This is a genomic window from Methylobacterium sp. E-012, from assembly GCF_057836545.1.
This window is the reverse complement of sequence record NZ_JBYQEY010000001.1, coordinates 2,707,102-2,762,280: the sequence shown is the minus strand read 5'-3', so window position 1 is coordinate 2,762,280 and position 55,179 is coordinate 2,707,102. Positions and strand designations below refer to the sequence as shown.

The 55,179-nt window shown below is 67.4% G+C and carries 62 protein-coding genes (2 of these 62 cut by a window edge); 48 read left to right on the top strand and 14 right to left on the bottom strand.

The genetic code is table 11. From position 1 onward, the window contains the following. The 3 genes from AC3IF1_RS13220 to AC3IF1_RS13210 form a co-directional block, all read left to right on the top strand. On the top strand, window positions 1-218 hold the end of the coding sequence (locus AC3IF1_RS13220) for a DUF2231 domain-containing protein (protein WP_489217905.1). It extends 244 nt beyond the left edge of the window; 218 of the gene's 462 nt are visible here — the last part of the coding sequence; the start codon falls outside the window, past its left edge; the stop codon is at window positions 216-218. Then, a complete protein-coding gene (locus AC3IF1_RS13215; protein WP_489217904.1) occupies window positions 215-1,567 on the top strand; it encodes a PQQ-dependent sugar dehydrogenase in 1,353 nt (450 codons plus the stop codon). Before AC3IF1_RS13220 ends, AC3IF1_RS13215 begins: the two co-directional genes overlap by 4 nt. Before the next feature lie 288 nt (window positions 1,568-1,855). Next, window positions 1,856-2,110, top strand: a complete 255-nt coding sequence (locus tag AC3IF1_RS13210; protein ID WP_243967617.1) for a hypothetical protein — start codon at window positions 1,856-1,858, stop codon at window positions 2,108-2,110. Window positions 2,111-2,424: 314 nt separating this feature from the next. On the opposite strand, the gene AC3IF1_RS13205 is transcribed toward AC3IF1_RS13210, so the two are convergent. Both AC3IF1_RS13205 and AC3IF1_RS13200 read right to left on the bottom strand, forming a co-directional pair. Beyond that, window positions 2,425-2,619 carry a hypothetical protein gene (locus AC3IF1_RS13205; RefSeq protein ID WP_489217903.1) on the bottom strand — a complete coding sequence of 65 codons (195 nt, stop codon included), beginning with the start codon at window positions 2,617-2,619 and terminating at the stop codon, window positions 2,425-2,427. A 382-nt stretch (window positions 2,620-3,001) separates the two neighbouring features. Then, a complete protein-coding gene (locus tag AC3IF1_RS13200; RefSeq protein WP_243967619.1) occupies window positions 3,002-3,346 on the bottom strand; it encodes a hypothetical protein in 345 nt (114 codons plus the stop codon). Window positions 3,347-3,806: 460 nt separating this feature from the next. Between AC3IF1_RS13200 and AC3IF1_RS13195 the strand changes: the two genes are divergently transcribed. After that, entirely contained in the window at window positions 3,807-5,009 is a 1,203-nt protein-coding gene (locus AC3IF1_RS13195) for a tyrosine-type recombinase/integrase (RefSeq protein WP_489217902.1), read from the top strand. Here the strand turns inward: AC3IF1_RS13195 and AC3IF1_RS13190 are convergent. The 10 genes from AC3IF1_RS13190 to AC3IF1_RS13145 form a co-directional block, all read right to left on the bottom strand. Continuing rightward, window positions 4,926-5,126 carry a helix-turn-helix transcriptional regulator gene (locus tag AC3IF1_RS13190; protein WP_489217901.1) on the bottom strand — a complete coding sequence of 67 codons (201 nt, stop codon included), beginning with the start codon at window positions 5,124-5,126 and terminating at the stop codon, window positions 4,926-4,928. The two genes, AC3IF1_RS13195 and AC3IF1_RS13190, sit on opposite strands and share 84 nt — an antisense overlap. After that, window positions 5,126-5,680 (bottom strand): hypothetical protein, encoded by a 555-nt coding sequence (locus AC3IF1_RS13185; protein ID WP_489217900.1) that lies wholly within the window; start codon window positions 5,678-5,680, stop codon window positions 5,126-5,128. The genes AC3IF1_RS13190 and AC3IF1_RS13185 overlap by 1 nt, the downstream gene beginning before the upstream one ends. Next, window positions 5,677-6,663, bottom strand: a complete 987-nt coding sequence (locus AC3IF1_RS13180) for a hypothetical protein (protein ID WP_489217899.1) — start codon at window positions 6,661-6,663, stop codon at window positions 5,677-5,679. Before AC3IF1_RS13180 ends, AC3IF1_RS13185 begins: the two co-directional genes overlap by 4 nt. Further along, on the bottom strand, window positions 6,660-7,709 hold the full coding sequence (locus AC3IF1_RS13175) for a hypothetical protein (protein ID WP_489217898.1): 1,050 nt from the start codon (window positions 7,707-7,709) through the stop codon (window positions 6,660-6,662). Before AC3IF1_RS13175 ends, AC3IF1_RS13180 begins: the two co-directional genes overlap by 4 nt. Beyond that, window positions 7,706-7,915, bottom strand: coding sequence for a hypothetical protein (locus AC3IF1_RS13170; protein ID WP_489217897.1), 210 nt, complete (start codon window positions 7,913-7,915; stop codon window positions 7,706-7,708). The genes AC3IF1_RS13175 and AC3IF1_RS13170 overlap by 4 nt, the downstream gene beginning before the upstream one ends. Continuing rightward, window positions 7,912-8,232, bottom strand: a complete 321-nt coding sequence (locus AC3IF1_RS13165) for a hypothetical protein (RefSeq protein ID WP_489217896.1) — start codon at window positions 8,230-8,232, stop codon at window positions 7,912-7,914. Before AC3IF1_RS13165 ends, AC3IF1_RS13170 begins: the two co-directional genes overlap by 4 nt. After that, window positions 8,229-8,660 carry a hypothetical protein gene (locus AC3IF1_RS13160; RefSeq protein WP_489217895.1) on the bottom strand — a complete coding sequence of 144 codons (432 nt, stop codon included), beginning with the start codon at window positions 8,658-8,660 and terminating at the stop codon, window positions 8,229-8,231. Before AC3IF1_RS13160 ends, AC3IF1_RS13165 begins: the two co-directional genes overlap by 4 nt. A 3-nt stretch (window positions 8,661-8,663) precedes the next feature. Further along, the gene (locus AC3IF1_RS13155; RefSeq protein WP_489217894.1) at window positions 8,664-10,526 is read right to left on the bottom strand and encodes a hypothetical protein; all 1,863 of its coding nucleotides are present in this window, start codon (window positions 10,524-10,526) and stop codon (window positions 8,664-8,666) included. 276 nt (window positions 10,527-10,802) lie between these two features. After that, window positions 10,803-11,534 (bottom strand): helix-turn-helix transcriptional regulator, encoded by a 732-nt coding sequence (locus AC3IF1_RS13150; protein WP_489217893.1) that lies wholly within the window; start codon window positions 11,532-11,534, stop codon window positions 10,803-10,805. Window positions 11,535-11,857: 323 nt separating this feature from the next. Then, complete coding sequence (locus AC3IF1_RS13145; protein WP_489217892.1) at window positions 11,858-12,412, bottom strand: hypothetical protein; 555 nt, start codon at window positions 12,410-12,412, stop codon at window positions 11,858-11,860. 113 nt (window positions 12,413-12,525) lie between these two features. Between AC3IF1_RS13145 and AC3IF1_RS13140 the strand changes: the two genes are divergently transcribed. From AC3IF1_RS13140 to nusG, 6 genes are all read left to right on the top strand, one after another. Continuing rightward, window positions 12,526-12,900 (top strand): hypothetical protein, encoded by a 375-nt coding sequence (locus AC3IF1_RS13140; RefSeq protein ID WP_489217891.1) that lies wholly within the window; start codon window positions 12,526-12,528, stop codon window positions 12,898-12,900. A 76-nt stretch (window positions 12,901-12,976) separates the two neighbouring features. Beyond that, a complete protein-coding gene (locus AC3IF1_RS13135) occupies window positions 12,977-14,098 on the top strand; it encodes an ATP-dependent DNA helicase (RefSeq protein WP_489217890.1) in 1,122 nt (373 codons plus the stop codon). Beyond that, window positions 13,984-16,761, top strand: a complete 2,778-nt coding sequence (locus AC3IF1_RS13130; RefSeq protein WP_489217889.1) for a PriCT-2 domain-containing protein — start codon at window positions 13,984-13,986, stop codon at window positions 16,759-16,761. The genes AC3IF1_RS13135 and AC3IF1_RS13130 overlap by 115 nt, the downstream gene beginning before the upstream one ends. Before the next feature lie 190 nt (window positions 16,762-16,951). After that, window positions 16,952-17,212, top strand: coding sequence for a hypothetical protein (locus tag AC3IF1_RS13125; protein WP_489217888.1), 261 nt, complete (start codon window positions 16,952-16,954; stop codon window positions 17,210-17,212). An 8-nt stretch (window positions 17,213-17,220) separates the two neighbouring features. Beyond that, window positions 17,221-17,589 (top strand): hypothetical protein, encoded by a 369-nt coding sequence (locus tag AC3IF1_RS13120; protein WP_489217887.1) that lies wholly within the window; start codon window positions 17,221-17,223, stop codon window positions 17,587-17,589. Next, window positions 17,589-18,290: a transcription termination/antitermination protein NusG gene (gene nusG, locus AC3IF1_RS13115; RefSeq protein WP_489217886.1), complete on the top strand. Its 702-nt coding sequence runs from the start codon at window positions 17,589-17,591 to the stop codon at window positions 18,288-18,290. Before AC3IF1_RS13120 ends, nusG begins: the two co-directional genes overlap by 1 nt. Window positions 18,291-18,532: 242 nt before the next feature. Here nusG and AC3IF1_RS13110 read toward each other — a convergent pair whose 3' ends face one another. Further along, on the bottom strand, window positions 18,533-19,414 hold the full coding sequence (locus tag AC3IF1_RS13110; protein ID WP_489217885.1) for a toll/interleukin-1 receptor domain-containing protein: 882 nt from the start codon (window positions 19,412-19,414) through the stop codon (window positions 18,533-18,535). A 653-nt stretch (window positions 19,415-20,067) separates the two neighbouring features. Between AC3IF1_RS13110 and AC3IF1_RS13105 the strand changes: the two genes are divergently transcribed. From AC3IF1_RS13105 to AC3IF1_RS13045, 13 genes are all read left to right on the top strand, one after another. After that, window positions 20,068-20,607 (top strand): hypothetical protein, encoded by a 540-nt coding sequence (locus AC3IF1_RS13105; RefSeq protein WP_489220388.1) that lies wholly within the window; start codon window positions 20,068-20,070, stop codon window positions 20,605-20,607. A gap of 34 nt (window positions 20,608-20,641) precedes the next feature. Then, window positions 20,642-22,630 (top strand): phage terminase large subunit family protein, encoded by a 1,989-nt coding sequence (locus tag AC3IF1_RS13100; protein ID WP_489217884.1) that lies wholly within the window; start codon window positions 20,642-20,644, stop codon window positions 22,628-22,630. A gap of 7 nt (window positions 22,631-22,637) precedes the next feature. Then, window positions 22,638-22,889, top strand: coding sequence for a phage head-tail joining protein (locus AC3IF1_RS13095; RefSeq protein WP_489217883.1), 252 nt, complete (start codon window positions 22,638-22,640; stop codon window positions 22,887-22,889). Window positions 22,890-22,921: 32 nt separating this feature from the next. Beyond that, complete coding sequence (locus AC3IF1_RS13090; RefSeq protein ID WP_489217882.1) at window positions 22,922-24,484, top strand: phage portal protein; 1,563 nt, start codon at window positions 22,922-22,924, stop codon at window positions 24,482-24,484. A 23-nt stretch (window positions 24,485-24,507) separates the two neighbouring features. After that, entirely contained in the window at window positions 24,508-25,680 is a 1,173-nt protein-coding gene (locus tag AC3IF1_RS13085; RefSeq protein WP_489217881.1) for a head maturation protease, ClpP-related, read from the top strand. Window positions 25,681-25,682: 2 nt separating this feature from the next. Beyond that, a complete protein-coding gene (locus AC3IF1_RS13080; RefSeq protein WP_489217880.1) occupies window positions 25,683-26,063 on the top strand; it encodes a head decoration protein in 381 nt (126 codons plus the stop codon). Between the two features lie 4 nt (window positions 26,064-26,067). Next, window positions 26,068-27,150, top strand: a complete 1,083-nt coding sequence (locus AC3IF1_RS13075; RefSeq protein ID WP_489217879.1) for a major capsid protein — start codon at window positions 26,068-26,070, stop codon at window positions 27,148-27,150. A gap of 11 nt (window positions 27,151-27,161) precedes the next feature. Beyond that, entirely contained in the window at window positions 27,162-27,428 is a 267-nt protein-coding gene (locus tag AC3IF1_RS13070; RefSeq protein ID WP_489217877.1) for a hypothetical protein, read from the top strand. Window positions 27,429-27,433: 5 nt separating this feature from the next. Then, complete coding sequence (locus AC3IF1_RS13065; RefSeq protein WP_489217876.1) at window positions 27,434-27,847, top strand: hypothetical protein; 414 nt, start codon at window positions 27,434-27,436, stop codon at window positions 27,845-27,847. Next, a complete protein-coding gene (locus AC3IF1_RS13060; RefSeq protein WP_489217875.1) occupies window positions 27,844-28,608 on the top strand; it encodes a hypothetical protein in 765 nt (254 codons plus the stop codon). The genes AC3IF1_RS13065 and AC3IF1_RS13060 overlap by 4 nt, the downstream gene beginning before the upstream one ends. Next, window positions 28,608-29,033, top strand: a complete 426-nt coding sequence (locus AC3IF1_RS13055) for a hypothetical protein (protein WP_489217873.1) — start codon at window positions 28,608-28,610, stop codon at window positions 29,031-29,033. The genes AC3IF1_RS13060 and AC3IF1_RS13055 overlap by 1 nt, the downstream gene beginning before the upstream one ends. A 61-nt stretch (window positions 29,034-29,094) precedes the next feature. Next, window positions 29,095-30,657: a hypothetical protein gene (locus AC3IF1_RS13050; protein ID WP_489217872.1), complete on the top strand. Its 1,563-nt coding sequence runs from the start codon at window positions 29,095-29,097 to the stop codon at window positions 30,655-30,657. Window positions 30,658-30,731: 74 nt separating this feature from the next. Then, window positions 30,732-31,103, top strand: coding sequence for a phage tail tube protein (locus AC3IF1_RS13045; RefSeq protein ID WP_489217871.1), 372 nt, complete (start codon window positions 30,732-30,734; stop codon window positions 31,101-31,103). Between the two features lie 10 nt (window positions 31,104-31,113). Here the strand turns inward: AC3IF1_RS13045 and AC3IF1_RS13040 are convergent, their stop codons facing one another. Then, complete coding sequence (locus AC3IF1_RS13040; RefSeq protein WP_489217870.1) at window positions 31,114-31,578, bottom strand: hypothetical protein; 465 nt, start codon at window positions 31,576-31,578, stop codon at window positions 31,114-31,116. Window positions 31,579-31,636: 58 nt separating this feature from the next. Between AC3IF1_RS13040 and AC3IF1_RS13035 the strand changes: the two genes are divergently transcribed. The 25 genes from AC3IF1_RS13035 to AC3IF1_RS12915 all read left to right on the top strand — a co-directional run. After that, window positions 31,637-32,041, top strand: coding sequence for a hypothetical protein (locus tag AC3IF1_RS13035; protein WP_489217869.1), 405 nt, complete (start codon window positions 31,637-31,639; stop codon window positions 32,039-32,041). A gap of 85 nt (window positions 32,042-32,126) precedes the next feature. Further along, window positions 32,127-35,483 carry a hypothetical protein gene (locus AC3IF1_RS13030; RefSeq protein WP_489217868.1) on the top strand — a complete coding sequence of 1,119 codons (3,357 nt, stop codon included), beginning with the start codon at window positions 32,127-32,129 and terminating at the stop codon, window positions 35,481-35,483. A 13-nt stretch (window positions 35,484-35,496) separates the two neighbouring features. Then, complete coding sequence (locus AC3IF1_RS13025) at window positions 35,497-36,075, top strand: hypothetical protein (RefSeq protein WP_489217867.1); 579 nt, start codon at window positions 35,497-35,499, stop codon at window positions 36,073-36,075. Window positions 36,076-36,078: 3 nt separating this feature from the next. Beyond that, complete coding sequence (locus tag AC3IF1_RS13020) at window positions 36,079-36,585, top strand: DNA circularization N-terminal domain-containing protein (RefSeq protein ID WP_489217866.1); 507 nt, start codon at window positions 36,079-36,081, stop codon at window positions 36,583-36,585. Window positions 36,586-36,648: 63 nt separating this feature from the next. Then, complete coding sequence (locus AC3IF1_RS13015) at window positions 36,649-37,335, top strand: hypothetical protein (protein WP_489217865.1); 687 nt, start codon at window positions 36,649-36,651, stop codon at window positions 37,333-37,335. Window positions 37,336-37,338: 3 nt separating this feature from the next. Further along, window positions 37,339-38,520, top strand: coding sequence for a phage baseplate assembly protein (locus tag AC3IF1_RS13010; protein ID WP_489217864.1), 1,182 nt, complete (start codon window positions 37,339-37,341; stop codon window positions 38,518-38,520). Continuing rightward, window positions 38,520-39,032, top strand: coding sequence for a phage baseplate assembly protein domain-containing protein (locus tag AC3IF1_RS13005; RefSeq protein WP_489217863.1), 513 nt, complete (start codon window positions 38,520-38,522; stop codon window positions 39,030-39,032). The genes AC3IF1_RS13010 and AC3IF1_RS13005 overlap by 1 nt, the downstream gene beginning before the upstream one ends. Window positions 39,033-39,043: 11 nt before the next feature. Then, window positions 39,044-39,610 carry a phage GP46 family protein gene (locus AC3IF1_RS13000; RefSeq protein WP_489217862.1) on the top strand — a complete coding sequence of 189 codons (567 nt, stop codon included), beginning with the start codon at window positions 39,044-39,046 and terminating at the stop codon, window positions 39,608-39,610. Then, window positions 39,610-40,713: a baseplate J/gp47 family protein gene (locus tag AC3IF1_RS12995; RefSeq protein WP_489217861.1), complete on the top strand. Its 1,104-nt coding sequence runs from the start codon at window positions 39,610-39,612 to the stop codon at window positions 40,711-40,713. Before AC3IF1_RS13000 ends, AC3IF1_RS12995 begins: the two co-directional genes overlap by 1 nt. A gap of 8 nt (window positions 40,714-40,721) precedes the next feature. Next, a complete protein-coding gene (locus AC3IF1_RS12990) occupies window positions 40,722-41,141 on the top strand; it encodes a hypothetical protein (protein ID WP_489217860.1) in 420 nt (139 codons plus the stop codon). Further along, window positions 41,138-41,956: a putative phage tail protein gene (locus AC3IF1_RS12985; RefSeq protein ID WP_489217859.1), complete on the top strand. Its 819-nt coding sequence runs from the start codon at window positions 41,138-41,140 to the stop codon at window positions 41,954-41,956. The genes AC3IF1_RS12990 and AC3IF1_RS12985 overlap by 4 nt, the downstream gene beginning before the upstream one ends. Window positions 41,957-42,043: 87 nt before the next feature. After that, window positions 42,044-43,024, top strand: a complete 981-nt coding sequence (locus tag AC3IF1_RS12980; RefSeq protein ID WP_489217858.1) for a hypothetical protein — start codon at window positions 42,044-42,046, stop codon at window positions 43,022-43,024. 6 nt (window positions 43,025-43,030) lie between these two features. After that, a complete protein-coding gene (locus tag AC3IF1_RS12975; RefSeq protein ID WP_489217857.1) occupies window positions 43,031-43,477 on the top strand; it encodes a hypothetical protein in 447 nt (148 codons plus the stop codon). Between the two features lie 28 nt (window positions 43,478-43,505). Beyond that, window positions 43,506-45,146 (top strand): hypothetical protein, encoded by a 1,641-nt coding sequence (locus AC3IF1_RS12970; protein ID WP_489217856.1) that lies wholly within the window; start codon window positions 43,506-43,508, stop codon window positions 45,144-45,146. Further along, window positions 45,146-46,417 (top strand): glycosyl hydrolase family 28-related protein, encoded by a 1,272-nt coding sequence (locus AC3IF1_RS12965; RefSeq protein ID WP_489217855.1) that lies wholly within the window; start codon window positions 45,146-45,148, stop codon window positions 46,415-46,417. The genes AC3IF1_RS12970 and AC3IF1_RS12965 overlap by 1 nt, the downstream gene beginning before the upstream one ends. Window positions 46,418-46,478: 61 nt before the next feature. Continuing rightward, window positions 46,479-46,940, top strand: a complete 462-nt coding sequence (locus tag AC3IF1_RS12960) for a hypothetical protein (RefSeq protein ID WP_489217854.1) — start codon at window positions 46,479-46,481, stop codon at window positions 46,938-46,940. A 9-nt stretch (window positions 46,941-46,949) separates the two neighbouring features. Then, window positions 46,950-49,544: a hypothetical protein gene (locus AC3IF1_RS12955; RefSeq protein ID WP_489217853.1), complete on the top strand. Its 2,595-nt coding sequence runs from the start codon at window positions 46,950-46,952 to the stop codon at window positions 49,542-49,544. Between the two features lie 9 nt (window positions 49,545-49,553). Continuing rightward, entirely contained in the window at window positions 49,554-49,961 is a 408-nt protein-coding gene (locus AC3IF1_RS12950) for a hypothetical protein (RefSeq protein WP_489217852.1), read from the top strand. 29 nt (window positions 49,962-49,990) lie between these two features. Further along, a complete protein-coding gene (locus AC3IF1_RS12945; protein WP_489217851.1) occupies window positions 49,991-50,275 on the top strand; it encodes a hypothetical protein in 285 nt (94 codons plus the stop codon). A 12-nt stretch (window positions 50,276-50,287) separates the two neighbouring features. Continuing rightward, entirely contained in the window at window positions 50,288-50,704 is a 417-nt protein-coding gene (locus AC3IF1_RS12940; RefSeq protein WP_489217850.1) for a hypothetical protein, read from the top strand. A gap of 382 nt (window positions 50,705-51,086) precedes the next feature. After that, window positions 51,087-52,127: a DNA/RNA non-specific endonuclease gene (locus tag AC3IF1_RS12935; RefSeq protein ID WP_489217849.1), complete on the top strand. Its 1,041-nt coding sequence runs from the start codon at window positions 51,087-51,089 to the stop codon at window positions 52,125-52,127. An 11-nt stretch (window positions 52,128-52,138) separates the two neighbouring features. Further along, on the top strand, window positions 52,139-52,912 hold the full coding sequence (locus AC3IF1_RS12930; RefSeq protein WP_489217848.1) for a hypothetical protein: 774 nt from the start codon (window positions 52,139-52,141) through the stop codon (window positions 52,910-52,912). 1,065 nt (window positions 52,913-53,977) lie between these two features. After that, complete coding sequence (locus AC3IF1_RS12925) at window positions 53,978-54,259, top strand: hypothetical protein (protein ID WP_489217847.1); 282 nt, start codon at window positions 53,978-53,980, stop codon at window positions 54,257-54,259. Between the two features lie 61 nt (window positions 54,260-54,320). Beyond that, the gene (locus AC3IF1_RS12920) at window positions 54,321-54,677 is read left to right on the top strand and encodes a ubiquitination-like system serine protease family protein (RefSeq protein WP_489217846.1); all 357 of its coding nucleotides are present in this window, start codon (window positions 54,321-54,323) and stop codon (window positions 54,675-54,677) included. Between the two features lie 53 nt (window positions 54,678-54,730). Further along, window positions 54,731-55,179, top strand: the 5' portion of a protein-coding gene (locus tag AC3IF1_RS12915) for a hypothetical protein (RefSeq protein ID WP_489217844.1). It continues 139 nt past the right edge of the window; 449 of the gene's 588 nt are visible here — the first part of the coding sequence; the start codon lies at window positions 54,731-54,733; its stop codon lies beyond the right edge, outside the window.

Genomic DNA, 55,179 nt, shown 5'->3' with positions numbered 1-55,179 from the left:
TCCGGACCGCCTGGATCCACGCCGCCGGCAATGCCGTGGCGCTGGGGCTCAGCATCGTCAACGTCTTCGTGCACAGCCGCGACGCCTACACGTCCGTCGTGCCAACCGGGCTGCTTCTGTCAACCGCGGTGGTGCTGATCCTCCTGGTCACCGGCTGGAGCGGGGCGGCCCTGGTTCACCGCCACGGAGTCAGCGTACGAATGGGAGACCGGGCATGACCCGCCGTCGACAGATCCTCGCCGCCGCGTTCCTGCTGCCGCTCTCCGCCTGCGGGCCGGATCCCATCGATCCGCAGACCCAGGTCGGGCCGAACCCGCCCCTGCCCGAACCGCACCAGTATCTGCTTCCGCCGATGCACGTCTCCAGCGCCGTCGGCTGGAAGGACGGGGAGACGCCGCAGGTCGCCCCGGGACACCAGGTGAAGGCGCTCGCCACCGGCCTGAAGAATCCGCGCTCGATCCTGGTCCTGCCGAACGGCGACATCCTCGTGGCGGAGAGCGGCGGCCCGACGCCGCCGATCAACCGGCCCAAGGAGATCATCATGGGCTGGCTGGAGGCGAAGTCGCATTCCGCCGAGACGCCCGGTCAGCGCATCACGCTGTTGCGGGACGCGGACGGCGACGGCGTGCCGGAACAGCGCTCCGTCCTCCTCGACAAGCAGAACTCACCCTTCGGGATGGCGCTGGTCGGCAACGACCTCTACGTCGCCGATACCGACGCGGTGATGCGCTATCCCTACACGACCGGCGCGACGACGATCACGCAACCCGGCGTCAAGCTCACGGAGCTGCCGGCGGGCCACATCAACCATCATTGGACCAAGAGTCTGACCGCGAGTCCCGACGGGACCAAACTCTATGCCGGTGTCGGATCGAACAGCAATGTCACCGAGAACGGCATCGACGAGGAGAAGGACCGGGCGGCGATCTGGGAGATCGACCGGGCGACCGGCGCGCACCGGCTCTACGCCACCGGCCTGCGCAACCCGAACGGCCTGACCTTCGAGCCGCAGACCGGGACGCTCTGGTGCGTGGTGAACGAGCGCGACGAACTCGGGCCCGATCTCGTGCCCGACTACATGACCTCGGTGAAGGATGGCGGCTTCTACGGCTGGCCCTACAGCTACTGGGGCCAGCACGTCGATCCCCGGGTGATGCCCCAGCGCCCCGACCTGGTCGCCGCGGCGATCATGCCCGACTATTCCGTGAGCTCACACGTGGCCCCACTCGGGATGACCTTCTACACGGGGTCCGCCCTGCCCCAGACCTACCACGGCGGCGCGTTCGTGGGCGAGCACGGGAGCTGGGACCGGAACCCGCTGAACGGCTACAAGGTGGTCTACATCCCCTTCGAGAACGGCAAGCCCTCCGGCAAGGCCCGGGACGTGGTTACCGGGTTCGTGACCGACGGGCGCGAGGCGAAGGGGCGGCCGGTCGGCCTTGCCGTCGACAGCCACGGCGCCCTCCTCATCGCCGACGATGCCGGCGGCACGGTCTGGCGGGTGACGGGTGCGGCTTCGCAGTCGGATGCCGGGCCGGGCACGGGGCAGAACCCCATCCTCCGCTGAGCTCACCGTAAGGGGTGCGCGGCGTCGATCGGGTCCCGTCCACCCGCCACGATCGACGCTGCCGGGACTGGCTCCGATGGTCTGCCCCGGCCGGCATGGGCCCTCGCCCGCATCGTGTCGCGGATGCGGGCGGCTTCAGCCCGCAGGGCGATCTTGACCGTCTATCCGGTCCGGTGTGGCTGCCGCGCGGGCCCCGGGGCCAGGAACAGCAACCCCGGACCCGGTGTTTCCCTCGGGACCGGCGGCGGCGTTCTGCGCACGATCGTCGGCAACGGAGGAGCATACGCCATGAAGCTCATTACCCTCACGCTCGCCGGCCTCCTCGCCGCCGCGAGTCCCGCCCTGGCGGCCGAGACCGGCAGCGGCATGAGCCGGTCCGGGACCGCCAACAGCACCGGTCCGAACGATGCCGGTTCCGGCTCGACGCCGGGGGCGAAGGGCAGCGGACCGTCGACCGGGTCGCTGAGCCGCTCCGGGACCACCAACAGCACCGGCGCGAACGACGCGGGATCCGGCGCGAAGCCCGGCTCGACCGGCCGCTGACCCAGCTTCGGCGCCGACGATAGGTGTTGAGAAGCCCCGCCCGGCCGATGCCGGGCGGAGGCGTAGCCGCGGACCGGTCAGTATCCGCAGTACCCCTATCTTTCGTGGCAGCGATCATAGCCGGAAGGCCCGTAAGAACGGGCGCGGGGCATCGTACGGGTCGTACCCGTAGGGATAGCCGGCCAGACCGTAGCCGACCCGCGCGCCTCGGCGCCGGACGGGGCGAAGGCCAGCGTCGCGCGTCGAGCCGCTGATGCGCGTGCGCGGCGTTTCAGGGCGTCATCTTAGCGTGGTGGGATCATCGGTCGACGACTTCACGGTCGCGATCCGATTCCGCACGGCGCCACCGCCTCGTTCGGACCGGGCGGGCTGAGGGTCGCGTCGTCGCCCCGATCGCCGATCATCGGTGCCGCAGCCCCGAAGCCGAGGATTGCTTCCGCGATCAGGCCGTCGAGCCTGTCGGCGACCTGAAACGCCCCGTCGACCACCCTGTGCAGGATCCAGTTCATGGTCCGATCCCCCTGAGGTCCGGCCGCGCCGCCATCCGGTGGCGGCGCGTCGGATGATGAGGCTCATCCGATCCGCATCGGCGGGATCAGACGAAATGCATCGGCAGGGCGCGGTCGAGCATCTCGGCATAGGTGCCGGCCAGGACGGCGACGGTCGCCACGGCGACGGCGGCGGCGAGGGTGAGGCGGGTGGTAAAGGTCATCGGTCGGCTCCATCGGGTCCGCGTCGGTGTTCGCGGCATGGCACCGATGTAAGCGCGTCCGTTCGGGATTGGCGTGCTCCGGCACACGAGCGCGGCGCCGTCTTGGGCCCGCAGCCGACCGGGTCGCGCGCCGGGCCCGTCGCCCGGAGACGTCGCGTCGGCGCCGAACGGTGCCGGGGTCAGCAGCCGCCGCAGATCGGCTTGGCGGTTTGCTGCCCCTCGCGCTCGAGGCGATCCATGGTGGCGCTCGCGTTCCGGGCCTGGGAGCCGGGCCGGGCTTCGGCAGCGGGCGGCGTGCTGACCATGCCGTTCGGATCGGCCGCGTCCCCGGAACCTGACCGGCTCCCCTTGCGGGCCGCGACCAGGGCCGGCCGGTCGACTGCGCCCGCGCGCAGCGGTGCCCAGGCGGCTCGTTCGCGCATCGAGGCATCGAGCTGGGCCGCGGGGTCCACGCCGGTCCCGGCGGCCGCCCCGAGGCCGGGCCTCAGCAACTGCCCGGGCTCGGTGCTGCGCGGAAGGGCCACGGTCGAGGCCGCCCGCGGCGGAGCACCCAGGGCGGGCGGCGCCGTCGCTGCCGGACCCAGGCATCCGCCGAGCGTCAGGGCGCAGCAGAGGAGAGCGGCGGTCCGCAGGGCAACGATGGCGGGCTCCTCGAGGCTCGGGGTTCAGGTCTTGCCGACCGGCCGAAAAAAGCGAGGTGCGATGCCGACGCTCACATCCGCGGCATCGACGGTGCACGTATCCGCAGCAATCTGCGGGATCCGCGACGGTCATCGTGTCTGTAAGTAATGGTGGGCGCACTAGGGTTCGAACCTAGGACCCGCTGATTAAGAGGACTAGGCTACGGGCACCGTGGAGTCAATTAGTTGCTTAGTGGCCGGCCCGGAGCGTTGATTTCGCTGCATAATTCGCTGATACCTTCTGACTATCGAACCGCTGCGTACCACCGGGCGCATCCCGCGTGCTTAGTATGTGATTAGTGGAATGCGCCTGACGAACCAGACCGCTGCGGCTGTGCCCCTCCCGACGGATCGGGCTCAAGTCGTGGTCTTCGACGCGGACCTACCGGGCTTCGGCCTGTGTGTAAACCGGGGTGGTTCGCGGCAGTGGATCGTCCAGTACCGGAACAGCCTCGGGCAGACGAAGCGCGAAACGCTCGGCCGGGCGACCCTGCTGTCGGCCACGGACGCCCGGCGCGCGGCGAGCGAGCGGCTGGCCCGGGCCAAGCTCGGCGAGGATCCGCACGCCGAGAAGCAGCTGGCCAAGGCCAGGGCCGCGGTGACGCTCGGCTCGAAGGTCGAGCCGTACCTGAAGGCCGCCGAGAAGCGCCTCCGCGACAGCTCGCTCCGGGATACGACGCGGTACATGCAGGTCGCGTGGAAGCCGTTGCACCGCGAGCCGCTGCACGCCGTCACGCGCGCCAAGGTCGCCGAGCGCCTCGCGACCATCTCTGAGGAGAGCGGGCCCTACGCTGCGAACCGCGCGCGCGCGACGCTGTCGGCCTTCTACGCGTGGCTGATCGGCACCGGGGCGGCCGAGACCAATCCCGTGGTGGGCACGCTGAAGACGATGCAGGAGGAGAAGCGCCGCCGGGTGCTGAAGCCCGAGGAGATCGCGGCGGTGCTACAGGCCTGCCGGGACGACGACTTCGGCCGGATCGTGCGGCTGCTCCTGCTCACCGGCCAGCGGCGCGAGGAGGTGGCGGGGCTCGCCTGGGCCGAGCTCGATCTCGCGGGCGGCATCTGGCACCTGCCCGGCGCGCGTACCAAGAACGCCCTGCCGCACGACGTGCCGCTGTCCCGCCCTGCCCTCGACATCCTGGCGCGAATCCAGCCGATCTCCGGCCGGGCCTATCTGTTTGGCGACGGGGCCGGGGCGTTCTCTGGCTTCTCGAAGGCGAAGGCGGCGCTCGACAAGCGCTCCGGCGTCGCGGACTGGCGGCTGCACGACCTGCGCCGCACTGTCTCCACCGGCATGAACGACCGAGGCGTGCTACCCCACGTCGTCGAGGCGGTGCTCAACCACATCTCGGGATCCCGGGCGGGCGTGGCGGGCGTCTACAACCACGCCCTCTACAACCCGGAGAAGCGCGCGGCGCTCGACCTATGGGCCGTATTTCTTCAGTCCCTCGACCCACGCGTCGAGCTCGCCGCGCCGGACCCCGGATCGGCGCTCGCTGAGCTGTAGCAGCGGCGGCCCCTTCCCTTCCCGGCACAGCCGTCGGAGCGTGGTCGCGCTGAGGCCCAGCTCACGGCACACGTCGGGGAAGCGCACCACGGTGCGCGCGGGATCGATGGCGTGCATCAGGTGCGATCCTTCTTCTTGGTGTCGGCGCGAGCGGCGTCCCGTGCCTGGTGGCATCGGGCGACGATGATGGCGGCGTGCGCTGCCTTCTGATTGGTCGGCCAAATCCCGCGCTGCAGGTCCTCCAGCAGACTGATCTCGTCGGGCCGCAGGCTGCGGCCGCCGTGCTTCTTCGGTGTCTCGCGATTGAGCTTCAGGCAGTGACGTCCGACCTCCTGCCAGGATTCGATCACGTCCGGTCCGTACAGCGGCAATCCGAAGCTTAGGGCCGGCGCGCCGGGAAGCTTCGACCCTTCGTCGACCGCTCTGCCCTCCCGGAAATGATTGGCGAAGTTCCAACCAGCCACGGACGACGGTTGTGGGCCCGGATTGACCAGATACCCATCCCGATTAACCCGAGGTGCCAGGGCCGTGGCGAGGTCATGCAGGTCCAGGCCCGCGCCATCCAGGGTTCGGACGATTGCCCGTGCTGCACCGAGCGCTTCACCATCGTTGGTGGCGCCGAGCAGCAGGATCAGCTTGGAAATCCTCTCGGCGGTCTCCTGCGAGATCATGCCGTCTCCCCTTCCCGTTTGAGCCTGCGCACGTGGGCGGCCGCGGCCTCTTCGCCGCCGGCCAGCGCGACATCGCGGAAGTCCTCCACGAGGGAATCCGGAACCCAGTCCGGTATCGGGATCGTCCCGCGCACCGGCGCGCGTGAGACTTTCTCCTGCGGCTGAGGTCGGCGCCCGGCTTTCCGTGCCGCCTTGAACCAGACGGCTGCAAGCCCGCGCCACGTCGGCACGCAGTGGACCGCCGCGTGCTCCCGCGCCTCCTGCTCGGCCGGCTTGATCGGCGTCGCCGTCACCGCGCGGGCCAGGGTCTCGCGATCGACCTCGGCGAAGTCATCGTCGCCGATCAGGTGCTGGAGCGCCCGGATCTGGGCTGCCGTAATCGGGGCCAGCCCGCCGTCGGCGAGCGTGCGCAGGATCCAGACGGCGTCCGCCTCGGTCTCGGCCAGCACCATGGCGCGGACCGCCGCGGCCGCGATCGTCGTGCGCGGCTTGTACTTGGCGCCGGCGGGCGGGAGCCGCAGCACCGTGACATCCGCCTGCCGGCAGACCTCGTCGACCGCGACCGCGTCCGGATCCCCGGCGGTGACCGCGGCGGCGTGCATCTGCGCGGCCGTGACGCCGAGCCGGTCCCGGTTGTGTCCAAGGAATGCGCTCGCCCGCTCAGCCTGAGCCACGGCGTCGACCACCACCACCGGGATCAGGTCGATACCCGGGTGCGTGGCGGCCGCGATTGCGGTGTGCTGGCCGTCGATGACCTCAAGCCCCTCCTCGGTCCAGGCGGCGATCGGCGGCTTGAGGCGCCGCCAGTCCCATCCCTCGACGATTCGCCGGATGAGCTTGCGCGAGGCCTCGGACAGGTCGCGCTGATAGGCCTCGTCGACCAGTAGCTCGGACGGCGCAATCCAGGTGATCTCGGGCTTGGGCGTCGGTGGCGTGGCCGGCGTCAGATCGGTGACGGCGAGGGCCGTGATCGGGCGCTTCATCGCCTTGCCCCCATCGCGACTGCCCAGTCTGGGTTCTGACCCTCCGGACCGAACAGGCTCGGGATCACGGCCTCAACGACGCGGTGCAGCTCGTTCAACCGCCCCGTCTCTGCCTCGCCCGCCGCGTCCCGGATCGCCTTATGCGCCTTGCTGCGACCGGGCACGGCGCGGTCCTTCGGGCTGCCCGTCGCCACGTAGGCGTCCCCGTGCACGAAGGCTTGGAACACAAGATCGATGGCGATGATGCCGATCCGATCCTTGGTCTCGGCCGGCAGGGCGTGCCACGCGGCGTTGACCCGGGCCTGGCCTGGGACAGCGGAACAGGGCTGATTTCCGCCCGGCGGAATCACTACCTTAAGCCCCTGTCCGACTTGCGCTTCTAGCTGCCGGACCCACGAAAACCGTCCAAGTGAATCACATGCTATCAGGGCCCGCGCGACGTGGGCCAGATACTCGCTCCCGCCGCTGCACCGGTCGTAGAGCTTGGCGTCGCGAGCGTAGAACCGGGTCAGAGCGTGCAGGCCGTCGAGGGTGATGGGCATCATGGCCTGCACAGCCTCGAACGTGCGGTCGGTTTCCTGGGCGGCCGCGTTGCAACGCTCGACCTGCTGCTGGTCGTCCTCGTCGAGGTGAACGAGGCATGCGGTGTGCAGGGCGTTGGCCATGTCGGCCGCCACGATCGCGGCGATAATCGGATCGGGTTCGGCCAAAGGATACTCTTTCAGTGCGTACCCTTGCGGCTCCAGCACCGCCGCGAGATCCGCAGCGCGTCCCAGGAGGATCCCGTAGGCCGGCTGGTAATCCGAGGCGTTGACCGCCTCGTCAGACAACCACCATTGCAGGTGCGCCAGCAGAGCCTGAGCCGCGTCAGGCAGCGGCTTGCCAACAATGGGGAACGCGCAGGCAGCCACAACCAACGCGTCGAGAGCGTCCAGCATCTCGCAGTTGGCGTTCTCGCTGTCCTCGCCCTCCGGCGCGACTTGGAAGGCATCGTAGGCAGCGCGATGGGCTGAGATCGCCACGTGAAGGGGGCTGACGGCGATCATGCCGTGCCTCCCCGCAGGAAGTCCCGGACCAGTTTCGCGTCGACCGGCGTGAGGCGGACGCGCCCAGCCTCCAGGGCCGCGACGAGCCGCTGCATGTCTTCAGCATCGATGAGGCGCCCCCCGTTCTCCAGGGTGTAGACCCGCAGTTCGTAAGCCACGAGTGCGAGGATGCTGGCGCTGATAGCCTGAGGGGGGACGGCGCTCATTGCGGACGCTCCCCGTTGGCCGGAGCAAACAGCAGCATGGCAAGATCGGCTACCCGAGCTTGGGCGAAAAAATATCCGGGCGGGTAATGCTTCTGCGCCTCGGAGAACGGCCCGACCTCGCTGAGCCACCAGCGTAGATAGGCGAGCAGATCTCTCGCCCCCTGCTGAGACCCGGCAGGCGTGCCGAGCAGGACGTCGAACGCGTCGATCGACGCGTCCATAGCCCGCTGAAGCGCTGGACCGGCAGGCGCCACGAACACTGCGTGCCAAGCCGCACTGTGTGCAGCGATAGCGTCATGTACCGGAAGCGCGCTCATGACTGGGCTCCCGGAAAGGCAGCCGGGCACAGTTCCTGAGCGCGCTGCCAAATCTGCGCGAACAGCTTGGCGTCGAGCATCTCCTCGGCGGCGTTGATGAACGCCTTGCGCTTGGCGTTCTTAGCGGAGACGACGGGATCTCCCTCAATTGCCTGCTCGGCGATGCGCTGTTGCAGGATGGGGCGCTGGTAGCGCTTCCGCTTGATGGCCACGTTGACCCGGCGCAACCAATCCGGCGTGCGAGGCCGCTCACCGGATCCGTGAGCCTCAAGCTGTTCCTCGACTTGGATGATGGAATTGACGAGCTCGCCATAGATCTCCTCGGCCTGCGTCGCCGCGGAGATGTCATCGATGTGGGTTTCGATGCCGTCGGCGCGGATGATAATCTGCAAGCCGCGCACACCTTGCTGAGCTGCTGAGGAGACCATCGTTCAGGCTCCCCGCTTTTCGGTTGCCGCGAAGGCCAGCAGCTCGCGGGCGAAGCCCTGGATCTGATCGGGATCACCGTTCTGGAGGACCGGCAAGGCCAGTATCTTTAGGCGGGTCTCACGGTCGGCGCGGTTCGCCGGTCGACGCCGACGCGCCTCATCGTTGGCCGCGGTCTCCACGTCCGTCAGGGCGTCGCCGAGCCACTGCATCAGTTTGCCGGCGGCGTTGTAGTGATTGCCCGGGCTACGCGCCTTGCAGCGCCCCGTCCAGACCAGGGCATAGGCCACGCCACCGACCTGGTCGGCGAGGTCGTGAAGTGACTGCAGTTCCTCCAGCGAGGCGGACGCGAGGTCGAGCATGCTGACCAGGTTGGTATCTCGCCGGGAACGCTCCTCTCGGGTTGCAAGGACCGCACGCAGGGCGTCCGCGGCGACCGACAGGCCACGCACGGCGTCTGACGGCTGGGCGGCTGCACTGGCGCGGTCCGTGGCCTCCCGCAGGTACTCGGTGAGAGCGATCACACCGGACAGCGTTGCCGGCTGTGCCGTGAACAGTGCGTTGTAGGCGGCAACCTCGCGGCGACCCGGCTCGTCGGATGCCGCTACCGCTTCGGCATAGCCGGGGTCGCTCTCCAGCATCTCGCTCCAGACCTCCGACAGCCGATCCCATTCGGCATAGGCGGCGCGATGCTCCTCAATCAGCGCGAACACCGGGTCGGAGCTGGGTTGTCTGGCGAGCGCCGACAGGACCTGTGCCTCTGTGCTGCCAAGGTCGACCGCGGCCGTCAGCGCCGGCAGGAACAGATCGGCTCGGATCTCGGCCTTCCGGACGCGAGCCTCATCCTCGCCCATGTGCTCCTCGAGGGTTGCGGTCCGGCGGTGAAACTCGGCCCAGGCGATGCCGCGCAGCCGCTGAAGCTCGATCTGCAGGCCTTGCGAGACCCGGGCGAAGTTCGTGGGCTCGATAGCGGGCGAGGCCATGAAACCGGGTGGCGGATTGTGCCATTCAACATCGGGCGCTGCCGTGAACGCCAGCAGATCCCGGGTCAGGCCCTCGCCCAGCTTGTCCGGCCACTCGATCTCGATGTCCGCGTTGCGCTGAGCGACGCGAGCCTTGAGGCGCAGGCCTGCCAACGACGCCGCAGGCAACTCGGCGATGCGGTCCTCGATCTTGCCGAGCGCACAGCATGCCTCTCCCGATGCCTCCTCGGCCGCCTCGACGCCGGTCCGCTCGCGCCATTCTTTGGAACGCTGAAACCACGCCTGCCAGTCAGGGCCGGAGCCTGCCGGAGAAGGGCCAGGGTGATTGTCGGCCATGGCCGCATCGGTGATCGCGCTCTGTCTCCCGGAAACTTGGTCGTAGGCGTCCCGGGCCGCCTCCCACTCCAGGGCGAGGGCGAGCAGTTCGGCGTCTCCGGCGGCGCGCCTGGACGGCGATCTGGGCTCGGCGCCGCTGCGCAGGTCTTGGGTAGCCCTGAACGCCCCCTCGGGGCGGAAGGCCAGATCGGCCACGGCGTCGGCGCGAAGGTCACGACGCGCGCGCGCCTCCCACACTTCATAGTCGCCGTCCAGGAGAAGGGCGTTTGCGATCACCCGTTGGCGTCCGATCTCAGCCTGCAGGTGGCTGTGCATTTGCAAGGCGTTGAAGGCGATCCACCGTGCCATAGGCCGGCGCACGACCTTCCCAAGAGCGTCGGAATAAGAGACCGTACCGTCGCGGTGGTCGATCCCGCAGGCGGCTAGCACGTCGCCGGTGCGGCCGGCCCGCGCGACCTGGTCGGCATGACTGGGTACAAGCATGGCGATCGTCGCGGCATCGCGCTGCGCGTCGGGCAAGTCAGTCTGCGGCGACTGGCCGGCGGACATGGCTGTGGTATCAGGTGCTACCTGTTCCATTTGGTTGCTCTCCGGGTGGGGCGGGTAAGGCTCTCGCTGGCGGTCCAGGCTGGCGAGAGCCGCTTCGGTAGACACGACCGGTGTCAGGGGCGTCCGAACGCAAAATGGCCCGCGCCCCAGAGGGCGCAGGCTGCGAGAAACGGTCCGAGGATCATGAGGTGGTGGGCGAGCATCGTGGGGCCTCGCTACTTGGCGAGGGTACCCTGTACGTTTTGTGATGCGTCGTCAACACATTTTGTACAGCGCTTAAGGTCGACGCGGAGGCTTGACGAGCGAAACTTTTTTGTAAGGGTCGTTTAGTTCTGCTTGGTATTCATCAAGTGTTCTATATCCCCATGCGCGTCGTCTTATAATGCATTCTACTAAATAAAGATCTTTGTAGTTCTCAAAGATCGGCCCCATTTCGGGATAAAGTTGTATATCAACTTTAGTTCTATCGTCATTAAGTCTTAATGTGCGAAGAACCGCTTTATCATTCTCAAGAACTATTATTGCAAGATCGCCGGGATTGATGCGCTTTGTTGTCTTTATAATTTTCATACAGCCCATGACTGAGATAACATCCCCCGGCCAGCAATTCAGCAATGGCTTTGTGGTAGTAAATTCAAAAATTTTGGACTCGTGAAAAGGAAAATAATCAGAAAAAGCGAGAATTGGAACAAAATTGCCGACTGTTGTAGTTGGATAATAAGTAATATTTCCCTCGTTATCAATATCACCTGTCAGTAGCCTGCCTTCTTGTCTATGAAAGCTTGAATTCTCTTCGCCAATAAGAAGCCATTCTAGGCGAACTTTGAAAGCCTTGGCGTACCTATAAGCAACATCTATTTTAAGTCCTCGTTCTCCATTTTCATGACTGCGATACGTATTCTCATTCCACCGAAATCTTCGAGCGGCATCTGAGGCTGTCGCAAAGCCCCTTTGCTCACGAGCGTGAGCGAGGCGCAGGTGAACTTCAGTGAGATTGGGCTGGGTCATCTCGCAAAGCTAACAAAATGCGCTGTACGTTTCGCCTTGACGGTTTGCACCACAAAACGTACAGAGACAAGCATGACGACGGTCGCTTCCATCTTTTCGGCCTTCAACGGACCTGCAGCTGTGGGCAAGGCTATCGGTGTAACAACCGAGCATTCGGCCTCGATGCGTAGACGACGCTCAATTCCGGTCCGGTATTGGCCCGCCTTACTCGACGCAGCTTCCAAGCATCACCCGCCGTTGGTGACGAATCAGGATCTCATCGATGCGCATTCGTTGCCTCGACATACATCTAAGTTGGTTGAGGCGCGCGCATAATGGCCAGCTCAAGGCTCTATCCGCATCAACGCGCCGCCGATTGCGCCGAGCATAGCACCGGCGTCGCTTCCCGTGGCCGCTCTGGCGAAGCCGTCGAGCCGGTTTGCGAGGCGCTCCAGGATCGCGCTTCGATCGTTGATCGGCATCGCACCGACCAGCTCCTGGGCGAAGATCGCCAGGACCTCGGCCAGCCGCGCAGGCGCCAGCGCGCCCGGCGCCTCCAGGCGGAGGCATGACATGCGCCTGTCTGACTGGATGCGGGCCGCCGGGCTCACCGACGCCGACGTCGCCGCAGCCGCCGGAATCTCCGCCGAGGCCGTTCGCAAGCTGCGATTCGGCGTCAGAGGTGCTTCCGCACGCACTGCGGCACGGCTCGACGCGCTCTCTTCCGGCCAAGTTCGCCCGGCCGACCTCGTCGCGCTGAAACGGCGAGCGGCGTCCGAGACTTCGGAGCGCCGCCCATGACCGCCTTCACCACCAGCATCCGCACCATGCCGAGCGCTCTCGCCTGCCAGCTCTGCGCGCTCAGCCAGTTCGTCGTTGCTGTTCTTCGTCCCCGTCACCGATCCGTCTCCGTCTCTCGTGGTCGCCAGACCTTTGACCACAGGAGCCACCCGAGATGGCGGGAACATCACCCACGACCGCGGGACATCGTCCCAAGCATCGAGGCTGCGGCATGAATACGGCCCAGGCAGAGGCACGCTCGCTCGTCGAGCTGATTGCCGGACCGATGCGGCTTGGAGAGAACGTCAAGGCCGCGCTCGGTCGTGTCGCGATTGCGACCGGCCTCGGAGATCGCCGCATCCGCGGTATCTGGAACAACGAAGCCCGGAGCATCCGGGCCGAGGAGATGGACCGCCTCAGGCGGGTCGCCCTCGATGCGCGAACCCGGGAGGAAGTCGATCGTGCCTATCGTGCCCATCTGGCCAGGCTGCAAGCCTGCTCGGCGACCCTTTGCCTATCGGACAAGGTCCGCGATTGCGACCCGCATCTTGAACTGGGCGGGGTGGCTCGCGGAGCTGATTGCGCCCTGGATCAGGGTGCCGCCTGATGACGCCGGTGCTCCGCCGGCCGGGTAGCCGAAGCTTGTCCCACCCGCATCGTCGCTCTTACCTGGAGGGCGTCTGATGCCCTGGTCGTCACAGCAGGAACAAGCCCTCGCCGCGATCCGTCGCTGGCATAAGGAACAGGGTGGCCCGCAGGTGTTCCGCCTGTTCGGCTACGCCGGCACCGGCAAGACAACGCTGGCCAGGGAGATCGCGAACGGCGTCTCCGGTCGCGTCATGTTCGGCGCCTTCACCGGCAAGGCCGCGTCCGTGCTCCGCTCGAAGGGCTGCGCGGACGCCTCGACCATCCATTCCATGATCTACGCGCCCGAGGAGGTACAGGAGCGAGGACCGAACGGCGATTGGGTCACGCGAGTGCGGTTCAATCTGAACCGGCTCGCTGATGTCTCCCTCGCGCGCTTGGTCATCATCGACGAGTGCTCGATGGTCGACGAGCGGCTCGGCGGCGACCTGCTGTCGTTCGGCGTGAAGATCCTGGTCCTGGGCGATCCCGCGCAATTACCGCCGGTGCGCGGCGATGGGTTCTTCACCGGACAGGATCCGGACCTGATGCTGACGGAGATCCACCGTCAGGCGGCCGAGAGCCCGATCATCGGTATGGCGACCGACGTGCGCATGGGGCGCCGCCTCCAGAAGGGCAGCTACGGCGACAGCTCCGTCATCAGTCAACGCGACGTGCCGGCCGACGAGACGCGGCGAAGCGGTCAGACCCTGTGCGGCATGAACCGGTCACGGCGGACCCTGAACGCTCAAATCCGGGCCAGCCGTGGGTTCGATCCGGACCGGCCTGAGGAAGGCGACAAGCTCGTGTGCCTTCGGAACAACCACGCCAAGGGCCTGCTGAACGGCACGCTCTGGGAGGTCGACGAAGTCTTGGGCTTCGATGACGACGGCGTCCGCATGATGGTGCAGTCGATCGAGGATCGAGACCAAGATCCGGTCCGCGTCTACGTCCGGCGCGAGTTCTTCCATGGTGAGGAGGACGGCCTGCCGTTCGACGTCCTGAAGAGGACCGACGCCTTCACCTACGGATACGCCCTGACTGTTCACAAGAGCCAGGGATCCCAGTGGGATCGCGTCCTCGTCTACGACGAGAGCTTCGCCTTCCGCGAGAACAAGAACCGCCACCTCTACACCGCGCTGACCCGCGCCGCCCAGGCCGTCACCGTCGTGCAGCATTGAACGAGGGCAGCCGCGACGTGACTGCCCACACCCGCCTTACCCCAACCGAGCTCCGCCTCGCCGTGCGCGAGCGTGGCTACCACCCGGTACCGGTTTCCGGTCCCACGATGAACGTGTCGTCGGCCGGGAAGAGGCCGACCATGTCGCAATGGGAACGGCGCTGCCTCGACGCCTCGACGGAGGAAATCGAGCGGTGGGGCGTGACGCAACCGGAGTGCACGAATACCGGCCTTCTCTGCGGACGGCTGATCGGCGCCGACATCGACGTACTTCGACCGGACCTCTCCGAGGCCATCGCTGATTTGGCGCGTCAAGTGCTCGGACCGACGCCGCTGGTACGGATCGGGCGCGAACCGAAGGTGCTGCTCGGATACCGAATTGATATTCCGATCGACAAGCTGCAGACCGCTGCGCTCCGGTTCACGGACGACCCGAAGGAGAAGGAGACAAAGGTCGAGATCCTGGCCCGCGGCCAGCAGTTTGTTGGTTTCGGCATTCACCCCGAGACTGCGGCGCCGTACCGCTGGCCGGACGCATCGCCACTGACTGTCAACTTCGAAGACCTACCCGAGGTCACCGAGGGCGCATTGCGCCAGTTCGTGGCAGAGGCTGAAGAGATCCTGCGCGAGGCAGGCGCGTCGACAAAGCGCGAGCGCAAGCAGGAAGACAAGAAGCGCGAGGATAAGGGCCAGCGCGCCGCGGGCTACAAGACGGGCGAGAAGCCCGACCGCGAGACCATTGCCGACGCTCTCGCCCATATTCCCAACGACTTCGACTATGACGGCTGGGTGCGCATCGGCTTCGCGCTGTACGATGGGCTGGGCGAGGCCGGACGTGACCTTTGGGAGGACTGGTCGGCTACCTCGCCGAACGACGATGCGGCTTTCACATCGCGAAAGTGGTCGAGCTTCGCCAGCGGCAGGTCGATCAAGATCGCGACACTGTTCTGGCACGCAATAGACCACGGATGGAAGCGCAAGGGGCGATCCGGCGCGCCCAAGAAAGATAGGGCGGAGCGCCGCGCACACGCCGATCCGGACATCGAGCCGGATACCGACGATCAACGCCCGATCGTGCGCTACGTCGCTGGCCGGGTGCCGAGCGCCGTCGACCGGATGGAAGAGGTGTTGCTCAGCGCCAAGGTCGAAGTTTTCGCCCGCACCAGTGTGCTCGTTCGTCCGGTCGTCGAGACGGTACCTGCCGCGAAGGACCGGACGACCACCGTGGCGCGCATGCGGACTATCGCGCCCATAGGCATGTCGGACTTGGCCGCACGCGTGATGCGATTCCAGAAGTTCGACGCGCGCGCCGAGGATTGGCTCGACGTGAACCCGCCGACCGACGCGATGGCGATGCTGCTGGAGCGAGAGGGCCATTGGCGCCTTCCGTCCGTGGTGGGCATCATCACCACGCCGAGCCTGCGGCCGGATGGGTCTATCCTCGACAAGCCGGGCTACGATCCGGCCACGCGGCTCTACTACGCGGCCGATCGCGACTTCGTGCTGCCGTCGATCCCTGACCGACCGACACGGGACGACGCCTTGCACGCTCTGGCAGACCTGAACGACCTCCTGTGCGGGTTTCCGTTCGAAGGGCCCGTAGATCGTGCCGTGGCCTTGGCGGGCATCCTAACCGCGGTGATCCGATGCGTCGTGCCGACGGCACCACTCATCGCGATTAACGCGCACACGCCGGGGACCGGTAAGAGCTACCTTGTGGACCTGTTCGCGGCCATCGCGACCGGCCGGCGATGCCCCGTCATCACGGCGGGCAAAACGGAGGAAGAGACCGAGAAGCGGCTTGGCGCGCTGCTCCTCGGCGCCGTGCCCATCGTGTCGATCGACAACGTCAACGGCGAGCTCGGCGGTGACACTTTGTGCCAGCTCGTCGAGCGGCCGCTCGTACGCATCCGGATCTTAGGCAAGAGCGAGGCGCCCGAGATTGAATGCCGAGCAGCCGTTTACGCCACCGGCAACAACCTCGTTCTGCTCGGCGACATGACACGCCGTGTTATCATCTGCGCGCTCGACGCCGGCTTGGAGCGTCCAGAGCTACGGAAGTTCGACTTCTCGCCGCTAGACCGTGTGCTGGCAGACCGCGGTCGGTATGTGGCTGCCGTCCTAACGATCATTCGCGCCTATCAGGCGGATGGGAGACCCGATGTCTGCGGCGCGCTCGGGTCGTACGAGGACTGGAGCGCCGTCGTGCGCGCGCCCCTCGTGTGGCTCGGAGAGCCTGATCCAATCCTGAGCATGGAGAAAGCGCGAGAGGAAGACCCTGTTCTTTCGGCCATACGTGAGTTGTTCGAGCACTGGCGCGCAAACCTAAAGTTGCTCTGTGGTTACACTACAAACACTATCATACGAACGGCGTGTGACCGTGAGCTTGCTAATTCTTTTACCGGACCTGGTGAGTTCAAATTGGCCGAGTTTCGCGACTTGCTGTTGCGCCAGGCTGGGGAAGGTGGAGCGGTTAATACACGGAAACTCGGGAAATGGTTTTCGTCAATTAGCGGTCGCGTAATCGACGGCCACCGCCTTGAGATGAAGGTCGACGGAAGCAACGGCAACAAGTTCACTTTGTGCCGCGTGGGCGCTGACCACGATTTTCCGGGTGATCGACCCGCGAACGATTATCGGTCCTATTCCGCACCGGAGTTCTGATGCGCCCGCCAGATTTAGGGGTTTCAGGGGTTTTAGTGGTTGTTTTCAACGCCACTGGTCAAACTGTCAAAGAACTCGTTAGCGAGGCGCGCCAACACCCGCATACGTGTGCGGATGACAGTTTATGCGCGCTGGCTGAAATGAACCCCTTAAACCCCTCAAACCCCTATCCGCCCCCGGAAATGCGGCCATGATCGCGTCCGCGAACCGTTGGGGACCGTTTGCCGGTGACCTGACCGTCACCGAATGCGTCGCTCGACTGCGCTGCCTGCGTGCCATCGTGCACCTTTCGACCGGCCCCCGCGGGCGCGCGCTGGTCGAGATGCTGCATCAGGCTGAGCGCGACCCCGATTTTCTGGAGCCGGCCCTCACCGCCCTCGAACGCCTGGACGCGCTCGACAAGCGGCGGATCTGGGCGAGCTACGCCACCCTCAACCGCCCCCTGCCCTAAGGTCCATCATGTCCGAGAGCGCGCCCTTCATCTTCCCGCACGAGTTCGGCGACCCGATGAGCGGTCGCGAAGAAGGGGCCGCACTCGATCGCGACGCCGCGGTCCTGCCAGAGGAAGGACCAATCGCGGATCTGGTTGTCGTAATCGGCAAAGAACTGTCACGCTGTGTCATCGCAGACTATGCCTCTTGGGAGGCCGCACCGTTCCTTCGACCGTTCGGCGAGCAGGCCTCATGCCTGACTGGGTCAATCCGCGGGATGCGCGCGATCTGCCAGAAGGGCGCAGGGCTGGATGAGCGGCGCGGGGTGTATCGTCGAGATCTGATCGACAAGGCTTGGCATGGGATCAGCGCCGGTGATTACGTGTGGTGCGCCTGATGGCCCGCCCCGACAAGAAGCAGCGCGAGCGGGCCCGGCAACAACGACGTGCCGAGCGGCGCGCATCGCAGAAGGCTACCGGCGGCGGAAGCTCGCGCGGCCGTCAGGAAAGCGCCGCCGATCCGCAGATGGGTGCGAAGGCCGAAACAATCGACGACACGCTGTGCTGGCACTTGGCCCGCACCAAGCCGCTGCTTGGGTCGACGGGACGCAAGGCGCTGGATCAGGCCCTGGCGACGCACGAGGTACGGGCGTTCCGGCCCAGGGCCTCCGAGGTCGTGGTCCGCCGCGGCCGTCGCGTGGTGCGTCACGTACCACTGCTGATCCGCACCCTGATTATCGGGGTTCGTGACGAGGATCACCTGCGTGCGGTGGCGAAGCTGCCCTGGGTCTCGGAGATCGTGTCGACGCCGGAGCCCGACACGACGATGCGGGGTAACATCGAGGGGCTTGTGCTGAAGCCAGCACGCCTCGACCCAAAGGTGCTCCAGCGATTCATCACGGCGCTGGCTGACAACGAGGTGGTGCGCCCGGTCGGCATCGGCGTCTGCGAGGCTGTGCGGGTGATCAACGGCCCGTTCGCCAGCTTCCCCGGGATCGTCGAGGAAATCCTGCCGAACGACCGGATCAAGGTGGCCGTCGCGATCTTCGGTCGCCCCTCGCCGGTTGTGATGGGAATTGCCGACGTCGCGAAGGCGTAGTATATCCCGCGCTGTCACGGGTAGTGTTGCCGCTTACCTCCGCCTTAGAGCGTCGATGTTGAGCCGCATCGGAGAAGCCGAGCCCCGCTTTTCCACAAGTGCCGCGCAAGCAACTGACCGTGCACCGCCGGTGCACGATCCGACACTTTCCACAGCGATCCTGACTTTCGGATGCCGCCATGCCGGTCAAATTCGACATGAGCGGGCTTCGAGGCGGCGGCTGCGGGAGACGCGGTAGGCGCTCACGTTCCGAGCATGTCGTAGAGTTCGGCGGCGATCTCTGCGATGCTCTTCGTCCCTGTGTTCAGCGCGACCTTGTCGGCCAGCGTAGGGCTGTAGGCCGCGACCTCGTCCTTCGACACCTTGTGCCAGATCGGCAGGATGCGGGATGCGCCGCTCGTCTCCAGAGCAACGAGGCCGTCGAGTTCGCGGGCCGGCCATTCCTTCTTAAAGAAGTGCTCGGACAGCACGACCACGCCGAACCGTGACCGCGCAAGCCCCTCGTCGATCTTGCGGCGCAGGCTGTCTCCGACCCGGAGGGTTGCCTCGTCGTAGAAGATGTTGGCGCCCCGGTCGGTCAGTTCCTGCGCCAGCGCCCGCACGAAGCTCGCCTTGTCCTCGCTCGCGTGTGAGATGAAGAAATCGTAGGACGGCGGGGGAGCGGCCGCGGCCGTGGGCGCGCTCGGCCAAGCCGACATAGGTGACAGGGCGGCGCTGGCAGCAAGGCTGGAGCGCACGCGGCGATCGTGATCCTCGCGTTCCTTGATTAGGCGCTTCTGTTCGTCGGCCATCTTCTTCTGTGCGTCGAAGGCCTTTTTCTGTGTGGCCTGATCTTCTTTGAGTTGACGCTCTGAGTAGTTGCGTAGATCTTTGTTCTTTGACGCAAGCTTTGATGCGATATCGGACCGCTTCTTGCGCACGTTGGCTAAGTCCTTTGCCGCGCGTTCGGCGTCCCGGAACTTCGACGCGACGGTGTTCGGGCTCTTGCTCTTGCTCGCATCCTCCATGGCGCGGTGCTGTTTGGCCATCAGGTCGGCCTCTTTGCTGGCCTCGTTCGCGTCGTCGCGCATCAGGGTAGCGATGTCGCGTTCCAGCGAAGAGATGTTCGACGCGTATGAAACCATCCACTTCCGCTCCCGGCGTCGCCGTGCTGACCATCCCGATTGCGGGCTTGGCGCGGGCACTATTCTCGTTGCCGCAAGGCTACACCATTCTCGGCTCGCGTGAGAGTGAGTGTGACGGTGAAGTGAGGTTGTACGTATCATCAATGGACATCGGAGCCGAACCCCCGGTCCTGACACTGAGGTGCTCGGATGTCGGTTCAACTCGCATTGTGCGGGTAGTGCCGAACCAACCCTGATGCCCTGTCGCTGTGCACAACGGCGCACCGTCATAGGAAGCGCCATCCGCTCCACCCTGCGGGGTGTGCCCGGCGCCATCGCACCCGCCGTCCGCATGGTGACCCGCACCACCGTGGAGGACGTCGAGGCCATGGCCAGGCGGATGGTGACCGGTCGTCGGAAACTGGGATCTGGCATGCCAGTCGGCCGCGACCACCCCGATTCGTGACATTTGCGCAACAGTGGGGGGACCCTGCCACCTCGACGGGGCTACGGGCTGTAGAGGCGCGGCCCCTTCCTAGCGCTGAGGGTCGAAAACCCGTGAACGGTGAACGGTGAACGCCCCAAGTGAACGCCCTTCCGCACTGACCCAGGCCGAGTTCGCCCGGCACCGCGGCGTCTCGAAGGCTGTCGTGACCAAGTGGAAGGGCCAGGGCTTGCTGGTGCTGACCGCCGCCGGCCTCGTGGACGTCGAGGCCACCGAGTGGAAACTCGACCAGCGACCGACGAGTTACCGGGGCGGCACGACGCATCGCCCGGTCCGAGCGGTTCCGAAGGACGAGCCGGACCCGCGTGAACGTCCGGAGCAGAAACCGGAGCCGGCGGTCAAACCCGCGCCTCCCGAGCCCCGCCCAGCCGACCTGGATGCCGAGGCGGACAGCTACGATCCAGACGCCCAGGACCTGCCGCTCAACGAGGCGGTGCGGCGCAAAGAGAACTACCTCGGGCTGTTCCGGCGGCAGGAGGTCCTGAAAAACGATCGCCGCCTCGTCGACCGCGCCGCGGCCGAGGCGCTGTTTTTCGATACCGCCCGCGAACTGCGGGACGCGTGGATGTCCTGGCCGGCCCGGGTCGCGATCGAGATGGCCGACGAGCTAAAGGTCGATGCGCGGACGTTGACAACGATCCTGACCGCCCATGTCCGCAAGCACATCGCCGAACTCGGCGAGCCCGAGCCAGACGCCAGCATCAGCTGACACCGCCAGTCTCGCCGCGGCGTGGCGGCGTGGGATGACTCCGCCGCCCGACCTGAACGTGGTTCAGTGGGCGGAGCGGTATCGGCGGCTCAGCCGCGAGTCCTCGAACGGTGGGCGCTTCGTCGTCTCCCGCGTCGAGGTAGCCCGCGGCCCGATGCTGTGGGCGACCGAGCCGGGCGTGCGCACCATCACGCTGATGGCGTGCACCCAGCTGCTGAAAACGACCGTGATCGAGAACATCCTCGGCCGGTTCATCCACCTGGACCCGTGCCCGATCCTGGCGCTGTTTCCGAAGGACGACGCGGCTGAGACGTTCTCGAAGGATCGGCTCGCGCCGATGATCCGCGACACCAAGGTACTGCGCGATCTGTTCGGCGACGCCAAGGCTACCGATGCGGGGGCCACCCTCGGGCACAAGCAGTTCGCCGGAGGGCACATCACCATGGTCGGGGGCAACAGCCCGACCAACCTCGCCATGCGGCCGATCCGGTTGCTGATGGCCGACGAGATCGACAAGCTCCCGGCGTCGGCCGGTAGCGAGGGCCCACCGATCGACCTCGCCGTAGAGCGGCAGGCCGAGTTCGAGGCGAACGCCCTCACCGTGCTGGCCTGCTCGCCGACCATCGCCGGGCGCAGCGCGATCGAGACGAGCTACGAGGAAAGCGACCAGCGCCGCGCCTACGTCTACTGTCCGCATCCGGGCTGTGGCACATGGCAGTCGTTGGAGTGGGACCGGGTCAAGTTCGACAAGGATCCGCAGGACCGGATTTTGCTCGAGACGGCCCGGTACGAGTGCATCTCGTGCGAGCAACCCTGGACCGAGGCCCACCGCCTCGTGGCGCTGCGCAAGGTCGAGTGGCGGCAGACCCGGCCGTTCACCTGCTGTGGCGAGCACCAGACTCCGGAGCGCTGGGGAGATGAGGCGCACGGGGTGCGGCGCGCTCTGTGCGCGCACTGCGGCACAGAGGCGGTCTCGAACGAGCATGCCGGCGGCGTGGCCTCGAAGCTCTACGCGCCGAAGCAGACGATCACGAAGACGGTGGCCAAGTTCGCGCGGGCGCTGCGCCGGGGGCCCGGGGCCTTGCTCACGTTCTTCAACACCCAGCTGGCCCGCACCTGGAAGGAAGGCGCGGACACCCCGGAATGGCAGGACGTTTACGCCCGTCGCGACAGCTATCTGACCGGGACGGTTTCGCGCGGCGCCCTGATTCTATTCGGTGGCGTCGACATCCAGAAGGATCGCATCGAGGTCAGCGTCTGGGGCTTCGGCCGCAACCGCGAGCGCTGGCTGGTCGAGCATCGGGTTCTGCCGGGCGATACCGGGCGGGCGCCAGTCTGGGCCGATCTCGCGGCCATGTTCGATGAGAGTTGGGCGCACGAGAACGGCGTCGACATGGCGGTACGGGACTGGGGCATCGACTCTGGCGCCTTCACCGCGGAGGTCTATGCCTTCGTCCGATCGCAGGCCGGCCGCGGCAACGTCCATGCGGTCGACGGCTCCGATAGCTATGCGGGCGCTTTTCTCGGCGTCGGTGCGAAGGATGCAAACGCGGCGGGCAAGAAGCTACAGCGCGGCTTGAAGACTATCCGCATCGGCGTCTCGTTCGCCAAGCAAGAGCTAATGGGGTGCCTCGCCCTTCAGCGCCCCGCAGCGGACCAGGATTTTCCGGCAGGCTTCGTCCATCTTCCACGGGATGTGACCGAAGATGGGGTCAAGCAGCTCACCGCCGAGGAACTGGTGGTCAGCACGAACCGCGGCCGCACCCGGCGCGAGTGGGTCCCGATCGGCGGCCGCCGCAACGAGTGGTTGGACTGCGCAAACTACGCCCGCGGCCTCGCTGCCATGCGCGGCTGGGATCGGTGGCGCGAGGTGCACTGGCGCGATCTGGAGGCGCTGCTCGGCATTGAGCGGCACCAGGCGTCCGAGGCCAGCGTGCCGCCCGTGGTCGCCGCCAACACCCGGGCGGCGCGGGATCAGCAGCGGCGCTCCGTCCGACGTAGCCGTGTCGCGAACCGTCGGTGAGGCGCAGATGTACGACAACCGCCCGACGATACTCGCCGACCTACGCGTCAAGCTCGGCTCTCTCGATGGCGCCATGGCGAGCGGTGTCCTCACCCTGGAAGATGCCGACACCGGCCGGATCACCTACCGGACCTATGCGGAGATGCGGCAGGCACGCGCCGATCTGCTGACGCGCATCCGCGATCTAGAGTTGGATCTGAGTCCCGCTGTTCCGCGTCGGACGCGGCAGGTCGTGCTGACTGGGCGCAGCGGGTGGTAACTCCGCGATCGTCCCACGGCGCCCGCTTCCGTGTGAAGGGCACCGCACAGTACGTCGAGCCTGTCGCGCTCGACCTCGACGGTGGCTTCGGCCCGGGCGAGGCTCCCGCCTACGACATCGCCAATGGGCGCGGTCGCCGGTCTCGCACGTGGCGGGTTGGCAGTTACGGTCCGAATACCGCGATCGTCTACGCGCTGGATGAACTACGCCGGAAGAGCCGCGACCAGGCGCGGCGTAACGCCTACGCCGGATCTGCGGTCGACCGCCTGACGTCAAACATGGTCGGTACCGGAATCGTGCCGCGCAGCATGGCCGGCCGACCGGTCGAGGGCCTGTCGCAAAAAGCCGCCGAGCGAACCAAGCGGGAAGATGCGGCGTTCCGGGCGAAGGTCCAGGCACTGTGGCTGGACTGGACTGATCAGGCCGACAGCGTCGGCGCCCACGATTTCTACGGTCTCCAGGCGCTGGCCGTTCGCGGCATGGTCGAGGGCGGCGAGACCTTCACGCGGCTGCGGACTCGCCTTCCGTCGGATGGCCTGTCGGTCCCGCTGCAGCTGCAAGTTCTTGAGGGGGAGCACTGCCCCCACCTCAAGACCGACGCAACCGCGCGGATCCGTCAGGGCATCCAGTACGACGGCAAGGGCAAGCGGACCGGGTTCTGGCTCTATCGTGAACACCCGGGCGACCTGCTCCTGAACGTCGACGCGTTCGAGCTGGCGCTCGTGCCAGCCACGGACGTGTGCCACCTCTACCGGGCGCAGCGGCCGAGCCAGGACCGGGGCGAACCCTGGCTAGCCCGAGCCCTTCGGACGCTCTACGACCTCGACGGCTACCTCGACGCCGAGCTGGTGCGGAAGAAGAACGCTGCTCGCCTCGTCGGCTTCATCCGGCGGAAGCTGGAAGAGGGCGATGGCCTGCCGGGAGGTGGCCCGCTGGGTTCCGATCCCCCCGACGACGACGGCGCGGCGACGGTGGAGTTCGAGCCGGGCACCCTTCAGGTGCTCGCCGACGGCGAGGATGTCACCTTCCTCACGCCCCCGGATGTCGGACCGAACTTCGAGGTGTTCGTCCGCGAATCCAAGCGGCAGGTCGCGGCGGCGCTGGGGCTGCTCTACGAGCTCCTGAGCGGCGACTACAGCCAGCTCAATGACCGGACGCTGCGCGCGGCGCTCAACGATTTTCGCCGCGGCGTCGAGGGCTGGCAGCACCACCTGATCGTGTTTCAGTTCTGCCGGCCGGTCTGGCAGCGGTGGTTCGACCTTGCGCTGCTTTCCGGTGCATTGGAGCTGCCCCGCGGTATGACGCGGGCCCAGGCGGCGGCGGTCAAATGGATCCCGCAGGCGTGGCCGTACATCCACCCTGTGCAGGACGTGCAGGGCAAGGCCATGGAAGTCCAGGCGGGCTTCTCGTCACGGACCCAGAAAGTGGCCGAGGGCGGCTACGACGCCGAAGTCATCGACGCCGAGAACAAGGCCGACAACGACCGGGCCGACGATCTGGGTCTCTCGTACACGAGCGACGGCAGGCGGGCGACTAAGCTCGATGAGCTGCCCGATGAACCGCCGGCCGAGCCTGTACCCCAGGCTGCCGAATAGTCTCAGCCCTAATAGGAGCTGCTATGACCGTACTGGTCAGCGGGAACGAGATCGTGCTCTCGGGCACGGTCGGCGATCTCTATTGGGACGAATGCTTCACTTCGTCCGACGTCATCCTCGCTCTCGCCCAGGTCGGGCGCGGCCAGGATGTCACGATCCGTCTCAATAGCGGCGGGGGTATAGCTTTCGAAGGCGCTGCAATCCACGCGGCGATCGCAGCGCACCAGGGCCGTAAGGTCATCGTCGTTGAAGGCATCGCAGCTTCGGCCGCCTCCGTAATCGCCATGGCGGGCGACGAGGTGGTGATGTCCCCTGGTGCCCTGATGATGGTCCACGATCCGTCGGGCTTCACCTTCGGGACTGTCGACGACCACGAGAAGCAGATCACCGCCCTGACGGCGCTCGCGAACGCCATGGCTGGGATCTACGCCGAGAAGACCGGCAAGGCCCTGGACGCCATCCGCAGCGACATGCGGGCCGAGATCTGGATGACGCCCGAGGAAGCCGTCGCTGGCGGCTACGCCGACCGCGTGCTGACCCGCACGCCCGCCCAGGGGGCTGAGCCCCAGCCGACGGCCTTCGACTACCGCCTCTTCGAACACCCGCCGGAGCGCCTCGTCGCTTTGTCGGACCGGCGCGCGTGGAGCAATCGCGCGCGTCCCACCGCGGCCACGCCGGCCGTCCCTCAGCGCCACGTGGAGACTCCCATGGCCAACGAACCGGCGGCACCCCAGGCCGCCACTCCGCCCAATCCCACCGCCGCTCTTGCGGCCATCGTTGATGGTCCGACGGTCAACGCCACGACCCTGTCGCGTTCGGACGCCTCCGAGATTGCGAAGCTGTGTGTCGATGGCGGTGTGCCGACCATGGCCGCCACTCTGCTCGCAGAGGGCGTAACCGTCGCCCAAGCCAAGGAACGCGTCGGCGCGGCCGGTGAGGTCCGAAACCTCGTCGCGCTTGCGCGCCGCAAGGACCCGACGCTCCCGGCCGACCTCGACGCGACCATGCTCGCCGAGGGCAAGACCGTCGAGCAGGCGCGCGCTGCACTCTTCGACAAGCTCGTGGCGGCCGAGGAGAAAACTTCGATCGCGTCGCACGCGCCTCCCGCCGCCGATGGCCCGACCGCCGGCATCTCCGCAGCCCAGTCGTCGATGCAGCGCACGCTCAAGCGCGCCGGCCTTTCCAAGGACGCCTGATCATGTCCCTGCTCGTCACCGCTCCCGTCGCCTCCGACTGGCTCAAGTCCGAGGCGGACTCCTATCGCTCGCGCAGCACCGCGATCATCGCGTCAGGCGCCGGCAAGCTGCTCAGCGGCCAGGTCCTCGGCAAGCTCACGGCCACAGGCAAATTCACGCCGAACGCCGCGACCGGGTCCGATGGTTCCCAGACCGCCGCCGCCATCCTGGTCTTCCCCGTCGACGCGACCAGCGCCGACGTTTCCGCCGTGGTCGTCGATTGCGACGCGGTCGTGAGCCACGCCGGCCTGACCTACGGGCCTACCGTCACCGATGCGACCAAGCGAGCGGCTGCCGATGCGCAGCTTGCCACGATGGGCATCAAGGTCCGTCAGGGAGCCTGATCCAATGCCGACGATCATCGACATCTTCAACCAGGACGCCTTTTCGGCGGCCGCGCTGACGCAGGGCATCTATCAGGTGCCCAACATGTACGGGCGCATCAAGCAGCTCGGCCTGTTCAGGCCCGAGCCGATCGCGACCCGTGGTGGCGTCGTCGTTATCGAGAACGGCGTGCTGAACCTCCTGCCGACGCGGTCGGTCGGCGCTCCGGCCTCGCTCGGCACTCGTGGCAAGCAGAAGCCGATCCCGTTCTACGTGCTGCACATCCCCCACGACGACGCCGTCCTCGCGTCCGATGTGCAGAACATGCTGGCGCTCGGGATCATCAACGGCGGTGGCCTCGCCAGCAACATCGGTCTTGAGACGGTTCAAGGCTTCATGGACCGCAAGCTGATCACGATGCGCCAGAAGCACGCGATCACCCTGGAGAATCTTCGGGTCGGTGCGATCAAGGGGCGGATCCTCGATTATGACGGGTCGTTGCTCCTCGACCTGTTCGCGACGTTCGGCGTGACCGAGCAGGTCTTCGATTTCAAGTTCGGCACCACAGGTGCCGGCGCGGTCGATGCCGTCACCATGTGTCAGGCCGTCACGGGCTACATGGAGGATAATCTCCTCGGTGAGACGATGACGGGAGTCCAGGCCTTGTGCTCGCCGGAATTTTTCCGAGGGCTTGTCTCCAATCCCGGCGTTCGCGACGCCTACAAGTTCTATCAGGCCGGGCTGCAGCCCCTGCGCGACGATGTCCGCAAGGGCTTCCGGTTCGGCGGGATCGAATTCGAGGAGTACCGGGGCGCAGCCTCGTACCTGCAGGAGGACGGTACGCGCACCGCGCCGCAGCGGTTCATCCCCGCCGGCGACGCGCGCTTCTTCCCGATCGGGACGACCGACACCTTCGTCAACTACTGGTGCCCGCCCGACTTCTGGGGCGCGGTCAACCAGGCGCCGGACGCCGCCGACGCCGAAGTCTTCGTGGCTCCGCTGGAGCCGATGGAGTTCGGCAAGGGGATGAAGATCCACACCGAGTCCAACCCCCTGCCGTTCGTGAAGCGCCCTGCGCTTCTCGTGCGCGGCACCACCTCGACCTGACGGAGGCGACGATGCGACTGCGCGAGAAGGGCAAGGACGAGGTCGTGCACCTCGGCTGGGACGAGGCCAAGGATGCGCTGGCGGCGGGCACCCATGAGGTGGCCGACGCCGATGTGTCGGGTAGCGAGACCCAGCGCGAGGACGATGTCGGTACCGAGGACGATGGCCTCGACGACAAGACCCGCGCCGAGTTGGACGCGATCGCCAAGGAGCGCGGGGTCGACGTGTCGAAGGCCGGCAACAAGGCCGAGGTCGTCGCCGCGCTCCGGGCCGCCTGAGCGCGATGCTCGGCTTCGACGAACAATGGTCGGACGCCCTCCAGCGTCTTGACGCATTCTTCGGGGAAGATTTCCGGCTGCAGCCCTATGCGGCCCCCATTGGGGCGAACGGCCGGCCAGACGTGAACGCTCAGCCGGTGCTCGATGACAGTCGGGAGCAGGTCGTGTTCCGGGCCACCTACCGCGACATCGGCTCGACCCAGTACGCAAAGGGCCGGGCCATGGCCGACAACACCACCCGGAAGGTAGCGTCCGAGGGACCGCACCTTCGTCTCACGCCCAGCCCTAATGGTTTTCCCGATCTGCACGCCGGTGATCGTCTCATGCGGCTCAAGACCGGCGAGACTTTCAAGGTCGGTGTGGCGCTGTCGCGGGGCCGGGCCGGGCTCCAGGTTCCGCTGACTCCGATCACCCGATGAGCCTCGAACGCACCGCCTTGCGCCTCGCCGTGATTGAGGCGCTGAACTCGCACCCCGTGATCGACGATCGGTGCCAGGGGCGTATCTACGATTCCCGCATCGGTGACTTCAGCGACAAGGAGCCAGTCCCGGTCATCGTCGTGACGACCGAGGAACTGATCGGCGAGGCGTGGAACGCTCAGAACGGTGGCGCCCCGTTCAACGACAGCTGCGACCTCGTGCTTGAGATCGGCATGGCGCAGTTCGTCCAGGACGATGCCGGCGACTACTACCTCCAGCCAGGCACCGACGGCGAGCTTGAGGCCTCTCTCGACCTGATCGAGCAGTGCGCCGAATGGATCCTGACAGAGGGTAAGACCCATCCGCTGGCGCGCCAGCTCACGCCTGCGGGGCGCCTGCTTCTCAAGGCTGTCACCCGACGCGTCTCGAAGCGGACGTCGTCCCGGTTCTCACCCGACGACGGGGGCGAGCGCCTCGCCATCCACCTCCTGAAGTTCAGCGTCGAGCTCAAGGGCGAGCAGATCGACAGCTATGCGATCCCGCCCGGGCCGTTCGGCATGCTGCCCGACCCGCTGCGGACCGTAGCTGAGGCCATGGTCGAGGGCTCCTCCGGTTATCAAGCGTGCCTGAAACTCGCCCAGCAGATAGCCTTGGCGATCACGCCTCCGACGACCCCGCCATCCCAGCCCGTCATCCTCCCCGATCAGATGCCCGGCACTCTGCCGGCAGTCGGCTCCACCGATTTCTCGCAGGTGCCCTGATGCGCAAGCATGTGAAGCCCGCCGATCCGGCCGCAACGATCCCGGACCCGCTCCGCAAGACCGACTTGCCGCCGGAAGGCCGCGTGGTCGAGTGGTCGGTGCACTGGGCTCGCCTCGCGGCCCGCGAGGACATCGTCGTGTCCGAGGTGGCCGAGGAAGATCTGCCCGAGGCGAAGAACGATGGGCCGGGCGCCGACGCAGCGCCGGCGGAGGGCGCCCAGCAGATCGTTCCGGCCGAGAAGGCCGCCGAGCAGGCGCCCGAGCAGGTCCCCGCCGACGGCACGGTCGCCTCGGTCCCGTTCATGATCACCGCGGCCAACCGCAAGCGTCTGAAGGCGCTCGGCAAGACCGACGACGAGATCGCCAACATGAAGCCCGAGGAGGCGCAAGCCATCCTCGCAGCCGCCGACGGCCCGAGCGCCTGACCGACCCGAAATCCCTCACGGGACCGCCCTGCGGCTCCCCCTCTAGCTGGAGATCCCGCCGATGCCCCAGGGCCCCGTCGCCTTCGAGAACACGCCGGCTGATGTGCTCGTGCCGGCCTTCATGGTCGAGTTCAACGCCGGCCCCCCGGCCTATTCCGGCACCTCGCGTCAGGTCGTGCTCGGCCGCGCCCTGCCGGGATCGCCCGCGGCGCTGCGCGGTCTGCCGATCAACGTCGGCAGCCAGAACCCGAACACCCTGTGCGGCCTCGGCTCGATCGGCGCGGAGCAGGTCCTGTATGCCCGGCAGCAGAACCCGCTCGGTGAGATGCTGTTCGTCGACGCCACCCCGGCCGTCGGCGCCAGCCCCGCGGCCGCGGTCGGCGCGCTCAGCTTCGCCGGCACCGCGACTTCGACCGGCACGGTCACGCGCTATCTCGGCGGCGAGCGCTACGACGTGAACGTGGCGATCGGCGACACCGCCGCGGTCGTGGCGGCCGCGTTCGTCGCGAAGTTCGCTCAGGGCTACACCAAGTTCAACATCCGCATGCTCGCCCCGGTCGGTGCCGCGGTGAAAGCCGGTGGCACGCCCACCGCGACCGACGTCACGTTGACCGCCCGTCACCCCGGCACGGAAACCAACGGCTGGCGCATCGAGACCGGCCTCGACGGCGATGAGGTCGAGGTGCCCGGGATCACCGTCACCATCACCCCGATGGCGAGCGGCACCGGCGACGTCGACATGGCCGCCGTCCTGGCGACGCTCGGCGCCCAGAACGCCGACTGGATCTGCGGGCCGTACTCCTCGACGGCACAGCTCAACGTCGTCCGCGACTTCCTCTCGGACGCCGGATCGGGCCGCTCGGCCCCGCTGGTCGGCCTGCTCGGCCACTACACCACCCACAACCACGGCAACCTGTCGACGCAGACCACATTCGGTCAGACCCGCAACGATCGGCACGTGACGATCGCCGGCATCCACCAGTGGCCCCAGGCTGCATGGTGCATTTCGGCCTCCCTCGGTGGTGAGATCGCGTTCCTGAAGAACCTCGGGCGCTCGCTGGCCGTCGCCGTCGAGATCGCCCGTCCGATGCAGACCCGCGTGCTGCGTGGCCTGCGCCCGCCGAAGGATCCGAACGCGCTGTTCGCCCAGCCGGACCGCGACAGCCTGCTGCGCAACGGCATCTCGACCTTCACGGCGACGGCCGACGGGCAGATGGCCTGCGACCGCATCGTGACGACCTACCGGGTCAACCCGTCAGGCCTGTCCGACCGGACCTGGCTCGACATCGAGGACATCGCGATTGCGGCGTACTCGGCTCGGTACTTCCGGACCAAGATCCAGGGCACCTACCCGCGGTCGGCCCTCATGGAGGACAACCCAGCCAACCTGCAGGGTGTCGTCACGCCGATCGACCTGGAGCAGACCTCGGTCCATGCCGCGACCGACCTGCACCGCGCCGGCATCATCCGCCAACTCGACCTGTTCGTGGCCAACATCCGGATCTTCGCCGACTACGCCAACGACCGGGTGAACTACTACCTGCCGATCACGGCGGCGGCGCAGCTCCGGATCAATGCGGTCAATCAGACCAGCTACCTCGACCAATCCGATCAGGCGATCTGAGGCCCAACGCCTCGATCCCATCTGCTCGCGGCCCGGCCGCTCTCTCCACCCCATCATCTTGAGGAAGGCCGGCCATGGATACCAAGGGCGGACGATACAGCATCCGGATCGGCGGTCAGCGGTTCTCCGGCCGCGGCAAGGCCAGCATCAAGCCGGCGGCCGCCACTCCGAAGGCAGATCCCAATCGTGACGGCTCGGCCTACCGCACAGTTGAGGCGAAGCTGCCGATGATCTCGCTGAGCTTCGACCGCGGCAGCAAGGCGTCGGCGATCCTGTGGGACGACACCATGCTGTTGGCTGACGTCGACGTCACCTTCATCGAAGATGACGCCAACTGGACGCACTACTTCACGTCCGGCTCCTGGGTCGGTGAGCCCGACATCGACACAGACACTGGTGAGGTCACCGGGCTGTCGGTGGCGTCGGACCAGTACCGGGCGGCCTGAGGGGGTCGAATCAGTCCTTCTGTGGTGGCCATACGCTGATAAGCGTTCCGCCGCCGTCACGCCGGAATGCTTGGCAGTCTACCTTCGCGATCTTCGACGTCGCCTCCGCCATCTCCTCCGAATCGGTCAGAGCTGTTTTGTGGCACAGCACTGCCATTCGTCTCACTTCGGCTGCCGGCACTCGCAGCGACGAAGCGGCGGCCGCTGCCACAAGGTCGAAGTAACCAGTGGTCGGATAAGCCCCGTCGAACGAGAGACTGATGTGGCCCGGTCCGACTAGGACGCCGTCCCGACAAGTCATGACGAACTCGTGCGCGATGGGATGCTTCAGAAAAACGTTTTCGCCACTCGGTGAGCGGTGATCGAATCGAGCGCCGGTTGCTTGTACAATCTCCGCCGTCTGCACGTCGCACCCGTCAGCCCGAGCCGCTCCGCAAGCGAGCGTCACCGCCGCTACGACTACCATCAACCGCATGTGAATTTCCCTCCGCCTGAACGTCGGGAAGATAGGCCGCGCCCGGCCAGGAGCCACGATGCCCAACGCGATCGTCGTCCTCGACCAGAGGATCGTGGGCCACAAGGTCCACACCCAGCTGGAATTCCGCGAGCCGCGGTGGGACGACTACGTCAATATCGGCGACCCCTACGTCTGGGCGACTTCGCCGGAAGATCCGAACATGGTCAGGCCGGTGCCACTACCCGACCGGGTGCGAGACTATGCCGAGCGCCTCATCGTCGAGGGGCAGCAGGCCGGTGACCCAGCGCTCCTGTCTCAGCTCGGCATGAAGGACACGAAGCGCGTCGAGGGCACGATCTGCGGTTTTTTCCTCGCCGTCGATCCAAGAGTGACCGCTGGCTCGACGGCGTCGCAGAAGCCCTCGTCTTCGACCTCGAATGGGGACCAGACGCCGTCGGACGCCTCACCTTCGGACAAATGATCGACTGGTACTCGCGCGCCGTCGAGCGCGCTGAGCGCAGGAAACGGGAGCGAGAGCGCAACGCGCACCGCTGAGAGGGTCCTGAATGGCTGCCAGAAGCATCGAAGCCCGCCTCGTCATTTCCGGTGAGGACAAGGGTGCCAGCGCCTCGATTGCCAGTGTGGTGAAAAGCGTCCGGCAGCTGGAGGAGGTCTCGAAGGTCTCGGCGCCATTGCAGCGGATGGCCAAGGACTTCCAGCAGGTCGAGCAGGCCTCGAAGGCGGTGAATGCGGCGATGTCCGCCCGAACCGGCTTCACAGCGGCAGAGGCTGGCCTCAAGGCGACACAGGGCGCCGCTCAGGCTGCCGCGAAGGCGCTGGAACAGGCGAAGGTCGCCCGGGCCGCGTTCGACGGTGTGAAGGCGGCGAAGGGCTCGGACCAGGCCAAGCAAATTGAGGCCGCGACCAAGGCGGTCCAGAACTACACGGCGGCGCAGAACAAGGCCGATGGCGATGTGCGTCGCGCTACGGCCGCGATCGCAGCCCAATCCTCCGCGCTCCAGCACGCCGAGGCATCCGCCGCTAGGTTCGGCGCAGATCTCGGCGACCTGGAGGCTCACCAGCAGCGCCTGCGCTCCACGACCGAGAGCGCCACCGAAGCGATGCGGCACCAGATCCGCGTCGAGGATCAGGCCGCGCGGTCCGTCGCGCATCACGCCAAGGAAGAGGCTGAGTTCGCCCGCCATCGTAAGATGCATGGCCTCGTCGGTGCCGGCGCCGCCGTCGCCAGCGGGGCGGTTGGTATCCATGGTGTTGGGCACATCATCGCTCATGGCGCGCAGGCCGGCGCCGAGGTTCAAAGTGAGCGGGTCAGGTTGGAGGCGATCAACGTTCCCGCCGCCGAGCGCCAGCATATCGAAACGCGGTCACTGGATCTGGCCGCCAAGTACAAGAACGTCACCCAGGCTTCCGTGATGGAGCTCTGGAAGGAGATGCGGTCAGTGATGACCGACCCGCACGAGGTCGATCACGTCATCGACCCCATGGTTCGGGCGAAGTCGATCCTCGACGCGCAGGATAAGACCGGGACAGCCAGCCACGGCCTGAACCTGCTGGTGAAGGGTGCGGAAAGCATCGGCGCAGCCAAGGATCCAGAGCGGTTCAACAAGCTGCTCGACGGCTACATCAAGGCAATGCAGGTGATGGGCAAGACCATCACCCCCGAAGGCATCTATGAGATGCAGAAGTATTCGAAGGCAGCGGGTGCTCGCTGGTCGGATCGCTTCATCATGACGACGGCGCAATCCCTCGGCCAGGAAATGGGCGGGTCGACGGCCGGCAACTCGATCCAGATGGCGCAGAAGCAGATCGTCGGTGGAATGCAGAACTTGCATTTCAAGGCCAAAGAGTTCGCCCGGATTGGGCTCATTGATGAGAAAAACCTGGACTACCTCAAGACGGGTGAGGTGAAGGGCGTTAAGGCAGGCGTAAGGCATGCGGTTAAGGGCGACGACCTTGCCGCTACAGATCTTGATCAATGGGTATACAAGGTCCTCCTCCCCGCGCTTGAAAAGCATGGCGTTAAAGCCGAGGGAGACCAACTTGCCTGGGTCCAAAAGAACTTTACCGGCACTGCCGGTGATGTGGTTTCGAAGCTCATTACTCAGCGCGAGAGCTTTGAAGCGCACGAGCGAATGTATGGTACCTCATCTGGCCTCGCCGGCCAGGCGCACAACCGCGACGACGCGACCGCGGCACTTGGGAGTGTCACGACCAGCCTGGAGACCTTCCTCGGCGTCCTGACCTCGCCGGGCATGCGGGACGCGGCGCACATCCTCGACAGCGTCGCCGGCGGGATCGGAGCGTTCTCGGTCCGCCTGGAGGCTTTCAACAAAGAGCACCCGACAATCGCAAAGGCGGAAGGTCCCGTTGCTGCTGGTGTCGCTGTCGCAGGAGCCGGTCTCGCATCAGCCGCGGTCTATCAGGCGCTTAGCAGTGGTTTCGGCCTCAAGACTTCCGCGGCGGCTCTAGACCATTCAGCTATACTGCTTGACGCGGCCGCGGTTCGTCTCTCCGGCGGCACGGTGCCCGAATCGGTGAAGAGCGTGGCGTCGACTGCGGTTCCAGCACTTGCTGGCTTCGGCCTCGCCGGTATCACGCTCGGTACAAGTGCCGCTGCGGCGTTCTCAGCCTATGCCACGGCACAAGAGATGCCGAAGGTCCTCGCCGAGAAGGGGCCAGCCGCGATCGATCCTGCCACGGGTGGCGCGACCGAAGCGAACCCGATGGAAGGCCTTGCGCCGGACACCCCTTGGATCCGCGATTGGTGGACGAAGACTATGCCGACCTGGGCTGGCGGCAGCGAAGAAGCCGGCAAGAAAGTCGGCGAGACGATGGGCAAAGCCATCGTCGATGCTCCGCTTCCGCCGCGCCGACCGGCCATGCTGGAGGACTTCCAGACGAAGGCGGGCGAGACAGGCGCCGAGGCCGGTAAGACGCTGCTTCAGCGGATCATTGAGGCGGTCGGCACCGGCATCAACGTCCCGATCAACTTCGTGCCGGGCGATGGCTCTGGCGGCGGGGGCGGGTCCGGCATCCAGAACGCCAGCTTCGGCGGCGGGGGCCTCGGTGGCCTGATCCAGCGCGCCAGCCTCGGTGGCGGCGGCGTAGGGAGCGGGATCGGAACGGGTGGCGGCGGTGGGGGTGGCCTTAGCCACGGTGGTGGCGGCGGGTCGCTTCAGTCCATCCCCGCCTCGATCCAAGCGACCGAAGCCGAGCGAAACAAGCTCGGGCTGATCCAGAAGTACGAGTCGGGCGGCCGGAACGTCCCGAACTACATCAACGACCGCCGGCACACGGCACAGGGCTACTACCAGATCACCAACACCAACTGGCGCAACATTGCGCCGAAGCTCGGGATCACGGCGCCCAACGCCATGTCGGCGAGCCACGCCGATCAAGCCCGCGTCGCGCTTTACCTGCTGCGCGGCACCGGCATCGGCAACTGGACGCCGAAGGTTGCACAGGCGCTCCGTCGTGGCGAGCGGGCGCAGTTCGGCGCCGAGAGTGGCCCTGTCGCCAAAAGGGCGCCGGCCGGCGAGCCCCACCTCATCAAGGGCCTCGACGGCAAGGAAGGCCTCGACCTCGGCAACGGCACGATGAAGATGCCGGACGGGTCGATCCGGTCGATCACCCGTACCGGCCTGGAAATCCCGGACGCGCCTTCAGGTGGTCTCGGCGGCGGTACCGGCAGCCGGGCGGACCTCCAAGCGGCAGCCGACCGCATGCACGCGGCGGCCGAGAAGTTCGAGAACGCCGGCTTCCACGGCCAAATCGAGGTCACCGGCCTGCGCCGCAGCGGCCTGCGGGCCACGGCGATCAAGATGCGCGGACGCGGCGGTCTCACCGCCGACATGGGCGTTTCGGAGCCGGGCGCGAAGGAAGACCTGGGCGACTGGGCCTGAGGACGGGGCGGCCATGCTGAATATCACCGCCCAGACCTCCGGCATGGAGGGCATGAAGGCGTTGTCAGCGTTCGGCACGCGCCTTCCGAACGCCCAGGCCAACGTCCTGAACCGGATGCTGACCAAGACCCGCAGCGCCCTCGTGCCGGTGCTGGTTCGTCAGACCGGCCTGTCGCGCCGGATCATCGACAAGGCGGTGCGGACCTATCGGGCTTCGCCGCAGAACCCGAGGATCATGCTGCTGACCCGCGGCGGCGAGGTCTCGTTCCGGTACTTCGGCGCGCACGAGGTGGCGGGCGGCGTCGAGGCGACAGTGCGGGGCAAGGCGGATTTCGTCGAGGGCGGCTTCCGTCGCTCCGGCCCGCGCGGGCGCCGGCAGATGGTCTCGAAGCTCAACGGCCAGGTCTACGTCAACGTCGACGGCAAGCGCTGGCGTGGGAAGATCATGAAGGAGAAATCCGGCGTGTTCATCCCCTACGAGATGGTGAGCGGCCAGACGGCGGCGACCTTCAACCGGATGGTCGAGACCGACCTGATGGTCGAGGTCGAGCGCGACCTGGCCAAGCTGCTGCCGACGGGCGGGGGCGCCTGACCGGTGCGGAACTGGCCGAAGACCATCCCGGGAGCCTCGTTCAAGGGCTTTCCGTTTCAGGTCGAGGACGAAGGCATCGGCGAGTCCGGCCGCCTCGTCGCGGTCCATCCCTACGCCAAGGCCGAGACCCACGGCACCGAAGACATGGGCCGCAAAGCCCGGAGCTACCACGTCACGGCCTACATCGTCGGGGACGACGCGGATGCCGAGGCGATGGCGTTTGTCGAGCGGTGCTCGACCCCCGGCGCCGGCATGCTGGTCCTGCCGGTCACCGATCCGATCATCGTCCACTGCGTCGGATGCTCAACGAACAACCGCAAGACCGAGATGGGCAAAGTCGCCTTCGACCTCAAATTCCTCGAGCAAGGATCCGAGGCCGGCGGCCCGACGCCCATCCCGCTCGGCGACCGCATCGCTCAGGGCGCACTCGACACGCTGGGCGGCGTGGTGGCCGACGCGATCAGCGCCTTCGTCCCCGACGCGCTCGTCGGCTTCCTCCCACCATTCTGAGGGTTCGACATAGCCTCGCCTCCCTCATCCGCCGTCGCCGGCGCTGCTGTCTCCGCCGTGGCCTTGGCCAATGTCGTCGCCGCGCTGGTGCGCGGATTGCCGCTGCCGACCGCGACGGCGCAGTCCACGCTCTCGACCTGCCGCCGGATCACCGGCATCGCGGCGCCTCGGCTGTTCGCTCTCGCAGACGCCGCAGCGATCGCGGCCGAACTGATCGCCGTCGTGCAGGCCGCCGCTCGGGATGCCGACCCTGCGGACGCCAGCGCGGGCCTCTACGATGCCGCGGCAGCCACGCGGGCATGCGTACCGTCGAGCGCCTCGCCGGTACTGACCCAGGCCTACAGCCTCGCTCGCGGGCTGTGCGTCGGCGTCGAGGCGGCGTGCCTCGGTGAGGCGTTCCTGTGCGAGGCCCGGACCGAGTTCGGCGACCGGCAGGCGGCGAGCGCCGCGCGCGACCGGATCACCGCGGCGCTGGAGGGCGCCATCGACCGGGTCGCCGCGGCGCTGGGCCAACCCGCTGCCTTCGTGCTCACGACCGCGGCCAACCAGACCTGCGCGCACCTCGTGGATCTGTCAGGCAGCCTGCAACCGCTGATCCGCGCTCAGGCGGCACGCTCGTTCCCCTCGACTGCGCTCGCGTGGTCGCTCTACGCCGATCCGACGCGCGCGCCTGAGCTAATGGCCCGCAACCGCGTCGGGACCCCGTTCCACATGCCGGCGACCTTCGAGGCGCTGGCCCCGAGCACTTGATTGATGGCCGAGGTCGGTGAGATCGTCAGTCTGGTCGTGGGCGGCCACGCCCTGCAGGGCTGGCAGGGTGTGCACATCACCCGCTCGGCCGAGGCCGCAGCGATCACGTTCTCGCTCCGCTGCACGAACCCGGCTTGGTCGGACGAGGCCGATGCCGTCCGGCGGGGCGGCCTCGTCGAGATCCGAGCGACCCCGGACGAGGCGGTCGGCGCCCGCGGCGGCGGCGATCTGATGTGCACCGGCCACGCCGACGAGTACGAGTCGGAGATCGGCAGGGGCGCACGCAGAGATGTCGGCATCACCGGCAAGTCGAAGGCCGGGGATGCGCTCGTCTGCCCGCCGACCAAGCACAAGACCGGGCTGGTCGAGAATAAGGACCTGCTCGGCGTCGCCAAGGAATTCGACGAGTTCGGCATCGGGTTCTTCACGGACCAGACGCTGTCCAAGATCCCGATGGTCCAGCACGTGCCGGGCCAGCCGTTCTTCGTCACCCTGGAGCGCGAGGCGCTGCTGCTGATGGGGCAGCCTGACGGGCGGGTGAAGATCACCCGGGCGGGCGGCAAACGACATGCGGGAGCGCTGGTTGAGGGCGAAGCGCCAATCGAGAGCATCAAGCTCCGGCTCACGATCGCCAGCAAGCGCTCGCACGTCCACGTGCGCGGTCAGAAGAGCCTCGGGACCGACAAGGACAGCCTCCGCCAGGAGGAGGTCGAGCAGGACGACAGCGTCGAGCGCTACCGGCCGGAGATCCTGTTCAACGAAGGATCCGATACCGCCAAGGAGCTGAAGCGCCGGGCGAAATGGCGCAAGCTCCGGAGGTCGGGCTCGGGCATCTCCATCGTCGCCTGCGTCGCCTCGTGGCGCGACCAGGCCGGCGCGCTCTGGGAACCCGGTCGCCTCGTGGCGGTGAAGATGCCGAGCGACAAGATTGACCAGGACCTCGCGATCTCGACCGTCACCTTCAACCAGGTCGTGGGCGAGGGTGAGGGCTCCGGCACCTGGGCGGATCTCACTCTGGTGGACCCGCGCACGCTCGGCGCGGAAGCGGGGGGCAAGGGTTCGGGGTCAGGCGCTGGCGACGGCGGGGGTACCGAGAACGCGGACATCGGCGGCGGTCTCGACGACGCGCAGCTCGACGATTCGAAGGTCGATTACGGCGCCTTCGGCAAGCGGGGATCCGCCTGATGGGTGGCCGGCTGTTCCGGGTCGAGCATGTCGAGGCGGACGACAGCGGCGACCAGCAGACGCTGACCCTCTACGGCCTGCCGAACGAGACGCTGAAGAAGGTTCCGCGGATCCAGAGCTTCGGCGAGTCGTCGAACCCGCCGGTCGGCTCGCACGGCATGGGCCTCCAGTTCGGCGGCCAGGACGGCAGCCGGCTCCTCAACGCCGCGCTTGGCCTCGAACACGCGTCATCCCGACCGCGCAATCTCAAGCCTGGGCAGAAGGCTGTCTACGACGACAAGGGCAACATCACCCGTTACCTCGGTGATGACGGCATCTGGCACGACGCCGGCACCCGAGCGCAGAAGATCACCGGCAAGACCATCACGGTCACCGGTAGCGACAAGGTGGTCGTGCAGGTCGGGAGCATGACGGTCACGGTGACCGCGAACCGCGTCGATCTCGGTGGTGAAGGTGGCTCTCCGGTGATGACCCAGGCGGGGCCGTCCTCGGTCGTCTTCGCCAAGACCTGATCGGAGCCACCATGCTGCTCACTCTGACGCCGCTCGTCGATGCGGGGGTGGTCGCGCTGCCGCCAGATCTGGTCTGGCAAAAGGCTGACGGATCCCGGGCGGGAACCGGCTACGGCGTGCGCGCCGATTTCGCGCTGTCCGTCACGGTGGCGGACGGCCCCGGTGGCCTGGAGGCGAAGAACCCACTCCAGACCGGCGTCATCGCACTGCTGTTCACCGATGTCCGGGTGGAGGGCTACGAGATCGATGCCGGGCGCGCCGGCGATCAGCGCGGCTGGGTCGGCGACGGGTTCGACATCGACACCGCTTCCGGCGAGCAGCCGCTCGGCTCAAAGCTATGGCTGCTGCGTCGGATGGACCTGAACGACCAGACCGCGATGTGGGCACAGGCCGAGGCCAAGCGCGCCTTGAAGCCTCTTCAGACCCAGGGGCTGTGTGTGAAGATCGCCGCCACCGCCACGCCCGACTTCGTGAACGACACGCTCTGGCTCGACATCGCCCTCTACGGTCGGGACGGGTCGCAGGTCTACGCGTCGAAGTTCGATCTGATCTGGAAGCTCGCCACCGGAGGGGCCTGATGGCGGGCTACACGATCCGATCCCTGGCGCAGCTCGCCGCGGAGGCCACCGGCGCCTTCGTGCAGTCCGTGCAGGGCACCGCGACCAAGCTCTGGCCGAACGTCTGGCGCGTCGAGAGCAAGGTGCTGGCGCTCATCGGCTTCGAGATGGAGCAGCGCCGCGCGTGGCTGGTGAAGCAGCTGTTCGCCTCGACCGCCGACCGCGTCTGGCTGATCCGCCACGGCTTCGAGCTCGGATTGCAGCCCGATCCGGCCGGCACCTCGCTCGGAACGGCAACGGCCGCCGCATCCCCCGGCACGGTCGTCCCGCTGGGGTTGCAGTACGCCAGGGCCGATGGCGTGACCTACTCGACGGTGGCGACGGTGACGGCCGCGGGGAACAGCATCAGCCTCGCCGTCGAGGCCGATGACGCGGCAGCCGCCGGGGATACGCCGGCCGGCACGATCCTGACGCTGGTCAACCCCGATGATGCACCGATCGGCCTCGCCGCGACCTGCATCGTCAATGTAGCCTCGGATGGTACCGGCTTGTCGGGCGTTTCGGATGAGGAGACCACCGAGAGCTTCCGAGCCCGGGTGCTCTACCGCAAGCGCAACCCGCCCCAGGGCGGCTCGATACCGGACTACGTTGAATGGGTGCAGGCGGCGGTCCCTACCGTCAGCGCCGTGTTCGTCGACAGCTTTCAAAACGATGCCCGCTCGGTGTGGGTGCAGTTCACGGTCACGGACCAGCCCAACGGCATCCCGACGGACGGCCAGGTCGCGATCGCGCAGGCCTATGCCGACGATCCGATCCGCCGGCCGGTGACAGCCCGGGTGTTCGTGTCGGCGCCGATCCCGGTGCCGCAGGACATCGTCGTCGCCGGCCTGAGCCCGGACACCGCGGACATCCGAGATTCGGTTCAGGCCGAGATCGCAGCCGTCTACACGGACCGGTCGCGGCCGGGCACGCCGTCGAACCCGTTCAAGTTTTCGGGCTCTTGGCTCGACGAGGCGGTCTCCAGGGCGACCGGCGAGGACAGCCACGGCCAGGTCAGCCCAGGTGATCAGACCTTCGCCTCGGGCAACATGCCGGTGTTCGGCTCGATCACCTTCACGGATTGAGGCGCCTCATGGCCGGTGTTCGTCAGTGGCGCCCGATCGCCGAATGCCCGCCGAACCTGCGACGCACCGTGGTGTTCGATCCCGAGATGGCCTGGCTGGCCCGGCACGACGGCTCGGTGGTCGACGAGCGCGTCGCCACCGCCGAGCGGCACATCGATGGGCGGTGGCACGTTCAGCGGGATCAGGGCGACAGCACGTTCTACCAGCCCACGCACTTCCTCGACCCTGGCGTGCCGAAGGATCACCCCGCCATCCCGGACGTGGACGTGCTTCGCGCCCAGGTTGAGGCAGAGGAGGAAACGCGGCGCCAGGCCTATGCGCGCGCCGGCCAGGAGAGCGAGGCTCGCGAGCGTGGCGTGATGCACGAACTCGAAGCGTTCTGGGCCGATCCCGAGAAGCGCCTGCGCGCGCTGTCGGGTGACACGTGAGCGGCGGCTCTTCCGTCAGCAGCGCGGTCCCAGGCTGGCCCTGCTACGGCTATCCGACGATCCCGCCGTCGGTCGTCGATCTGGAGGCGCAGCCGACCGCCGATAGCCTGCTGCCGCAGATCCTGCCGCTGACCCCGCGCGGGGCGGCCTGGGGCACGGACGAGGTCGGCGACGGGCGCGGTGCCTCGCCGGTGCAGCGCTCGTTCTGGCGGGCGCTGGCGGCCTGGGCGGCGACGCATCTCGGGCTCGACTGGACGGCGGCGACGCAGGCCTTTCCGTCCGCCATCACGTACACGCTGCAGGATTGGGAGAAGGAACTCGCGCTCCCGGATCCGTGCTCGTCGGGCGAGGGCGGGGTGCCGGTCCGTCAGAGCGCCGTCCGGGCCAAGTTCGGTTCGGTCGGCGGCCAGTCGCCCGGCTACTTCGTCTGCCTCGCCTACAGCCTCGGCTACATCGTCACGATCGAAGAGCCGACCCAGTTCCTCTGCGACGTGTCCGAGTGCGCCGGCGATGGCATCCAGGAGACCTACTTCTGCTGCGACGACGATCCGGTCGGTGACGATGGCTCGCCGCTGGAGGGGTTCATCCTGGCGACCGACGACTCGGCCGGCGACCAGGTCGCTGACGAGACGGTCTGGAAGCACTGGATCGTTCACATCTCGTCGCCGGGCGAGACCTGGTTCTACACCGACGAGGGCGAGTGCGCTTACGACCCGCTCGAAGGGTTCGTGCCGGCGACCGATCTCGAATGCGCCATGCGGGCGCTCTGCCCACCACACACCGAGCTAACCTTCTTCTACGCGCTGGCGGCCTGAGCCCGGCGCCTCCCGACCCCGCTTGACGAGCCGTCCCTCAACCGCCGCCGGCCGAGCGATCGCGCCTATGCGCCCCCGGAGACCTCGATGCTGTACAACCCGCCGTCCGGATCGACCGATCCGAATGCTCCGTACATCCCGAAGAACGTCGCCGCGGGCACGCAGGGCTCGAAGGTGCCGCCCGCCGCGGTCGAGTACACGCAACGCGAGATCGTCGCCGCTATCGTGGCTTCCGGCCAGACGCCGACGAACACCGTGCTGGTGCAGGCGGCCATGGCGCTCGGGCGCGGCATCTGGGCCAGCAACCTCTCCGGCTCCGGCGATCTCGCCGTCGCGACGCTCGGGCTGGTGCTGCCCTCGTTCATCCAGGGCATGCGGATCGGTGCTGTCGCGACGGCCGCCAACACGACCACGTCCCCGAGGCTCCGCGTCGCAAACCTCGGGGCGGCGGGAGCCACGCAGGACTTCCCGATCCTCAAGGCCGACGGCTCAGCGCTGGCGGTCGGCGACATCAAACCGGGGCGGATCTATCGCTTCGAGGCCGATGGCGCCGGCAACGTCCTGATCTCGGGTGGCGGGCTCGGCGCCGGCTTCACCAACGAATCAACGCTGCTCAACAAGACGGCCAAGCAGCAGTTCTCGGCAGCCAGCACCGAAATGGACATCGTCTGGGACGCGTCCACGGGCAATCCTTCCTGGGCGACGCTCGACGCTTCCGGCAAATTCTTCACGGTCAGCCAGAAGTGCCGGGTGCTCAGCTTTCTCAGGGTCGTCGCAGCGGTCAGTTGCTCGGCCGCGGGCTACGCCGAAGCGGATGCGCATGTCGCCGTGAACGGCAACGATATCGATGGCACGGGCCAGTCGGCGTGGCCGAACGCCAACACGACATACCTGCCGTACATCGGGTTCACCACGCAGCTCGATCTCAATCCAAGCGACACGATCCGGGCCCGCGCGGTCGCGAACTCGGCCAACTTCAACGGCGCCTACGTGCTCGGCACGGATGGGGCTTACGGCATCTCCAGCCAGAGCACGAACTGGCGCCTGCTGTGCGTGAGCAAAGGGTAATCGGACATGCAGCTCACCACCTACGCGATGCAGCGCACCGGCAAGACCTTCGACGAGCTGTTCGTCAGCGGCAAGCTGGCTCGGTTCGCCGAGCGAGCGGATGGCGGCTTCACGATCGCCTATTGGGACGCCTCCCTGGGTAAGACGCCGAGCGATGCGGAACTGGATGCGGCTTTCGCCAAGCCAGATCCGTTCCTCGTGCCTGAATTTGTCTCCAGTGCGCAGGCCAAGATCCAACTCTCGCGCACGCCGGGCGCCGAGACCGGCAAAAGCCTGCTCGACGATGTGACGGCCGCCGTCCAGGCCGCGGGCATCGAGGCGCAGATATGGTTCTCGGAATCCCGCAGCTGGGAGCGGCAGAACCCCAACGTGTTGAGCCTCAGCGCTGGACTGAAGCTCACCGACACGCAGGTCGACGGCCTGTTCGTGGCGGCCGCCCAGATCGCGGCCTGATCGCCTAGCGCCGAACCAGAGACCACCCATGCTGAAGCGCTTCACCGCCGCGCTCGCGGCCGCTTGGCTGTGCCTCGCTGCGCCGGTCGCCGCCGACCCGGCCGCGAACTTCGCCCTGCTGCCCCTGATCCAGGCGCAGGCGACGACCTCGCAGGACGGCGATGGCTTGGCGCAGATCGCGTTTCAGGCCGGATCACCGGCGGCACCGATCGATCTCACCGGCTTCGCCTTCACCCTGAACTGGCGGCCCGCGACGGGCGGCGCCCCGAACCCGACGGTGATCGCGCTCTCCGCCGGCCAGTATCTGACGAACGGCGGCCCGACTGGGATCCTGACGCTGCAGATCCCGGCGTCGCGGCTGCGAATCCTGCCGACCGGCACCTATGCCGCCTCCCTGGTGGCCAGTCTCAACGGCGCGACCGCCGACCTCGGCATCGTCACGATCACGCACACCACCCTCGGTTCCAGCAGCATCACTGCGCTGACAACCACGCCGCGTAACGCTGCGAACGCGACCACGATCGGGTATGTGCCGGGGCCGCCGGGTCCCGTTGGGCCGGCCGGTCCGGCTGGTGTAACTGGGGCGACAGGCGCAACCGGCAGCATCGGTCCCCAAGGCCCAACCGGTTCGACCGGTGCCACGGGCCCGCAAGGTACGACTGGAGCCACCGGAGCAACGGGCCCGCAGGGGGCAACTGGGGCCACCGGAGCGACGGGTGCGACAGGGCCGGCAGGCGGCGCCACCGTGAGCCAGCCTCAGGGCCGCCTCACCTTGGCCAGCGGCGTCCCGGTGCTGTCCTCAGCCGTCTCGGCGGCCGCGAGCGTCATCTACACCCCGTCGGCGGCCGGCAATCTCGTGCCGTTGCCAAACGGGTCGGCATTCGTGATGACGACGTTCGCCGAGACTTCACAGGCGCTCTCGGATACCGCCAAGAGCCCGAGCGCGGCTGCGGCGAACAACGTCTATGATCTTTTCGCCTGGAATGATGGCGGCACGTTCCGGGTGACCCGCGGCCCGGCCTGGTCGGCGGGCGCAACGGCGGGATCAAACACGGTCCGCGGCGCGGGAGCCGGATCTTCGGCACTGACGCGGGCAGCAGGATTCCTCATCAACAGCGTCGCCATCACGAACGGCCCGGGAGCTGGTCTCGGCCTCTACGTCGGAACCATCGCCACCGACAGCACAGGCGCCACCGTCAGCTTCAATACCGGGTCGGCAGCGGCGGGCGGCGGGGCGGCCACGATCGGCCTCTGGAACGCCTACAATCGGGCGCCGGTTCGGGGCTTCGTCAAGGATACGGTCGGGCAGTACACTTACGCGACAGCCTCCTGGCATACGGCCAACGGCTCGAACACGAACCGGGTCACCTTCGTCACGGGGCTGCAAGAGGACTGGTGGCGGGCGGACTATTCCATCGTCGCGGCCGGCAACAGCAGCGGCTATTCCACGACGGGCATTGGGTACGACTCCACCACCGCCCCGACCGGGTTCAACGGCTATGTCGCGGCCGGCGGCACAGCGCAGGCGCTCGCGGCAGCGACCGTGCAGCCGCTCGGATCGCACTTCCTGGCGCCGCTCGAATATGTCTCCGGCGGCACGACGACGTTCGACGGCGGCGGCGCCTATGCCCCGATCCAGCCAGGCATGATCTGGGAAGGCCGGTACTGATGCGCGCGCTTCTCATCCTCGCGGCCCTACTGCTGGCCTCGCCCGCGGCAGCCCAGACCGCGTCGTGCCCAGCCGGCCAGCCGCCGGCAGGCAAGCCGATGGACGTCACGTGCTTCGGCGCGGTTATGGATGGCACGACCGACGACACGGCGGCGGTCCAGGCGGCGATCCAGGCTGCGCGCCGGACCGGTAGCGGCGGCGGCCAGGTCTACATCCCGGCCGGCGTCATCCGGCTCGGCCAGGTCAACGTCCCGGGCGGCACGAGGATCTCGGGCGCCGGGGCCAACAGCACCGCGATCTACGCCGCGTCGGCCTCAGTCGAGATCTTCATGGTCTCGGATCCGACGATCATCCGCGACGTGTCGATCGAGAGGCTGGGCATCTACGGCGCGGGCGGCGGCCGACAGACCGGCGGGCACTTCGCCTACTTCCAGAACTGCTACAACTGCCATCTGTCCGACTTCTACTTCTCCGGCGCCTATGTCGGCGTGTCCGTGGTCGGCTGGAACACCGTCAACGTCGTGATCGAGCGCGGCCGGAGCGACGGGGCCGGCGCCTACCACTTTGAGATCGCGGGCGGGTCGGACACCTTCCTGAGCCACCTCATCACCTCGGGCAACGGGCAATCGCAGGCGTGGTGCGGGCTGCACCTCGTCCAGTCCGGCGGCACATGGATCTCTGACAGCGACTTCACCGCCTCCGGACACGGCACCTGCGTCCAGCCGGGCCCGGGACAGTCGGTCAACTGGACCTTCGCCTCGAACACGGCGCTGGGCGACAGCGGATCCGGCTACGGGCTGTTCCTGAACCCGCAGGGCGGCACAATCCAAAGCTTCACCGCCACGGGGTCGTGGACCTCGGCGAACAAGCTGGCCGGCATCGCCTCCCAATGCGACGGCGGCGGTACCATTCAGGCGGTGACGCTCACCGGGCATCGGGCCATCGAGAACACCCTGGACGGCATGACCTGGACGTGCGGCGACGGCATCCGGATCGTCGCGCCGACCGTGGTGGGCAACTCGAACCCGAACGGTGGCGGCGTCGCCAAGCGCAATTCCGGCATCGTGTTCGGGCCGGGCCTATCGCACTTCTCGGTGATCGGCGGCGAGTTCCGGCAGATGTTCGGAAACGGCGCCTTCCAGCTGTACGGGGTCAGCGTTCTCCCCGGCGCGTCCGACTATTTCACGATCCGGGACAACGACACGCTGGGCACCGCCGGGATCGATGACCGCAGCACCGGCTCGCACAAGACCGTGACCGGCAACTGGTAGCCGTCTGATCCTCCGCTTCCGCTTCGACCTCGACAGAACCTGCGCGCCGGGAGCCTGACGCATGCCGCTTCCCACTTCCGTGCCCGAGACCGCCGAGAGCGCGTACCTGCGCGTTGTGGCGACGGCTTCCAGCGTGAAGTCGAACCTCACGGGCATCGCCAACCTGCTCGGCCCGAACCCGTCCGGCCCCGTCAGGATGGACAACCTGATCGGGCTGTATCAGGCGCTCAAGGACTCGCAGGCCATCGGGGTGTCGATCCAGGGCGTGCCGGGCCTGCCGGCCTACGCGCAAGCCGCGTTGAACGATCCGAGCTACGACATCGTGGCTGCGTTCGGGACATCGGTGGTCGCGTGCAAGGCGGTCAACGACTGGCTTCTGGCCAACATGCCGAGCGACGGCAACGGCGGGTTCGTCGGCTGGAAACTTCAGACGGACGGCATGATCGCGCGACTGGACGTCGATCCGGCCACGCTGGCGCCGCTCGCCGCGCTGATCGCGACCGCTCTGGCGACGTTCTCCTAAGCGACGCCTGTGGCCCTCTGGACCCCCAACAACCTCGCCCGCAAGCCGATCGGCTGGTACAGCCCGAGCCAAGCCGTCGTCTCCGGCGGCGTCGTCACCAAGGTCCCGAACCAAGGCACGGCCGGGACGGCGCTCGACCTCATCGCGCCGGATGCCAACGCGCCGACGCTTGCCGCCAACGGGTATGGGACCGGCTTCCCGTGTCTGGTCTTTAACAGTAGCGCCCGGATCCGCGGCACCGGTTTCTCGTTCACCGGAACGACGTACCTCCTCTACTGCACGTCGCGGATCGACAAGACGGTAGCGGCGCAGTGCCTCGCCGCGCTCGGCGACACCTCGAACTACCCGTTCAACGATCCCGGCCGGGCGGTGCTGGCCGAGGGCGGGAAGGACGGCAGCGCGACGATCGTTGCCGAGCGCGGGTCCACCCAGTTCGACGCCTCGCAGCAGAACGGCCCGGCCTACACGCTCGGCACGCCGTTCCTTGTGAAGGCCAATCAAAGCCCCAACGCATCGTTCGATGACGTCAACTGCGTACACAGCACGCAGGCGACGAACTACAGCAGCGCTTTCGCTTCGACGGTTTTCTCCTACGGCTGTTCGACCATCGACTCCTATGTCACGCACCTCACGGGCGCGATGGGGACCGGTGTTCTACTCGACTACACCCCGACGCAGGCTGAAGAAGACCAGATCAACGGCTACATCGCTTGGCAGGACAACCAGCAAAGCGCCCTCCCGGCCAACCATCCTTACAAGAGCGCTGCCCCGACGACCGGGAGCAGCGGCCAGACCGCGACACTCGCCGCAACGGAGACCAGCGACACCGCGGTGGTCTCGGCATCGTCCACGACGAACGCGACGCTTTCCAGCACGGAACAGCCCGACACCGCGGCCGTTACGGCGTCGACCAAGACGAACGCCAGCTTAGGCGCCACGGAGCTTCCCGACACGGCGGCGGTAGCAGCGAGCAGCCGAACTAGCGCGACAGTCGCGGCATCGGAGGCCCCCGACACCGCATCGGTCACGGCGGGTACCTCTACCAGCGCGGCACTCGCGGCCACGGACCCGACCGACACAGCCGCGATCTCTGCGGGCGGCGCTGTTACCGCATCGCTGGCGGCTACGGAGGCGGCAGACGCGGCCTCGGCGTCGGGTGCGACCTCGACGACTGCTACGTTGACGACGACGGAGGGACGGGACACCAGCGCGATCGCCGGATCGGTCGGGACGAGCGCCGCGCTCGCTTCAACTGAGAACGGCGATACCGCCAGCTTGTCCGGCTCCACGTCGGCGATTGGTATGCTGGCCTCGGCGGAGGCAGCCGACACGGCGGCGGCGGGTGGCGGAACCTCAACCTCGGCGACGCTCTCGACGACCGAGGCGTCTGATGCGGCGTCGGTCTCGGGTGGCACTTCGGCTTCTGCCGTTCTGGCCACGACCGAGGTCAACGACACAGCTGGGCTGTCCGGGCAGGTCGCCGCCAATGGTACGCTGGCTAGCACGGAGGCGATCGATACCGCGGCACTGACATCCTCCACCATCGCTACGGCCGCGTTGGCTGCGGCGGAGGGATCGGACAGCGCCTCTGTTTCGGGACAGACGGGGGCGAATGCAGCCCTGGTCGCGACGGATAGGGTGGATGCCGCAACTTTCGTGGGGAGCATCTCCACGAAAGCGGCCCTCACGTCGACGGAGGGGTCGGACGGCGCTGCACTCGCGGGCAGCGTTTCGGCGAGTGCGAACCTCGCGGTCATTGAGGCGCCGGATACCGCCGGCATCTCGGCAGGGGCGGCGGCTTCGGGTGGCGTAGCCGCGACCGAAACGAGCGATGCCGCCGCGGTCGCGGGACAAAATTCGACGGCGGCGGCCCTTGCTGCAACCGAGCCACCGGATGCGGCTGCCGTCGCGGCAGGCGCCGCCACGCCCGCCAGTCTCGCCGCCACGGAGGTGCTGGACGCGGCCTCAATCGCGAGCCGGACCACCTCGTCTGCGACGCTCGCCGCGACCGAGCGCCAGGATGCCGGCACGATATCCGGGGGTGCCAGCACCGCTGCAACGCTGAACGCCAGCGAAGGCATGGATGCTGCCGCGGTCGCAGGGGGCCTCACGACAGCCGGTGCCCTGTCGTGTGTCGAGGCGGCGGATACCATCGCGGCCTCGCTCTCCAGCCAGATCGTGGGTGAGCTGGCCGGCACGGAACTGGCCGACGCCACCTTGCTGGTCGCAGGCACGACAGCCGTCGCCGGGCTGACGGCAACCGAGACAGCCGACCAAGCCGTTGTCGCCGGGGGCATCTCCACCGCCGCCAGCCTCTCGGTCCCAGAGGCCGGCGATAGCGCCCAGGTCTCGGCCTACGCCGTCACGATGGCGACGCTGGCCGCGAGCGAGCCGATCGACGTCGGGGCCGTGACGGGCGACCTGATCGCGGCGGGGACCATCATCGGGCGGCTCGCGACTTCCGAGGCGCCCGACAGCATCGCGCTCGCCGTGCGCTTCTACGCCTTCCCCGACGTGATCCTGAGCGGCCGGCTGCCGGCCCCTGTGATCCTGACAGGTTCCATCCCCGCCCCCGTCTACCTGACCGGGCGTCTGTCCCACTAGGAGCATACGATGTCTGTGAACTACGCGACCGCGGTGGCGACCCCGCGGCTTCAAGTCATGGCCGATCTGCTGGCCAGCAAGACCATCGCGGCCTCGACCGGCACCGCCGCCGCGGGTCAGCTCGTGATCGGCACCTCGGCCCTGTCCGGCTCGACCGGCGTGCTGGCGACGATCCCCCTTCCAGCCACGGCCTTTACGGTCAGCGGCAAGGTCGCCACCCTTCAGGGAACGCCGTTGAGCGCCACCGCCAGTGCGACCGGCACCGCGGCGCTGGCCGAGCTGCGCAACAACGCCGGCACCACGATCGCCTCCGGCCTGACGGTCGGCACCTCCGGCACGGACATCGTGCTCGGCAGCACCGCCATTTCGAGCGGACAGACGGTGCAGATCACGAGCGGCACCATCACGCACCCCTGATCCCGACGCGGTCCGATAGGAGATACCCCATGGCTACCGGCACCGATGCGCGCCAGTTCGACGGCAAGCTCAAGAGCGCGAAGGACATCTTCGCTTGGATCGGCGACGACACCAAGGCGGTCTATGGACCCTCGTTCGCCACCGAGGACGACCACGAGGCTGGCGTGAACCTCGTGGCGACCGGCAAGAACGAGGATGGCACCGAGCATTCCGTCTACACCACCGTGAACCCGACCGACTGGGTCGTGCGCGGCGGCGGTGGCTTCGCGGTGTTCACGGATGCGCAGTACCAGTTCGCCTACGCGACGAAGTAAGGCTGCGACGTCATGCCGATCGATACCGGCGGACCCGTCACGGGTCAGGACATCAAGGTCTATCGCGGCGCGCCGAAGACGGTCGGGGTGACTCTTCCCGACCCGAGCGGCATCCTCGCTGCCGGGTCAGCGGAATGGTGGGTCGGCGTCGTTCGTTTCCAGCGATCTGGCGTCCCGGGATCCGCGCAGATCGCCGGCTCGCCCCAGGCGGTGAACAAGCCTGGCCTCGCCGTGACGGCGCCAGTTCCCGGCAGCGTGCGCATTACCTGGGTGATCGAGCCGGACGACATCGCCTCGATCCAGCCGGATCCGTACTACGATCGGGTCCAGCATGAGGTGTGGTTCACGTCGCCGGGTGCCGAGCCTGAGCCGGTGACCATCGGCCAGCTGAATATCATCGGCACCCTACGGGGCAACCCCACGTCCTGAGCCACGCGCTCCCCTCCTAAGCTCTCCCCCATAGGGCCTCCAATGACCTGCTCGCGCTCTGCCGGGCTCGGGCCGGCTGCGCTCGCGCCGTTCCATGGATCGCCAGGGCGAGACAGCCCCCTACGTGCCGATGGCGCTCCCGGGCCGACAGGCTCCGCTGAACCATCCGGTCCGGACGGCTCCATCGTCGGGGAGTCCACGACAGTCGGCCCAACCGCGCCGGTCGGCCTCGTCTACCGCGCCGCCTCCGCGACGTGGTTCCGGCTCTGACGGCTTGAGCGCGACCCGCCGACCTCCGGCCTTCCGGACCGGAGCCGCCCCGCACGCGGGGAGCGGATTCCCCTGACGGGTCGCGCACGTTCGTAACGCACCGGAGATCATCATGATCCTGCAGCGCCTCGCGCTGCGGGCCGCGGTCGTCTCCGGCAACAAGCTCCCCTCCCAGGAACAACCCATGACCCGCACGCTTCTCGCGGCGCTGGCGCTTGCCTGCGCGTTCTCCAGCCATGCCTCGGCCGCCGCCGTCGTCGGCACCCACGATGTCTCCAGCGGGATCGCCTGGGGCTCGGTCTGCGGTGCTGTGATCGGCCTCTTCCTGGCGCTGATCGTCACCCCCGTGCGGTCCGGCCGGGAGGCGACGCGAGGCCTGTGCGCGTTGGCCGCCCTGGCCATCATGGTCTTCGGCATCGGCCCGGCGCTCGCCGATCCCGCCTGCGACGCTCAGTTCCTCGGTAGCCAGCGGTCGGCGATCGCCCCCGCGCCGGCCGGCGCGATCGAGCTGTGCAACGACGGCTATGCGCTGCTCTACGATCCGAACGCCCGCATCCTGATCTACTCGGCCGAGCACATCACCACCGCCTCGCTCGACGCGGGCGCCGGGGTCGAGCGAGCCAACAGCTTCAAGGCCGACCCACGGCTGAAGCCTGAGCAGAGCGCGCGTCCCGGCGACTACGCGGGCGGCCGGTACGATCGCGGGCACATGTCGCCCGATCACGATATGCCCACGGCGGAGGCGAAGCGGCAGAGCGACTACCTCGACAACGTCGTCCCGCAGAACCGCCCGCTCAACCGCGGACTGTGGTCGCAGATCGAGGCCCGCGGCGTGCGCGGCGCGATCGTGGGCGGCCTCGAGGGCTACGTCGTCACCGGGCCGATCATGACGCCCGCGCCGGGCCAACGGGTCGCCCGCCCGCTCAACGGTCGCATCCCCGTGCCGCCCCGGATCTTCAAGGCCTTCCATCGCCCGGCCGATGCCAAGGGCCGGAGCTTCGTCGGGGTCTGGGTCGTCCGCAACGAGGCTCGTGCGCGCGTCGAAATCTGGACCCTCGACCAGCTCAAGGCGGCGATCGGCCTGGACCCGTTCCCGGCGCTGTCGCCGGCCGACCACGCGCGGGCCGACCTGCCGCCCGTCGCCGCGAAGTGAGGGCCTGAGCCATGGCCGCCACCCTCGACCGCGCCGCGTTCTTCGCGAGCGTGCGCAAGCCGCTGTTCGGCGACCGGCTCTCGGCCGACCAGGTCGCGGGCATGGATGCGATCCTGGAAGCCTGCCCGGCGGCACTGCCGACGGACCCACTGGCCTACGATCTGGCGACCGCGTTCCGTGAGGCCGGACCGACCATGCAGCCGATCCGCGAGGTCGGACACGGTCACGGACACGCCTACGGACGCCCGGCCGGACCTCACAAGCAGATCTACTACGGTCGCGGGCTCGTGCAGCTCACGTGGCTGGCGAACTACGTCAAAGTCACCGGGAAGCTGCGCAAGCTCGGACTGCTGAAGCCCGACGAGGACTTGGCAGCGAATCCCGACCTGGCGCTGCGCCCCGACATCGCCGCCGCCATCCTGTTCCACGGAACCATCGAGGGCTGGTTCACCGGTAAGAAGCTGTCCGACTACTTCGGCCACGGGAAGAGCAACCCGCACGGCGCCCGGGCCATCATCAACGGCACCGACCACGCCGCGCTCATCGCGGGCTACTTCACGCACTTCCGAGCGGCGCTGATCGCCGCGAAGCACGGGGTGCCGGCGGGCGCCGCTGTTTCGGCCGAACCGGCCGCTGCACCGGCCCCGGCGCCCGCGAAGCCGGCTGCGAGGCCGAAGCCTGCGGCCGACAAGCATGCCGTGGCGGCGAAACCCAAGCTCCGCGCGGTCCGAAAGCACGCCGCGCCAGTCCACCATGTGACGGCCCATCACGGGAAGCATCGGTGAGCCTGTTCGATCCCCGCGGCACCGACTGGCTGTTCACCGTCCTGTTCGCGCTGGCGGCGGGACTCGCTGTCGGCTTGGCGAGCTGCGGGCTGATGAGCTTGCAGCCTTGGTGATGCCAGTGCGGGCCGGGCTTGATACCGGCTGATGGTGTGAGCGCGGGAGGGCGTTAGACCATCAACCCCCGCCGCCGAGGCGGCCTAGACGCTTTGGCCGCGTGTCCATCCACGCCGCCGCACTGACCCCCGAATACTACCACATCACGGCAGAGAGTGAAGCCATGACCGACCCGCACAAGCCCGCGGCTGCAAAGCCCGTGGATCACAAGCCCGCTCCTGCCGCCCACAAGGCCCCACCGAAGCCCAAGCCCCATCCGAAGGCGCCCGTGGCTCACGAAGCCCCTGCGCCCGCCCCAGAGCGCCCCAGCGTGCATCCTGGCGTGGCGGCTGCCGTCGCGGCCGGTGCGGCTCTGGCGTTCTCCCGGGTGATCTTCGGCGTCGGGCGGCGGATGCATCCGCGGCACTGGTGGCCGGGTCGGGGGTGGCGGCGGTGAGCGAGAAGCTGAAACCCGTAGAGCCTCCCAGGACCGCTAAAGAGCGGGAAGCGTGGGGACGCATGAAGCCCGTCAGCCACGTTTCGCGACCGAACCTGCTGATGCGGCTCGGCAGCAAGTTCTTCGAGAAGATGACGGGGAAGTAGGTCAGTGCGGGCGGGGCCTGGCTTTAACCCCGCAAACTGATCGTGGCTTGCCGCCGCTAAAGGAAAAGCTGCGGGTACTGCACGTCCTACGGCTGCCAGATTGGCGACGCCCCCACTCGCAAGCCGGGATGTCGCCGCAGGGCCGAGGCCCTTTCACCGTGTCACCGCACTGACCCTCCCAACATAGCGCCTCTGCGCTCGCAGGCAAAGCCTCGCGCGGACAGGCAAAGCCATTCCGAGCGGTTCGAACTCATGCAATTTTTGCACAGGTTGCCGCTAACTCACTGATTTCATTTCAATATCGGTATACCGATAACGGATTTGAAGCCCGTGCCGGCGGGTCACCCGGCCTAACCACAAGGCAATCCCATGTCCATTTTCTCCGCGCTCGTCCCCTTCCTCGTGAAAGAGGCGCCGCACGCCGATGAGCTTCTGACCGGAGCTGAAACCCTGCTCACGTCGCTGGTTTCGATCGTCCAGAAGCTGCCGGCCGAGACCCGCGAGGCTCAGGCCGCCATGACCGCCCTGGAGAACACTTCGGTGCCGCTCCTGAACGGCATCGCGAAGCTGGAGCCCAAGGCCGCGTCGCAGATCACGTCTGCCGTCCAGCACATCCTCGTGCCGCTGAAGGCTGCCGCCAAGAAGGCCTGAACGCCCCCGCGCCCTTAGCGCCGGCAGGCAGCCCGGCGCGCCCCTTCTTGTAGGCCAAGTGATGGCTCGTATCGGCGTGCTGCGCACCCTTGAGAATGGCATTCTGGGCTTCCACTGCCCTGGCTGCGACACGATGCACGCCGTCCGCATTGTACCAGACGGCTCCAAGCCCTGCTGGGGCTTCAACGGGGATCATGAGCGGCCGACGTTCACGCCTTCCGTCCTCGTGACGGGCACATGGTCGGAACCGCCTGTCACCCCGGAGAACATCGCCGAGTGGCGGCGGGCGCCCTGGCCTCAGCACAAGGTCGATCGCGTCTGCCACTCGTTCGTGACGGACGGGCAAATCCAGTTCCTCGGCGACTGCACTCATGCGCTCGCCGGACAAACCGTGCCGCTGGAGCCGCACGGGGTCTGATGCCCTGAGCGTCGGCAGGCAGCCCGGCGCACCCCATTCTCCGGAGACAACCGATGATCCGCCTGCTGTTCCTGGCGCTCGCCCTCGCGTGCGTCGCCGCTCCCGCCATGGCCGCCGTCCAGGGCACCGCCGAGACCGCGTTCTCCCTGCCCTGGGGCGACATCGTCATCCAGGTGTGCAGCCTCGTCTTCAACGTCGCCGAGGCCATCGCCGTCCCGGTGATCTTCGCCTACCTGACCTACCGCTGGCCGGTGCTGAAGGTGATCCTGACCGAGCCGCTGATCCGCGCTCAGGTCGAGGCGGGTCGCAAGGCCGGCATGAACTCCGTCGCCGGCGCCGTGCAGGGCAAGGAGATCAAGATCGACGCCGGGTCGAAGGTCATCGCCGAGGGCGCGAAGTACCTGATCCACAAGGCCGACGTGAACCTGCTCGCCCGGAAGTGCATCGAGTGGGCGGGCGGTCCTCAGGAGATCGCCAAGCGGATCTGGGCCGGGCTGCACCT

Coding starts and splice junctions, on each gene's coding strand:
- AC3IF1_RS13045 (WP_489217871.1), top strand. CDS start 30,732: ATGGATACCAAGGGCGGACGATACAGCATCCGGATCGGCGGTCAGCGG.
- AC3IF1_RS13120 (WP_489217887.1), top strand. CDS start 17,221: ATGTCCGAGAGCGCGCCCTTCATCTTCCCGCACGAGTTCGGCGACCCG.
- AC3IF1_RS12965 (WP_489217855.1), top strand. CDS start 45,146: ATGCGCGCGCTTCTCATCCTCGCGGCCCTACTGCTGGCCTCGCCCGCG.
- AC3IF1_RS13000 (WP_489217862.1), top strand. CDS start 39,044: ATGCTGCTCACTCTGACGCCGCTCGTCGATGCGGGGGTGGTCGCGCTG.
- AC3IF1_RS13210 (WP_243967617.1), top strand. CDS start 1,856: ATGAAGCTCATTACCCTCACGCTCGCCGGCCTCCTCGCCGCCGCGAGT.
- AC3IF1_RS13065 (WP_489217876.1), top strand. CDS start 27,434: ATGCTCGGCTTCGACGAACAATGGTCGGACGCCCTCCAGCGTCTTGAC.
- AC3IF1_RS13070 (WP_489217877.1), top strand. CDS start 27,162: ATGCGACTGCGCGAGAAGGGCAAGGACGAGGTCGTGCACCTCGGCTGG.
- AC3IF1_RS12940 (WP_489217850.1), top strand. CDS start 50,288: ATGCCGATCGATACCGGCGGACCCGTCACGGGTCAGGACATCAAGGTC.
- AC3IF1_RS13150 (WP_489217893.1), bottom strand. CDS start 11,534: ATGACCCAGCCCAATCTCACTGAAGTTCACCTGCGCCTCGCTCACGCT.
- AC3IF1_RS12990 (WP_489217860.1), top strand. CDS start 40,722: ATGGCCGGTGTTCGTCAGTGGCGCCCGATCGCCGAATGCCCGCCGAAC.
- AC3IF1_RS13160 (WP_489217895.1), bottom strand. CDS start 8,660: ATGGTCTCCTCAGCAGCTCAGCAAGGTGTGCGCGGCTTGCAGATTATC.
- AC3IF1_RS13040 (WP_489217870.1), bottom strand. CDS start 31,578: ATGCGGTTGATGGTAGTCGTAGCGGCGGTGACGCTCGCTTGCGGAGCG.
- AC3IF1_RS13075 (WP_489217879.1), top strand. CDS start 26,068: ATGCCGACGATCATCGACATCTTCAACCAGGACGCCTTTTCGGCGGCC.
- AC3IF1_RS12980 (WP_489217858.1), top strand. CDS start 42,044: ATGCTGTACAACCCGCCGTCCGGATCGACCGATCCGAATGCTCCGTAC.
- AC3IF1_RS13155 (WP_489217894.1), bottom strand. CDS start 10,526: ATGTCCGCCGGCCAGTCGCCGCAGACTGACTTGCCCGACGCGCAGCGC.
- AC3IF1_RS12995 (WP_489217861.1), top strand. CDS start 39,610: ATGGCGGGCTACACGATCCGATCCCTGGCGCAGCTCGCCGCGGAGGCC.
- AC3IF1_RS12975 (WP_489217857.1), top strand. CDS start 43,031: ATGCAGCTCACCACCTACGCGATGCAGCGCACCGGCAAGACCTTCGAC.
- AC3IF1_RS13035 (WP_489217869.1), top strand. CDS start 31,637: ATGCCCAACGCGATCGTCGTCCTCGACCAGAGGATCGTGGGCCACAAG.
- AC3IF1_RS13080 (WP_489217880.1), top strand. CDS start 25,683: ATGTCCCTGCTCGTCACCGCTCCCGTCGCCTCCGACTGGCTCAAGTCC.
- AC3IF1_RS13175 (WP_489217898.1), bottom strand. CDS start 7,709: ATGATCGCCGTCAGCCCCCTTCACGTGGCGATCTCAGCCCATCGCGCT.
- AC3IF1_RS13085 (WP_489217881.1), top strand. CDS start 24,508: ATGACCGTACTGGTCAGCGGGAACGAGATCGTGCTCTCGGGCACGGTC.
- AC3IF1_RS13060 (WP_489217875.1), top strand. CDS start 27,844: ATGAGCCTCGAACGCACCGCCTTGCGCCTCGCCGTGATTGAGGCGCTG.
- AC3IF1_RS13165 (WP_489217896.1), bottom strand. CDS start 8,232: ATGAGCGCGCTTCCGGTACATGACGCTATCGCTGCACACAGTGCGGCT.
- AC3IF1_RS13050 (WP_489217872.1), top strand. CDS start 29,095: ATGCCCCAGGGCCCCGTCGCCTTCGAGAACACGCCGGCTGATGTGCTC.
- AC3IF1_RS12960 (WP_489217854.1), top strand. CDS start 46,479: ATGCCGCTTCCCACTTCCGTGCCCGAGACCGCCGAGAGCGCGTACCTG.
- nusG (WP_489217886.1), top strand. CDS start 17,589: ATGGCCCGCCCCGACAAGAAGCAGCGCGAGCGGGCCCGGCAACAACGA.
- AC3IF1_RS13140 (WP_489217891.1), top strand. CDS start 12,526: ATGAATACGGCCCAGGCAGAGGCACGCTCGCTCGTCGAGCTGATTGCC.
- AC3IF1_RS13170 (WP_489217897.1), bottom strand. CDS start 7,915: ATGAGCGCCGTCCCCCCTCAGGCTATCAGCGCCAGCATCCTCGCACTC.
- AC3IF1_RS13100 (WP_489217884.1), top strand. CDS start 20,642: ATGACTCCGCCGCCCGACCTGAACGTGGTTCAGTGGGCGGAGCGGTAT.
- AC3IF1_RS13125 (WP_489217888.1), top strand. CDS start 16,952: ATGATCGCGTCCGCGAACCGTTGGGGACCGTTTGCCGGTGACCTGACC.
- AC3IF1_RS13190 (WP_489217901.1), bottom strand. CDS start 5,126: ATGCACGCCATCGATCCCGCGCGCACCGTGGTGCGCTTCCCCGACGTG.
- AC3IF1_RS13205 (WP_489217903.1), bottom strand. CDS start 2,619: ATGAACTGGATCCTGCACAGGGTGGTCGACGGGGCGTTTCAGGTCGCC.
- AC3IF1_RS13025 (WP_489217867.1), top strand. CDS start 35,497: ATGCTGAATATCACCGCCCAGACCTCCGGCATGGAGGGCATGAAGGCG.
- AC3IF1_RS13195 (WP_489217902.1), top strand. CDS start 3,807: ATGCGCCTGACGAACCAGACCGCTGCGGCTGTGCCCCTCCCGACGGAT.
- AC3IF1_RS12945 (WP_489217851.1), top strand. CDS start 49,991: ATGGCTACCGGCACCGATGCGCGCCAGTTCGACGGCAAGCTCAAGAGC.
- AC3IF1_RS12935 (WP_489217849.1), top strand. CDS start 51,087: ATGATCCTGCAGCGCCTCGCGCTGCGGGCCGCGGTCGTCTCCGGCAAC.
- AC3IF1_RS12930 (WP_489217848.1), top strand. CDS start 52,139: ATGGCCGCCACCCTCGACCGCGCCGCGTTCTTCGCGAGCGTGCGCAAG.
- AC3IF1_RS13095 (WP_489217883.1), top strand. CDS start 22,638: ATGTACGACAACCGCCCGACGATACTCGCCGACCTACGCGTCAAGCTC.
- AC3IF1_RS13110 (WP_489217885.1), bottom strand. CDS start 19,414: ATGGTTTCATACGCGTCGAACATCTCTTCGCTGGAACGCGACATCGCT.
- AC3IF1_RS12970 (WP_489217856.1), top strand. CDS start 43,506: ATGCTGAAGCGCTTCACCGCCGCGCTCGCGGCCGCTTGGCTGTGCCTC.
- AC3IF1_RS12920 (WP_489217846.1), top strand. CDS start 54,321: ATGGCTCGTATCGGCGTGCTGCGCACCCTTGAGAATGGCATTCTGGGC.
- AC3IF1_RS13215 (WP_489217904.1), top strand. CDS start 215: ATGACCCGCCGTCGACAGATCCTCGCCGCCGCGTTCCTGCTGCCGCTC.
- AC3IF1_RS13055 (WP_489217873.1), top strand. CDS start 28,608: ATGCGCAAGCATGTGAAGCCCGCCGATCCGGCCGCAACGATCCCGGAC.
- AC3IF1_RS12925 (WP_489217847.1), top strand. CDS start 53,978: ATGTCCATTTTCTCCGCGCTCGTCCCCTTCCTCGTGAAAGAGGCGCCG.
- AC3IF1_RS13005 (WP_489217863.1), top strand. CDS start 38,520: ATGGGTGGCCGGCTGTTCCGGGTCGAGCATGTCGAGGCGGACGACAGC.
- AC3IF1_RS12950 (WP_489217852.1), top strand. CDS start 49,554: ATGTCTGTGAACTACGCGACCGCGGTGGCGACCCCGCGGCTTCAAGTC.
- AC3IF1_RS13135 (WP_489217890.1), top strand. CDS start 12,977: ATGCCCTGGTCGTCACAGCAGGAACAAGCCCTCGCCGCGATCCGTCGC.
- AC3IF1_RS13010 (WP_489217864.1), top strand. CDS start 37,339: ATGGCCGAGGTCGGTGAGATCGTCAGTCTGGTCGTGGGCGGCCACGCC.
- AC3IF1_RS13030 (WP_489217868.1), top strand. CDS start 32,127: ATGGCTGCCAGAAGCATCGAAGCCCGCCTCGTCATTTCCGGTGAGGAC.
- AC3IF1_RS13185 (WP_489217900.1), bottom strand. CDS start 5,680: ATGATCTCGCAGGAGACCGCCGAGAGGATTTCCAAGCTGATCCTGCTG.
- AC3IF1_RS13180 (WP_489217899.1), bottom strand. CDS start 6,663: ATGAAGCGCCCGATCACGGCCCTCGCCGTCACCGATCTGACGCCGGCC.